This is a genomic window from Sphingobacterium sp. 40-24, from assembly GCF_001899705.1.
GTDB lineage: Bacteria > Bacteroidota > Bacteroidia > Sphingobacteriales > Sphingobacteriaceae > Sphingobacterium > Sphingobacterium multivorum.
In genome coordinates this window covers 57,672-106,604 of the sequence record NZ_MKWH01000044.1, presented here as the reverse complement: position 1 = coordinate 106,604, position 48,933 = coordinate 57,672, and the positions used below count along the sequence as shown (strand labels likewise).

Below are 48,933 nucleotides of genomic sequence, written 5' to 3'. Positions count from 1 at the left end.
GTTTTTTTCATTTTATTACTTAAATCTAAACATTTATGTCCAGTTTTAAGCTGTTTGATTTTTTTGGACACTTACAATGGCTGAATATTGAACTTTGGTTTGATTGACGGAAAGAAGTCCTTTTTGAAAGCGGACAGTTTCTTCAATTTTATCTTCGTGATCTACTGTTATTACTCAAAAAATAAGTACTTTCTGTTGAATCTAATTTTATAAAATTAGATTCAACGTCAGGTAGTGGTCGAACAGCAATAATTTCCTTTTTTAAATTTTTTTTTCTTAATCCTCTTTTTTCCATCTTTTTATAATTTCTTCAAATCCTATGTCTTTCCAGTCTTTATGCCATTCATCTTTAAATTTGACTGATTGGGATTTAGGCTGTGGGTCTGGTAAATCTAATTTTACAACAGAAGGGATTAGAGTAGCATCTCCAACAATAAGACATTCACCAGAACCTAAGTTGGGTAAAATATCAGCAATAGCACTTGAGTTTTCCGGCATTAGAGCTTTGACATAACTTTGGTCGTTCACATTGGTGAGTCTTAAGGATATAAAATTATTACATTGTGAGAAAATTGTTTCTGAGACTTCTGAAGGTCTCTGACTGACAACCATAAGGCTTAATCCATACTTTCTACCTTCTTTGGCGATTCTTTCAATTGATTTTTTTGATGCTTTATATTCTGCTCCTCCTGTTTTCGGAATATAATTGTGGGCCTCCTCACATACAATCATAAACGGAATATCATTTTGTTCATCTTTAGCATGCTTGATTTTAGAATAATGAAATGCAAAATCAAATACCAATCTTGAAATTAAGCTTACGGCAATACTCAATACTTCAAACGGAATTCCACTAAGGTCAATTATTGTGACATTCGATTTATCGAGATATCCAAGAAATTGCCTGATTACTTCTTCAAAGTCTTTTGTTTTATAAATATCTTTTTTAGAGTTTGTAGGTTTTATAATGAAATCTAATCTTTTGTCATTAAGCTTAGTTTCTAATCTCGAAATAAATCGGTCAAACTCACCATTAAATCCACCAGTTTTCGAAACTTTTACACCAAATTTTTCATGTTTACTATTAGCAGTAGACTCCTCGAATTCGATTAAATTCCATAGTTTATCAATATTGTATTCAATTTTATCATTAAGTGTGGCAAAATAAGTCTTTCCAGAGTCTTGATATATAGTTAGATTGTTGATATTATGAATATAGTTGTAGACCTCATTTATATCAAAATAAACTGGTGTATCGTAATTTACTTTGTCTTTTAATGATGGATTGTGTTTTTCTTTATTGAGAATTACCGCCCTTTTGAATTGTGAAACTTGATTATGATGGTTATTTTCATTTCCTTCAATAAATAATGATTCCAACTCCTCAGAGTTCATCAACCAATAAGGTAATTTCAAGCTCTCCGCATCAAGATTATTTAGATTGAATTTTTCGTCTCTATGGAGCTCAAAAGCGGACTTATATTCCGAATGAATGTCAAATATAATTATATGCGCATTTTTTTGTTGAGCTGCATTTTGATTCTTTTTTTTATCTATACCTACTGCATTCTGAAGTATTTTAGCTACAGTACACGATTTTCCAGATCCAGTTGACCCAACAAGTGCTATATGTTTTCCAAAAAATTTATTCGCATCAATTTTAAGATCTATGGTTTTATTTTGAACTAACTTTCCGAACGGAAAGTTAAAGTCCTTATTAGAATCATATATTAGTTTTATAGTAGAATCTTCAACCACAGAAACCGGTTCTGTCGGGCTCGGGATAACAGCACTACCTCTATGGAATTCTTCATTTTCAATATAACCTATTGGCTGCGTTTGAATCAAAAACTTCAAACCTGCATCAGACGTATTTGACTTTATATTCTGGATAACTGCAATTACTTTATTTAAGTTCCCGTCATCAATTTCCAGATACTTTCCAATTTGGAAATCTTTTTTATGTGTTTCAAATATCTTTTCGTCTTTGATTTCGATTAATATTGCGCTTGGAGAACTCTCCAACACTTTACCTATTTTATTAGTACTCATAAACTAGATGTTAATGATAATAAATATTTTATTTCGTTGATTTCTTGTGTTTTTAATTTTTCAATATTACAACCTATCGTATTCTCAAAAGGAAAGTCCTGATCAGATATTATAATTGCATCATCAAAACCTGCTTCATTGATTATGGAATCAAATTCATTTTCATGATTACATAATTTCAATTTGAACTCAATAGTCCCATCCTTAATAACTTTAAGAGGATCTCTAAGGAAGCGAATGTGGTTAAATGTACCTGCAACTATTCCCCTTTCTAGGGTTAATTTTTTCTGATCTAAAGATTTCCATATACTGTTAAGCATCTCTTCATCACAGACAAGACTGAAAACAGGGCATTGATTTAGTCGTATTTTACTATTGTATTTAGTAATATACTCTTGTATGAGTAATGGAATATTACGTTCAAAATCATTTATATAGCTTGCATCTAGAATTAAAGCTCTTTTGCGAGAATTAATATTTAATACTTCTCCAATCTGTCTTCGTCTTTGCTTTAAAAACTTATTATAATCTTGTAGTTCTTTTGTCCATCTACTAATAGCAGTTTTCTTCTTCTTTTTAAGTTCATTCAAAAAGACAATTTTCTTAATTTTCCGCTTATGTTCATCATGTTGGATGCTTAATTCTGCTATAGCATGGATTGCATTAGGATAAAATATTTCCGTTGCATCTTCAGTTGTAAATCCTTCATTTGAGAGACATACAATAACCGCTTTTTCAGTATCTGACAGAGAAGCTCCAAATTCTAATTTGAAGCGTTTCAAAAATTCATCTCCTCCATTAAAACCATCGAGATCGGTTATATATTTTTGTAGATCTGTTGCTTTTGAATCTAATATAGAGTCTAGCTCGGTTTTCGTTAGCCTTTTTTCTGTTCCTACAGTTTCATTAGGGAAGTGTGCGTGAAGTCGATATTTAATATTTGCTGTTGGATTTTTTTTATAGTGACAATACATCTGTAACACTGGCTTATAGATAGTTGAAAGCGTAAATTTTTGCTTACTCTCGTGATATTTACATTGTACTGCTGTATGCCCGGTAGGAGTACTAACATCAATATCTTCTATTATTCCCTCAACGGTTATTTCATCATCATTTGATGAAAGTAATAATTCATGGAACGTTATTATGAATTGATATATAAATCCTTGTATTGTATAATCTGCTGTTCTATTCATTGCATTTGTTTTTAATTTCCAATCACCTCCACCATACTCTTCCCACTCTGCTGCTTGCTCACTTTGATCTGTACAGGGATCCTCTCGGTCATTTCCTGCACGTGAGAGATGACACCCACTTTACGTCCCTGATTGTGTAGCCGTTCAAGAGCATCCATAGCGATATTAAGTGTATTAGGGTCTAACGAACCGAAGCCTTCGTCAATAAATAAAGATTCCACTTTCATGCGGCTAGATGACAAAGAAGCAAGTCCTAAGGCCAAGGCCAGCGAAACCAGAAACGATTCGCCACCAGAAAGAGAGTAGACCGTACGCACTTCATCGCCCATGTCCTGATCTACCACCTGTAAAGCCAATGAAAGAGGTATCCGTTCGATTTTGTACCGGTTGGTGAGTGCTTGCAAATGAATATTTGCATAGCCCAATAGCACATCGAGCGTGTATTCTTGGGCAATCTGACGGAATTTTTTACCATCGGCAGAACCGATGATTTCATTCAGTTTACTCCATTTTTCATTGATAGCTTCCTGCGCCGCTATACGTTCCAGCAAGTCACCAATATTTTGTTTATTCACAGCATCTTGTTGTAGGCGAAAGCTGTTTTCCCCTTTTTTGTGTTTATTATCTTCTAATGCTGATTTTGCAATTGTATGAAGTTCGCTGAGTTCCTCAACTGGTCGGTCGGATATACTTTTTTCTTTGTGGGTGTCTAAAGCATGTTTTCGTTCCGAAAGAATGCTGGTAGCTTTGGTTACTTCCTCGTCTAACGTTTGCAATTCCTCACGTTCTGTAGACATCCAATCGTTGCTCAATGACAATAAATCATGGAGTTCCTCCAGGGTTAACGATTGACTGTTCTTTGAGTTGAAATCGTCAAGCCAACCCTGCATTTTTTCCAATGATTTTTGAGCGTCGGCTTGTAAAGCTGTTATTGAAGCGGCCAATTCATCACATTGGGTTTGGGCTTTGGTGCTGTTGATATTGAGTTTTTCCCTGGTTATTTTAAGCTGCTCGAGTTGCTGCTGAGCATCCTTTATTGCTTGCTTTAGCTTGGTCTCTGTTTCGCTTGCAGATTGACCTACAAATATCGAATTGCGCTCCTGAAATAAGGCCAGATACAGTTTATTTTCCGCAGCATGAGCTTCCGTTTTTTTACTAACATCTGAAGCAAGACTTTTAGCTTGGTGTTCCAGTTGGCTTATCGTGGCTTCGAGTGCTGTATGTTGACGGGTATATTGATCCATCCTTTCGCTTTTTTCTTTCCAATCGCGGGCAAAGGTTTCAATACGCTCAACGAATGCTAGAGGTGAAGCTTTCCAATTTTTCATCCATTCTGGAGCGGTGAAATAGGAGGAGAGCAGCCGTTCAACACTGTCTAAATCACGTGATGCCTTATCACGATCTCTCGTATGGCTGCTTTGCTGTTCTTTGTAAACAGCCAGTTGGTTTTGGATGTCTTTGAGTTGATTGGCAAGGCTATCGGTCTTTTCTTTAAGTTGGTCTATTTGTGTTTTGCCAACTTCTATTTGTTGCTTTTTCTCCGTGAAAGCTTGTATTTGCGCTTGCAGATCACCCTGTTTGATTTTAAGATCATGAAATTTTGTTTCAATCCAGGCTGCTTTTTCAGCACTGGCTATGGCCTTACTTTCGTCGGCAATATCAAATTGTTCCCAAATTTGCTTTTTAGAGACTAATGCTACTTGCCTTGCTGCAATTTCTTCACTTTGGCGCTCAATGTTTTGCTGTAGCATCTTACTTTCCTGTTCCAGGGCTATATAGAGGTCATTGCTCGCGTGATAGCTCCGATCATGTTCCTCGAAGGATTTTTCCAGTTTCACCAATACATTTTCCAATTGCGGATTATGAAGCACATAGGGATGACTTATGCTTCCGCAAACAGGGCAAGGCTCGTTATCCACTAAAGCCGCCCGCAATGTTTCTACGTTTTCGGTCGATGCCAGACGAGCTTGCTGTAAAAGCTGCTGCGCCGTATCGCGTTGTGCCTTTTCCAACGGCAGCTGCTGGGCTAAATTTTGTAAAGATTCCTGTTTTGTTTGAAGGTCAGACTTATCATTTGCCTGTTTCTGGTTTAGTGCTTCCAATTCCGTAAGTGCACCATAAAACAGTTGCCAATGCGCCTGTGCTTTTATAGTGTATTCAACCTGTCTGTCTGTTTCGGATTTTTCTAAGCCTAAAGTTTCGATAGGTGTTAATTGCAACTCTTTGGATAGCAAATCATTGCTTTTCTTTATAATTTCCAGGCGGTCTGCCTGTTGCTTCCAATCAGACTCTATTGTCGACCTCTCGGCTTCGTCTTTATCATATTTATCCTGTATTTGTGTCAACATAGCGGATGATTGTTGCGCTATTTCTAGAAACTGCTGCGCATCCTTTAGTTTCGACAAGATGAGCTCTTTATTTTCCGCAATCGGGCTGCGGTATTTGTTTTCTGCTCTCCAGTCGGTGATATCTTTTATTTGATCAGCAAGGTTTGCAAACTCCTCTTGTTTAGCTTTTAGTAGGGTTTGATGTTGATTATTGGCTTCAACAGAATCATCAGCCTCTTCTTTAAGTTTTTCTACCTGTTGTTTTTTCTCCGCCAGCAGCGTATCAAGTCGTCTAGCTTGCTCCAGTAGGGGAAGGGCATCGGTTAGCGCTTTATTTTTTTCTGAAAGATTGGTTTCGGCCACCTCCAGCTCATTTTCAAGCTTTTCTTTTTGCTCCTGTAGGACAACAATGTTTGCTTTGATCTGTACTAGGGCTGTTGTTTTGTCAGCATGCTGCTGTTGAGCGTTTTTCAATGCATCCGCCCAGCTTTTTGTCTGCTGTGCTTGCTCAACAGTTTTCAGTTTTTGTTTGCTTGGCAGGGCAGAGCTTTGAACCTCCTTTGCAACATCTAATGCTGTGTACGCTAGATCATAATTGATTTGTAGTTTAGCGAGCTGTTCGTACCATCCGATTTCTGCATTTAGTATTTCGATCTCTTTTTCTAGACTTTTGATCTCGATTTCCAGTATGTCCTGTTCATCCGAGAGCGCCTTCAGTTCTTCTTCGCTCAGTGTGATAATTCCTTCTTTACGAAGATTAAGGTCACGCAACAGCATTTCTTCCGCTCTGAATTTTTCATAGATTTTTTTCGATATTTCTGAATAAATATAAGTGCCAGTCAACTTTTCAAGCAGAGAAGCTTTTTCACCTTTGTCAGCCTTCATAAAAGCTGTAAAATCGCCTTGAGCTAGTAACACAGACCGGGTAAACTGATCAAAATTTAAACCTACCAACCTTGCAATTTCATTTAACGTTTCAGCTTTTTTTGCTGGAAAATCGGTATTCGTAGTTATATTTTTCAGGGTCACGGAATCAGATTGCATGCTACCATCCGCTTTATTTCTCGCACGCCTTACGCTCCAGGTAGCACGATGATATTGTTCATCAATACCAACAAAATCTACTTGAGCAAAGCCATCCGCTGTACCATCACGCAAAATGCTTCGTACATCACCTTGATTGAGCGTGCTGCCTTCAACATCTTTAATTTCTATACCTATTTCTTTCGCTTGTAAGTACCGCGGTGTTTTTCCGTAAAGAGCAAGGCACAAGGCATCTAATATCGTAGATTTTCCAGCGCCAGTAGCTCCCGTAATGGCAAATATGCCAGCGGATGATAATGGCTCGGAAGTAAAGTCAATTTCTGTAACTCCCTCTAGGGAAGCTAGGTTCTTAATTCTTATGGCTAAAATCTTCATTCTACTCGGCTGTTTGATTGACTTCTTCCACTACTTGTTGAAAAAGATTTAGGATATCTTCGGGTACGGTACTGTTATATCTAGTTTGATATATTTTTCCAAATACATCAATCGGCTGTAATTCTTGCAACTGCTCTGGAGCAATTAATTGATGTTCCTCCGTTTTCGAGTCAGGATACTTCACATCAATTTTCGCAAGTCTCACTTTTTTTTGCTGTAATGCCACCTCTACCTTATGGCGCAATGCTGGCTCAGGACCTTCTAAAAATACACGAACTTCAAGATAAGGTATTGTAGCTTTGTCAGCTTCATCAGAAGTAGGTAGTTGTTCAAGCAAAGCGATGACATCATGTAAAGGTTGGTGTTTCAACGGAACTCTCAGCAGCGGTACAAATAGTGGTATATCGATCGATCTAAGATTATGCATTTCGTCGTCGAGATCAAAGACGACGACTTGGTGCTTGTAATTAATCTCTGAGAAAGACATAGGCAGGGGACTGCCAGAATAACGCACATGATCTTTGCCACCAATTTTTTGCGCCTTATGAATATGTCCAAGAGCAACGTATTTTACATCCTCATGAAAAGCAGTCGCCGGAATACATTCAACACCGCCCATGATCAGCCTTTCTGTTTTATCTAGCTCAGTTATTTCAGCATTGTGCGTATGTAAATGCCCCATAGCTATTATGATTTGATCATCCTTAATTTTTTCTTGCGCATAGTCAAATAACTCTTTATAAAGTGCAGTTACACCTTCTGTATAGGGGTTTGAGCAGTCAGGTATAGCTGGGTAATCTCCCATACGGAGGAATGGTACGGCGAGGCAATATATCTTGATCCTTCCAGCCTGATCATATATTGGTACAATCAATTTTTCATAATCGATTTTTCCCTTCGCATCTTTCTCAACCAATCCAACAATATGAATTTTCGAAGACAGGAGTAAAGGTTTTGGTGCCTCAAGGCGTGATGCAGAATCATGATTTCCAGCGGTAATAATAATTTGTAGATCTGGGGTTTTAGAAATAGCTTGATTCAAGAAGGTATAAAACATTCGGATCGACTGAGCTGATGGATTTGATATATCAAACACGTCTCCGCTAATAAGCAGCACGTCAATTTTTTCACGATGCAATATCTCTACCAGCCAATCTAAGAATTGCTGATGCTCATAGCTGCGGTCATATTCGTGAAATAACTGGCCAATATGCCAGTCTGCGGTATGAAGGAATTTCATTTTCAAATAAATGGCTAGTCCATAATTTATCGTTTTAAAATCGATTGTATCAAGATTAAAAAAAGATTTTATGGTTTAATAATATGTTAATGCAATATAATAATTGTAATTTGAAATATAAATGTTTTAAGTGTTATTTTTAGTTTTTCCCATGATATTCCCTGATATAGCGTTTTCAATTAATCTACTTGAAATTACAATGTATAATTTTCAATCTTTTACGGGAAACCATATTTGGCTCAATAGATTTAAGAAACAAATATTTTAGGCTGTTTAAAAAAGTAAAATCTTGCTCATTTGTGATAAGGATTGTAGCGTCCGGCAAATGGTGAATTGATATCGATGATTTGACATTTTAATTTCCACATCCTATCAACAAAATTGGATGTAAGGTTTGATTTTACAGTCTCAAGCATTTTAATTAACTTCGACAAACAAACCTATATTCCAATGAAAGAAATCAAAGTGTTGTATTCGCTTAAACACAGAACAATCGAAGCGTCTAAGTTTAAGTTTGGTACTTATAAGCATAAAGCTAAGGTTGTGGCAACTTTTTATGATTTAGAAACTGCAGACAATTTTATTGCGAGGGTATTAAATAAATGGGACTTTAACAAACCAAACGAATTACCATCAAATGACGAGTTAAAATCTGAGTGGGGCAAATTTGAATATAACATCCCCAGCTAAAATCGTGAAAAAAATATCTCAATACTGAAAAAGATTAAAGATGCCAGAAGAAACTCATGAACCCTTTATAGTATCAAGCGAATCCCCAAGGAAACTTTTTGAATTAGATAGTAGTCATCGAAAAACAGTTATTATAAAAGATCTTGACTTTGGCCAAAAAGCAAGAATATACAATTTAACATGTGATGTACTGATTATTGAAAATTGTACATTTAATCTTTATTTCAGATTGGACCATTGCAACATACTTTCTCTAGATATTAGAAATACGAAGTTTGAGAATGTCTTGTCATTTGGAAGGGGATCACAAATTGAGCAGATCTATCTAAATACCGTTAATGTTTTCATATCACTAAATTCCTATTGTAGATTTACTCGTTTTAATTGCTACGGTTTAAATACTAAGGAGCTTAAAATTTTCAACAGGGAAGGGGGGAGCGGAGAAAATCTAGAGGAAATATACATATATCTCCAGGATAATAATATTAAAAGTACGAATATTTCAGTTTTTGACCGTGATATTGAAGTTGAAGTAAAAAATAATGTATTAAAGAATTTCCTAATTAACGAAACTAGAAAATTAGCTTTCATTATCAGGGATAATAACGGATTTGATAAAGTTACTTTCAATGATATAAACACTATTCAATTTGATGGATTGTATGAATCACCAATTGGTAAGTTGGAGCTCACTGGTTGCGGCATAAGTCAATTTACAAATTATTTAGAGCGTGGGGATGACGATTATTTTGAAGATAATATAATAGGAGAGATATATCTAAATAGCTGCACAACGATTAAAAAGATAAGCCTTGAAATTCCCAGGCCACTTAAGCTTTACGTTGAAGAGTGTAAATTCGACAAACCATTTTTAATATCTTCTGTCTACAAGGATATACATATTACACCAACCATTGTGAGTATAGAAGATAAAAATTCTGGTGATATACTTATTGAACTTATCAATGTTAATTTGAACTTTTTGGGTACAAATTTTTCTAATATCACTGTTAAAAGGTCCGGAATCAATTCTTTAGAATTTGAAACATTCGTTAATCATGGTAAGATCAATTTTATAGATTCAAAAACTGCTTCACCAAACTTTATAAAAGCCAATAGTGATACGAATTATTTAACGGCAAAAGATTCTATTCTAGACAATATCAACTTCCATTTTTTTGACCTTAACACGTTCAGCCATATACATTTTATCAATACAAATATATTAGGGATGAAGCTATTTCATTATCCTATAAGATTAGCTAACTACTCCGAAAACCTTAAAATATTACCTTGTCTAGATGACGAAAGAGATTTTAACATAAATGCCAAGTTTGCTTACAATCAATTCAGATTGCTAGCTGAGCGCAATGGCGATACTGATAAATCCGTCGAGTATCGAGCTTTAGAGCTAAATTACTTACGTCGGACTAAAAGTAATGAAGCCGACAGGATGTTATTATTATTAAACGAGGTTTCCAATTGGCATGGAAGAAATTGGTTATTAGGCGTATTCTTTACTTTAATTGCGGGTATGATATCTTTTGTCGGGTATCAAGCTTCATTACGCATCTTTGCTTTTTGTGATTTAAACTGGCCTGCAGACTACATTCGGTACATCGCTACTTACCCCAAGCTACAATTAGACGGATATGCCGAAAATGCAAATTTCCTAACTGATATAGCCAGGCTAATTGGTATTATCTTTATGGGATATGGTATCTTTCAGACAATATCAGCTTTTAGGAAATATAGCAAGAAATGACAAATATATCCTGATGTTTTTTAATTATTTCGTCAAAATAAAAACGGAGACATATGCTAAAATCTCATGCATATTTGAGATAACACTTGAAGGAAGGGGCTATTTATAGCTCTTATCTATGTTATGGAATATGGGTTTTTAAGGGTCTGTTTGCTGAAAAGATCTTTGAGTAAATGAGGCGTGTTTTTCACTATCTAACTATATCTAATGGGTCAAACGAGCTTATTATATCTTAGAATAGTGGATTCATCAATGTCATTCTTTCCATCTTCATGTACAGAGGAAACATAAATGAAAAAATTTCTTATCAATTCACTTTTGTCTTTTCCTTGTATACTGTTAAGAAAGTCTGTATCCTCCAGCAGTTCCTTAGATAATTCCATTAACTTAGAATTTGTATGTCTAACAGTTATACTAAATGTATTTGAAATCATTTTGTTTAATATAGAATTCAGAACTTCTTCAATATCTTTTAATTGAGACTCAATCAATATCCAGCAATTGTTATTATCCTCGTAATCTAATTTAAGTTTGTATCTGTTTTCCAAATATTTTAAAATATCAGGTGCAAACTTGCTAAATAAAATGGACAAAGAATAGCATTCTAGTGAATGGGCAAACTTATTTCTAATCTCTGCAAATTTGATAAAAAGATTTCCTTGATCTTTTGACAATCCGCCTAAATCGATGAAAAGTGTTACAATTTGATTGAAGGAGAGTGACTGGCTGGAATTACCAAATGATTTGACTCTTTCCTCTTCAAAAAGGCCTAGGGATATACGAATCAAATTCCTAATTTGAAACTCAATAATAACCGCGTAATTAATAATTTTATTTCGATCAGGTGCGATACCAAAATCTTCGAATTTAAAAGATCTATTTTTCATTAAGCTTTCATTCTATTTTTTTCCGTAACAACCAACTAAGCCAATAAACATCTACCTGTCTTTTCCCAAAGTTACCATTCGTTAACCTAATCGGTCTTTTTTCACTTGCTAAGACTCCTTTTTTTACAGAATATCTAAGCGCTTTAGAAAGTTGATCTCCGATAAATGTCTTATTGTATTTCGATTTAACGAATAACTCTATTTCATTTAAATAACGTGGAGTTTTAAGAAAATTCGATTTAACAAGAACTTCTAATATAAAGGAATCAATGCTTCTATCAGTTTTTGTGCTTAAGAAATATTCAGGAACATTTTTATATTCTTTTTTAAAAGTAACAACTGTTTCTGCCTTAGAAACAGTTTGTGGGATATCAATATTTAGATTTAATACTTTTGCTCCATTAATTCCGAGTTTAATGCCAATATGGACTGCAAAAGAATCGCTAAATGGTCTAGTAAGATTTAAAATTCCATAAATATGTGAAGAATCTCTTCCAATAAATTCAGCGAATCCAGACACAGTCATGCCTAAAATCTTCATAATATCACGCAGCCTATCGGCTAAAGCTTCACTGTAAGTTTTAATTGGTTCTGCCATTAGGCAAATACCGATAATAATTTACGCTAATAATTATCATTAATTTACTTTTTTTGTCAATTTTATTACCTATATTTGTTATAATATTTTACTGACTTATAAACTTTTAAGTCTATTAGTGTAATTTAAGAGTCTCGTTTCCCAAGTCTCACAATTTAATCGAACACGAGAGCGATAGGTTGCACCCATATGCCTTTATTGCTATATTTAGCATCGGTAAAGGCGTGGGTACTATCGTCTGCTAAGTTCGAAGGAGTGAGACCCAGGGAATAAAGCAGGGTAGTAGCCCACGCTTTTATTATTTAAGAGACTCATCAAATATCGTTAATGGTGAGTTATGATTATTAAAAACAAACATCCGAACAATTCAATTCCCCCTTAATTTTTTAGGAGTAAGAGTCTTTATGACCAAATCCGAAGCTTGTCAGTGTATCTATATCATCAGCTGTGTAACCAATTATTAGACAACTAACTCGGAACATTTTTTCAAACTATTTTATGAACCTGAGCGAGCACGCGCGCGCGGGATAGGAGAGGTATTGCTCTTATTTGGGCAATGCTGATCATTTTAATGCCTCAAAAATGAACCAAAAATCAAACAACATGCTACGCTTTGAGCTAGCATGTTATGAAATATACGACAATGGATACGATCCATTAAATACCATTCGGGAGTTCTGGTCCCAACATACCATTAACGACTGTCAGGAAAGCCTATGGGAACTCTTCGAGAACTATAGAAAGTGTGCAGCTCAGGAAGATGCTGCTGACGTGAAGCAGATGCATACCTTTTTAATGAAAGTGTGCCGTGTGCTGATGGCTTATTTCCTGGTGCACTTCCGCAAGATCGAAATTGATGCGGTGCCATTTGACTTTGCAGAGCCTGCCGAAGCCATAACGGCCGATCTGGAAGCTAAGCAAAGGATCCATAATTTCTTTAATAGAATTACTGAATAATACCTAATCCATAAGCAGATGATAAAAAGATCTAATCTATCCACTGCCTTATTGGATAAGGTAGTCAATATTCCAGTTATACAGATTACATTACTTGTAATCGTGTTCCTCTTAGTTTTTATGTTTAGTTTATCAGCTCAGACGCCCCGCAAGGACAGCGGGGCCGATGGGCTCACCAAAATTAATCGACTATATGTAGGCGACACAATACCTGATGAACTATGGAACGCGATGCTGCCCGTATCAAACCATCCTGAGGGTAAGCAAAATGTCCAACTCAAAGAGTATAAAGGCAAAAAGCTGATCTTGATAGATTGCTGGGCCACCACCTGTAAAAGCTGCCTAGAGGGTTTGCCAAAGATTCAAAAATTACAACATACTTATTCCGACGTTACATTTTTGCTGGCCACATTACAGCAGGATAGGGCGCCTCAGTATCTGAAAGACAATGGGTATACGCTGACGTCCTTTATCGACACCAGGGCGACGCTATTTCAATACTTCCCCTATACTTGGATTCCTTATTACATCTGGATCAGTGAGGGTAAGGTGGTCGCTACGACGCAGGCAACCGAAGTGACCGATGAAAATATAGCCAAACTGTTAAATGAAGGAATTGCGCCCACAAGAATACGGCAAGATCGTGTGTCTTTCGACTTAAAGGACAATTTTTTGAATGATCCTTTGATCTTTCGTGCGCCCCAATTGCAACGTTCCTTTACGATAACAGGCTACCTACAGGATGTCCTTGCCCAGACAAACTATCAGATCGGAAAGGATGGTAAACCCAGCTTTTTTGGAACAACCAATGCGGGGCCAATAGATATCTATAAATCGGCCATTGCCATCGCCCGCCCTGATCTGCGGAAGGGCAATTGGTTTCTATTAGAAACAAAATGGCGCGATAAGCTTTTAAATGTAAGTACAGATCAATACTTCGCCGACAGCACTGCACATCTGTATGCCATACAGTTTTATTCTGCTTCTACGAATAAAAGTGAACTGGCTAAAGATTTACTTCAAGAGCTCAACACCTTCTTCGGACAAAAATATGGTATGGAAGGCCGTATTGAACAGCGTAGCCGTAAAGCTTATGTGATTCGAAAAGATGCATCGCCTCAGAACTTGAAAATTCCTAAGAAGTTAATAAATGAACTCCCCATGTATCAATTGGTCGATAGGCTTGATAATGCGAGTGAGCAGACTGAAATGGGAATACCATGGATAAACAAAACCGACGAATTTAAAAAACCAATAAAAATCCCGGATGATTGGCCAAATGATCTGAACAGTATCAATGCATTCTTGGTACCGCAAGGATATCGAGCAACATTGGAAACCTTGTCTATGGAAGTATTTGTATTAGGTGATATTGCGAAAGGAGGTCGCCATGAATAGATGGATCGCATTTATCCTTATTATGATAAGCTATATCAATTCGTTCGCACAGGGATCGAATGCTTTGCACATTCAATTGCTGAGTAAAGCTGATCAAAAACCTATTGCTGGTGCATCTTTAAATTCGCTATCGGAGCCTACCATTGTGACAAAGACAGATCGGGATGGAAAAGGCCATATCAATAAGACTACTTACCCGATATCGCTACGCTTTAGCCACCTCAGTTATGCGCCTAAAACTGTGCAGTTTGACAGACATGGCGAATATACGGTGGAATTGGAGTCAAACGTACAGGAACTGGAAGAGGCCGTGGTACAGACGGGTTATCAAGCAATTCCAAAAGAACGCGCCACTGGATCTTTTTCATTCCTGACAAACAAAGAACTCAACCGTAGACCTTCGGAAGGATTGGTAGACCGGCTGGAAGGCACCGTAAGTGGCTTAACCATCGATTCGCGATTATCGGGCCGAAATGCACTGATGCTGCGCGGATATGCAACGATCAAGTCCGACAATACACCTTTAATCATTTTGGATGGTGCTCCGTTTGAAGGTGACATCACGGCACTTGATCCGAACGTACTTGAATCCATTACTTTTTTGAAAGATGCAGCAGCTTCTTCTATATGGGGTGCACGTGCGGGAAATGGCGTTTTGGTCATTACGTCCAAATCGGCAAAACTGAACGAAGGCACCAAGGTGAACCTCAGCCTGAATAATACATGGGAAGCTGCTCCGGAACGCTATTATTCTAAATTCTTGCTAAATAGCAGCGATTTTATCGGCTTTGAACAGTACCTCTATGATAATGGCTACTATAACGCCCAAAAAGCAAATGCGGGTTACCGGAAGTTTACGCCAGTAGTTGAATTGCTGCTCAAACGGGATAAAGGGTTGCTGAGCGCAGAGGAAGTGTCAAATCAGATCGCAGAACTGGCACAGCAGGATGTCCGAAAGGATCTCGATCGTTATTACTTCGGTACAGGGTATAAACAGCAGTACAATGCTCAGATCAGCAATGGGAATGCAAAGGCAGCAAATTTACTTTCCCTGACTTGGAACAAAGCCAACACTTCGGCTGACAGACAGAAAGACAGCAGAATACTGCTGCAGTTCAATTCGACATTCAAACCTGCGGAATGGCTGGATTTCAATCCGACCTTATCCTGGAATCTGGGTAACCAAAACAACCGACTGCTGAATTATGCGGATTACATTTATCCTTATGCCCGCCTTGCAGATGAAAACGGAAATTATTTGCCTGTTATACACGATTATAATGGGATATTTTTGGATGCACAAAAGCAATCTGGCCGTTTGGACTGGGGCTATAGTCCATTGGACGAAATGGACAAAAGACTGTTTGCCAATGAACATAATGAGTTTATCGCCGGTTTTAATTCCAATATACGGCTAGGATACGGGCTCACAGCACAGCTCTTGTATAACTATCAGAATATAAACAATCTGCAGACCTTCAATTATGACCGCGATAGCTATTATGCGCGTAATTTGGTCAATAGCTTTGCCTATGAAAATAATGGTCAGCTGCTATTTCCAATTCGGGAAGGTGCTATACTGGATAAGTCCAGAAACAAAACTCAAGCGCATCTGGGAAGGGCGCAACTGAATTATTCAGCAACCATCGGACTGTCAAACATCAATCTCCTACTGGGAGCGGAAGTTAAACAGACAACTCTGGTAGGGGATAAGTCTACGGTGTATGGATTTGATCCCGAAACATTGACGTATCAGGATATGGATTTCAGTACACGTTTTACACGCTTTCCGACAAGTTCAAAATCCAATATTCCCTCAGGAATTGGCTTTACGGATCGTATAGATCGTTTTGTATCGTATTACTTCAACGGTAGCTATCTATACAGGCAACGATATCTGCTTTCCTTTAGTGCACGTAAGGATGCATCCAATCTTTTTGGTGTCAATACCAACCAACGTGCTGTTCCGCTCTGGTCTTCGGGCTTGGCATGGACGGCTTCGGAGGAGCGCTTTTGGCCAAAGGATTTTATAATCGACTACCTCAAGCTACGGACGACCTTTGGTTACAGCGGAAATGTAAATAAATCGCTGACACGGTACAGTACGGCTAGCTACGGTACATCCTTACTGACGGGGTTGCTTACTGCACAGATCCAAACCCCACCCAATGAAGATCTGCGCTGGGAAAAAGTAAGCACAGTCAATATTGGTTTGGATCTCGCTACTAAAAACCGCACTGTCAGTGTTTCCTTTGATTATTATCAGAAGAAAGGCCGTGATCTGATCGGGGAGTCTGCCCTTGACCCGACGACTGGCTTCTTTGTCGGTCAGCGCTTTTCCTTTACAGGCAATACGGCCTCACTCAATACCGAAGGGATCGATCTGCGAATAGATGGCCGAAAGAACTTTGCTGCAATAGAGTGGATGCCAAGCCTACTCTTCAATTGGAACCGAAATAAGGTCATCAAATTCAGTGGTACAGCACCGAGTAGTTTATTGGCCTCATCATTTGCTGTTCCTGTGGAGGGCAAGCCCATGAGTCCATTATATTCAGTCCCCTGGGCGGGTTTAGATCCGGTAGATGGAAGCCCTCGTTTTTGGTATAAAGGCGAGATCAGCAAAGATTATACAGCCATCCGATCCAAGATGACATTTGACGACCTGCAATATCACGGCTCAGCACTTCCTTTGTATACAGGGTCGCTTATAAATCGCTTGAAATATAAGTGTTTTGATCTTTCTTTTTCAATGCTTTATGCATTTGGTGGTTACCTCCGTAGACCAACGATTAATTATTCAACATTGGCGACAAATTGGTTTGGCCACGAGGATTATACAAAGCGTTGGATAAAACCTGGTGACGAGCTGGAGAAAGATGTTCCAGCTATTCCAAAGGTGGCTGATCTGGACAAATGGAGCATTTTAAATAGCTACTCAAGTGTCCTCGTCGAAAAAGCCGATTATATCTTTTTGAAAGATGTACGATTGGGTATTGACCTCCGTACATTGAATAACACATGGCTAAACCGGTCATTTAAAAATGCTTCTTTTTTTGTGCTGGTCAATAATGTCGGGAAGCTTTGGGTGGCCAACAGCGCCAAGATCGATCCGATGACAAATGAGAGTTATTTGGGAAGACCCCGATTGTGGTCTATAGGTATTAACGTAGGATTGTAACATATAATGAAAAGAATTATAGTACTATTGTTGGTCATCACGCTGGGCGGATGCACCAAAGATTTTCTATCGGTCAAATCGGACAAGAAACTTGTTATACCGAGCACATTGAAGGATTTTAGGGCTTTGATGGACCGAACAGAAACAATGAACGAAGCACTGCCTCATCTCGCTCATCTTTCTGCCGACGATTATTACTTGAGCAAAGAGGTTTACGACGGTCTTACAAGTTTGATCGAGCGTAATACTTATATCTGGAATAAAGATATCTATGAAGGCTCGCTAGACATTGTGTGGAGCAATTCCTACCAACAGATCTTCTACGCCAATAACGTGCTGGATGGGCTGGAAGTATTGGCTAGCAAAGAGGATGAAGCGTATTGTCTAAAAGGAACAGCCTTATTCTTTAGAGCTTTTGGTTATTTTAATCTTTCGCAGATTTACTGCGATACGTATACGGTAGGTGCCGAAAATACAGGGCTTGGGCTACCTTTACGCCTTAAAAGTGACATCAATGAAAAGGTGGGGCGAAGCACGGTCGAACAGACCTATGCACAGATGGAAAAAGACCTAAAGGATGCTATTGAGCTGCTGCCAACAACGGTATCGGTCAAAACCAGACCGAGCAAATATGCCGCACAAGCACTTTTGGCGAGATTATATCTCATCATGGGGAGATATGGAGAATGTTTAGCGTTATGCCAGTCTGTATCGCCAGCTTTTAAATTGATCGACTACACGAAAGTAAATACTTCCATCGCTTATCCGATGGTACAATTTAATGATGAAGTGATTTTTCACAGCATTATGTCTTATGTCTCCCATAAAGATTCAAAAGCCTTGGTCGATACCAACCTTATGCGGGCCTATGCAGACGATGATTTAAGATTGAAGACTTTTTTTGCTCCTAGGGGAGAGAATGCAGCTTTTATCGGTAATTATTCTGGCTCCTTATCCTTGTTTAATGGACTGGCTATTGATGAGGTCTATCTTATGGCGATGGAATGCTTGACGCGATTAAATAAACTCGATGAAGCGAAATCTATGTATCAGACATTTATGGCATCAAGGCTTCGTGATCATCGAATTGTGGTATTAAAAGAAAGTATCACACAAGCTGAGCTGTTAAATATTGTCTTACTTGAAAGGAGGAAGAGCTTGCTCTATCGTGGACTTCGCTTCTCAGATATACGTAGACTGAACCGAAACGAAAAGGCGGAAATAACGATGACGAGAGTGCTTGGAGATAAAATTATACAGATCAAACCTAACTCACCCAATTATATTTTGCCCATCCCAGATAATGTGATTGATCTGTCGGGCATTGCTCAAAATCTCCGCGAGTAGCTTGATCAATAGTTAGAACTTTGCTTTAAATCAAAAGGGTGGCTGTCTCGAATTGAAACAGCCACCCTTTCTTTTTAATAAGCAGTGAATTTACAAGGTTTTGGTACGATAGTCAGTATAACTTGACTCGTGACCCGAAATTACAACACGTTGTCCTAATGAGTTAAATTCAGTATCCTCATCTTTATATCTACGAGCACAATCTGGATTCTCAAGTTTTGGACAATTCGGATCAGGCTGTTCAATTTCCTGTCCCGGCTGACCTCCGGTCATTTCAAACCAGTATTCTTCGCTTGCAGTTTGCTTTTTAATTGTGTTTGCAGACATTAACGATACTGTTGTCAATCCTGCTGCTATGCCTAATCCGAGAATAGGCAATACATTTGTTTTGATGATTTTAAAGATGTTCATAATCTTCGATTTAAAATGTGATATTAAAATTTGTTATTCTGTTTATGTCTTTTGGCAGACGCGCCCTTCTTGCTGACAACCTAGCATCAGCGTTTCCGATGTGTAAGCTGTCATTTTCTCTTATTTTGCCCATGGAAAAGGCTGTCTATATGCTTTGCAAATGATCTATAGCTCAATCGTGGAATAGTATTGGCTATTTTTGTACGATATGGAATACTATATTTATCATGTTCAACAGGTCTTAGTCGAATCCAACGTTCTATGATAGAGGACCAAACGCAGATCAATGTGAGGTAAATATTTAATATAAAATGTGATTTCCAGCTAATCTGAACAATCAGTCCACAACTACAAGGTAGCTCGTCGCTCCATACATAAAGCAAAGCTAGCCCCACATAGCTGGTGAAAGCCAGCATCATTAGCGATGATAGCACCAAGCCAATTAATCGCGTCGATTTAATCCCGATCAATACTGCTGCCATGATCTCACTTGTCGGTATCAAATAAGCCAATACGATGGCTAGTGGCCTTGGCAGTGGCTGGCGGAGCATTGCATCCATATTGCCACTGAAATCAGAAAATTTATTGTATGCAACAAAGATCCAAAGGCCCATCATAAATGAGCCATAAAACGTCACAGCAATATCCCGCCAATGCGTCAAGCAAAAATGGACCACGATCTGTGGAAGTCTCAAAATAAATTGAATCATCCATTTTAAAAAGATCGTGATCCCTCGTACGGAATAGTTATCGGGAGCAATATTTCTTGGTGTATTTTGCATTTCCTTACTTACATTGTAAATCAAATTTCGGTACTAAAAAGCAGCCGGACTTGGCCGAATCTGGAGAGTAGTATATACAGGCTTAGCGATCGTCTTGGATATACCGCTTAAAAAACTCGGTTGCGGTCATGCCGGTTTTCTTTTTAAAAAAGCGTGCAAAGCTGCTGGGGGATGCATAGCCGAGTTCATAGGCGATGGCATCGGTATGCATACCGTCTACAATATATTTCTTGGCGAGATCCAGCATGAATTCTATTTTCAGCTCTTGGGGACTCTGTCCATAATAAAGTTGGATAAGCTGATGCAGATAGTCCATACTGATCCCGAGCTGCCAGGCAATATCTTCCAGTTTAAAATCCTGACCATGCTCGGCTGCAGCCTGCTGAATGGCTGCATGGGCTTCTTTGGATTTTAATTGGGATTCCGAAATCTTGTCATATTCTTCAAAGATCTTTTCCTTGGATAGCTGGATCAATTTCTTGATACCCCAAAGAATATTGACCTCACTGTCGAGGTCGCCTTTCTTGATGTTTGAAGCTATGGCTTTCATCAATGAAATAGTTCTGGTGCCGGCACGGAAATCGATGCTGCACCATACATGGGGATCTTGTTGTCTATAGGCATGGATCAGGGGGTGAAGAAACTGGAAGGGACGCTCATTGCCATCGCGAAAAATGCTCCCGCGGAAATAAAAGTTAACGAGGGTGTACCTTCCTGCAGGAACATGGATTTCATAATTGCTTGTAGTTAAGTAGAAGTAACGGCCGCGATTGCAAGAGATGCTGTAACTGATCTGCTTCCGGATATCCATGATCTCAACGGCACGATCTTCTGTGATGATATAAAAGATATGTATATCCGAACGCGTAACTTGTACAGGAATGACAATATTGGCCGGTAGATGCAGATCCAATATATTGATGTAGCCGAGCATACCATTAAACTGCTGCAGGCAGGCCTGCCCATTTTGGTTTTCGTAATGTTCATAGTCTGCATTCGACATGCTTATTCGCGGTTTGAGCGTATCAGTTCTTGGACTGAGTGGCTCGCCAAATACCTTTGCGAGATCAATCTGTAATGTTTTCTTCATAATGGGAAATAGGTCAATATAATCCCCCCGGTCAGGATTTCGGAATGATCGGGGGAAATGGTTTTTGGATAACGGGGGAACGCTCAGGTGCTAGGTCATTCTGTAGGATATCCGAATAAACAGGGGAGTGAACGTCTTCCGCACCACAGCATCCTGCCATTCATCGAGGCCGTGAACCATGAGCTCCTTAAATTCTGGATCATCATCATCACCCTTATCGTCTTTTTGAAATTGAAGTATGTTGCCCTGCATGAGATAATTGCTTATCGCAGTGCCAAGTTGTTTCCGAAACCCTGGTGGAAAATCGTAGAGCTGCTGCACCTGATGGGGTTTCAGATTAAAATTGTGTTCCATCCAGACTGCAAAATCGTCTTTAAGAAGTTGCATCTCTAGTGCTCGCTCCGCTATTGGCAGAGCGAGAATCATGGCTACTTTTTGCGCCACGCCTGCATTGTCAAATTTCTCTTTCATTCGAATTGTATTTTTGCAAATATTTATTTAAATAGATCAAATTAGCAACCGCCGTGTCCTAACCTCCGCGATTTTGGAGGAAAGTCTTCTTTTGAGCGAATGAATTTTGCTTAATATTTGATTTTATTTAGTAAATTGGGTCTGTAAACCAGTATAAACCTGAGCCATTTAAGAGAGCTTGACATAGCATATGAAAGTATTAAAACTAACGGTGAAGAGTTTACTCATCTCCATGCTTTTTAACTTAATCGGAAATCACGGTATCTATCTGAATCGATTTTGGACACAGACCTATTGGATGTGGACAGTGGCATTTGCAATTGCGATTGGTATTGCGGTATTGTTCACGCAGATGTTTCTTAAAGCCTTTTGGACTTATTGGCAGAAGCAGTATCCTGATCTGATACTCATGAGCAAGGGGAGGATCATGACCAAGAATATACCCAAAGGTCAACTCTTCTGTGCAATTCTTGCTACAACTACACCGATTTTATCGATTTATCTCTACATTATCTATTGTATCGCTTCGGTGCGCAGCGAAGATACGTACAGCTTGTTAAGAAGCTATCTCTTGCATTATATGCCTTTTATTGGTACAGGTTGTGTAGCCTACGTGATCTATGTTTTTTGTAACGGCAAATTATGGTGGTTAACAACTGAAAATGTGATGGCTTTGTTAGGGAAAGAGGTCATGTCGCAGGAAAACACAACAGATAGAGCGGTAACTATAGCACCTCCAAATGTATTGGATAAGACTATCGTAATCGGATCACTCTATGATGTGCTGTACAGCCATTCGCCATTCAGCCTCAATACTTTGGGGGCGGATGCTGTGCGTATGTTTGATGTTCCTTTTTATTTTTCCCAAAAAAGAAAAAAGGAAGTCATTCTGATCAACGGTACCCGCTTGGAGGCCAATCACTTCGTGCAGGAGCTGGAAGCTAGGGGGCTTGATAAATGGTATTTTCGCATCAATAGCACCTGTAGGGTAAATATGATGCACGTGCGTCAACCGATATTGCCAAATGCCACTTACCTGGAGTTCCGCAAGGAAGTGTTTGACAGCCTCAAGTCGAATATGACAGAATTGGAGATCAGCAATCTGCTGCAGATAACTGAATGGATGCGCAAAGAAAAAAAGCTAAAGGATTTTTTGGATAACGTCAATAACCTAGAGCATGAGGGATGGGATTACCTTTTAAAGCTCAATTGAATCATCCCATTTTATAAACTTAGATAGACCGAGCACAGTAGACAACAGGTCTGCTGCTGCGCTGGATTTCGGCGGTTAGTCGAGCTAACCTTACCCGTTTATGTTTTTTGTTAAAGGATCTCCTGATCAACAGGAGATTAATCCTCGTTTTGTGTCCAATGCAACAGGTATTCGCCTAAAAATCCACTATTCTTTCCAACTAAAACCAAGCATCGAAAGTACGCCGTTAGAAGCTAAGCTGGACCGTATCCTTGACCTGCTGCAGGAACAGCAATATATGGAGCTCCACAAGCTGACAGGCACGATGACCATCCAGGAAGTCGCCTATTTTTTGAGCAAAAGTGTGCGCACCATCGAGCGCCGTATTGCCAAAGGCCTACTCAAGGCTACCTATAAAGAGGGCAATGCGGATCTCTTCCTCAAAAAAGATGTGGTGCAGCTGTATGTGACGGAATATAAAAAATGGCCGCGGCAAATGCCTTAAATCCCTATACTATTCGTGCCTGCTTCGTATTGCCTTCGGAGATGAATCAAAGAGCAGCCGCTGTTGAACCACTGCTGAACAGTAATTTCCTGTTTGGAGACTGGTGAAGGTCTGTTCAGTATCTGTACAAGATCTATTGCTGATCCGAAGCAGGTACGGAGCTGGTCCGAAGCAAAGGGCTAAGACTGCTGCTCGAGTGCGTAGTTTTTGAAGTACCAGACGACCCCGTCTCTGGAATATGTCCGATTGCCTCCGACAGCCCGCCGACAAAAGCTGGGATACCGCCGACGAGTCTCCGCCAACCTGTTTTGCGCTATTGACAAGGGGCTGTGTGATGTGGTATGTTTGTCGAAGTAAAGCAGTACATACCGGTATAAATGAAAGCTTTATGGGTTTTAACTTTTTAAATAAAACAACATGGCAACAATCAACAATGGTGTAATCGGAAGAGCAAGTGGTAAAGTGGGCGCGGTGATCGCCTCGTCCTGGAAATCTATCAACTACCTCAAAGGTTTGCCCAAAAAGCGGACGAAAGGGATGTCCGAAGAACAGCTGATCCAACAGGACCGTTTTCTGAAAATCTCAAAATTTCTGATGCCGATCACGCCGATCCTGCAGGTGGGGTTTGGGCTGTCCAAAACCGAAAAGATGACGCCCACAAACGTGGCGCTGCAGCTCAATATCGCCCAGGCGGTAAGCGGTACTTATCCAAACTTTAGCTTGGATTACAGTAAGATCGAAATCAGTACGGGCTCTTACCTCAACGGCGGCGGCATGGAGGCTGCTGTGGATAATGGAATTCTTTCTATCTACTGGGATACCATCCTGAACAGCCTGTACAAGACCAAGGCCGATGATCAGGTCATTATCCTGGTTTATTCACCCGAAAAGGATGAATTTATGACAGCACCTACGCCGCCCACCCGTGCCGCCGGTACGATAGACATCGTGATTCCGGCACACCTGCTCGGAGGCAAAGGGCATGTCTGGATTTTCTTTACCGACCGCAAGGCCGAGAAAGTATCCAAAAGTACGTATTTGGGTGAGTTTGACCTGGCTTAGCCGCTGATGGAGTAATGGAACGGGAGGAGCATAAGGCTCCTCCTGATTTTTGAACACAAACCGATAAGATTATGCTGGTGATTTCTGAGTTTAAAAAGCAGGTTAAAGATCCGACACGTAGGGAGGCTGCGCAGGAGCGCTTTCGACTGGCACGCCGGTTTTTAAATCCACTGTATCCACTCATCCTCAAGGGGTATGCCCATAGCAAGTGCACGGTGCAGGCGGCTTTTGGCCGTGCCATGTCACATACGCTGACCAATGTGATACAGGGTGAATATCCGGATTTTGAGATCGTGCCCGCCCTGGCCAAAATCAGCAACGGCATGTTGTCTCCGCTCGCGGTGAATACCTGTGTACGCACATCCAATACGATTCAGCTGAGCTGGAAAGTAACCGAATCTACCATCAAAGATTATAGCCAATGGGATGATCAGGTTATACTCTGTGCTTATGATATTATTGGCGAGCAGGCTGCGATCAATGAACAACAGGTGCTTCGGAGGGATGTCCAAATGACGATCGAGCTGCCATCCATCCTGCATGATAGACCGGTGCACCTGTACCTGTTCCTACATGATCGTGACGAAAACCTGTACTCCAGAAGTCAATACCTCGGTCTTTTCTAATTTAAATTTTGCGTATGAAATCAACGATAAAAGTACTTCGTACAAAACAGGGCAAGCATAGCACGCTTTCCGAGATCTACGTAAACAATCAGTTTGTCTGCTACGGGCTGGAGAATATTCCGCGTCCCGTGAAAATAAGGGGCGAGACCGCTATACCAGTAGGGCATTACCCGCTGGTTTTTAACCGCGACGGGGCAATGAATGGCCGTTACTACGACGATTACCCAAAGATGCATCGTGGTATGCTTGAAATACTTGATATTCATAATTTTAGCTATGTCTATTTCCATAAAGGGAATAGCTACAAAGAAACTGCTGGCTGTGTGCTGGTGGGCAATCAGTATGTACTGGAAGATGGTGACTACCGTCTGCTAGCCTCGGGCGTCGCCTATAAAAAGTTCTATCCGCTAGTGGCCGAACTAATGCTGCAGGGACTCGTCGAAGTACATGTCGAATGAGCGTCGCCCGATACAGGGCAAGTGAACACCGTTAAATAGAATAATCATGAAAAAAATCTTTAACAAAATAGGACAGGTGCTGCAGCTGCTGTTGGCGGCACCTGTTAAGCTACCGGGAAAGGTAGGGAATGTATTAAATTACCTGGCCTTGGGGCTTGGCATCGTGGAAACCGTATTGGATGAGGCTAAGTCGCATTCCGAGGTAGAAGATGGCAAGGAGCCGCAGGAAGGGAAATACAATCCGGACGATGGCGAAAGGTATCCGTCGGCACTGGATGAAACGATGTCGGCAGCTGTATCGCCTACCGATAAGGAACCTTCGGCGGGTGCCAGGGAGAATAGGTCCGTTAAAAATGGAAGCGAAGATACCGTAGAAAGGAGCGCGATGAATGAAAGTGAATGATATGCGCATCTCGGCCATCGGCGGTACCATCTGTTCCATCTGGGCCAGCATCTCGCTGGGCGATGTATTGCAGACCGCCCTGACGGCTGCCTTGGGTACCCTGGTCAGTTTCGCAACGAGTAGGCTACTGGCTAAATTGGGTAAGCGGAAAAAATGAGTTGAACAAAAAGGCGCACTGGATCGTGCGCCTTTTTGTAAGGCAACATCTTTATTTGTAAGGCAAATTCCCCAATATTTATCTTTTTTTTATTTCCGAAAACAGCCTATCGACATCTTTCTTGGCGAATAGCCCAGTTCCTTCCGCCATCGTGGTAGCCGAACCGCAGGCGATTCCCATCTGAAGGACATGCTCTAGATCGCCCTCTTGGGCTAAGACAGACACCATTCCAGCGACCATACTGTCACCTGCTCCCACGGTACTGCGCACCTTCACCACTGGGGAAGGTAGCTGGATTTTTTCTGTTTTTGAATATAATATAGCGCCCTGTGCACCTAGCGAGACCACGATTAGCATTGCTTTTCCCTCCGAAATTAGCTGCTTGGCGGCCATATCCAGATCGGAATGCCCCAATTCCTCTTTTCCCACAAGAGCAGCGAGCTCGCCGGCATTCGGTTTGATTAAAAAGACTCCTTCATCCAGTGCAAGGCGAAGTGCATCGCCAGATGTATCAATAATTATTTTACTGCCCTTCGTTTTGTACGTGTTGATCAGTGACCGTATAAACTCGGGCGGTACACCAGCCGGCATACTGCCGCTGATAACGACAAAATCCGGAATATAGGTGAGTTCCTCAATTGAATTCCTAATTCCCTCCAGCTCCTTGGATTCAACTTGTTCGCCTGGAAACCCGAATCGATATTGCTGATTCGTTGCGCTGTCAACCACGATAAAGTTTTCGCGGGTCTCGCCATTCACCCGAATAGGATGTATAGCAATATCTTCCAGCTTCAATAAGTTTTCGAGCAGACTGCCTGTCTTTCCCCCGGATGTAAACAAAGCAGTCGAAGCTAAACCAAGTCTTTTCAAGGCCCGAGATACGTTAATTCCTCCGCCACCAGGCTCATATACAGGTGCTTCACAACGTAATTTCTTTTCGGGAACGATATGTTGTACACTGGTACTCTTGTCTACGGATGGATTCAGGGTGATTGTTAAAATTGATTTTGCCATTTGTCTAAGTTATAAAGCTATTCAGAGATAAAATAGTGCATTGTTGAAATGCACTAGTCAGTAATCTAAATAAAGCTACTGATTTTTGTTGACAGTGTGCGGCCGTGATTTTTGTTGAATTGTGTTGTCGCTGATTTGTTAGAGAATACACTCAATTGTTTGATTTTCTTATTGATTTATCTGCATTTATTTTTTCTTGTAACATGCATTATTTGAATTTTTAAAGGCTTAAATAACCTGATATATTTTTATATTGGGATTTCCAATGATGTATGGTTTTAAGGAAGTCATAAAATCTGTATTGAATAATTTACTCACCAGATAACCCTGCGCTTCTTCCAGACTGTTAAACCCATGCAGGATGCGAACATCTTCGATATGTACCCATAGCTCATTACATAATGCCCCTTTGACCGTGGTTAAAAATGGTTCCTTATAAAGATTGAATACGGCGGTAATTCCGGCCCGATCCAATCCTTCAATTGTCAATGATATATCTAAATAAGCACTTGCCATGTTTATCTTTATTTATGATGAATGTTGTTGCGCACTCCTCGAGCGGTGCGGGGATGTTAGAAATAAAGATTGCCCAAATAGGGCAATCTCTATGAGCTTGTATTATACGACGGAGTAAATACGTACTTCAGGATTATCTTGAAGAAACGGTTTCAGCGCAACGACAACGTCATTGTTAAAAAGGGCTGTAGAAAGATATGCTTCAGCGTCCTCAACCGATTCAAAACCGTGTAGGACCTGAACATCTTCTGTCCTGACTAAAAGTTCTTTTGAGACAGCGCCCTTGATCGTTTCCAAAAATGGTGCTTTGTATGTGCTGTAAACACCTGCTGCAGACCGTCTGTCCGCATCATTTACTTTCAATGTGATTTCTAAATACGATTTTGCCATAATATTTTTGTTTAATCTGTTAATCAAATTTCCGATATCATAACAGGTGAAACAATGGTCAAAATGGAAAAGAAATGGTAGATTTAAGCAATCGATTTCCGAAATTCAGAAGGTGAAATTCCGGTATGTTTCTTAAAGTATTTTACAAAATAGGATGCATCATCGAATCCCATTTGGTAACCGATCTGGTTAATGTTGAGCTGGGAATAGAGCAGCAGGCGTTGTGCTTCCACAATGATTCGCTCCTGGATCATTTGTGAGGGAGTTTTGTTAAGAAGGTGCTGTGTAAGATCCGATAAGCTACGTGACGAAATTCCCAATAGGCTGGCATACGCTGCTACTGTCAGTCCTTTTTTATAGTTTTCAGTGATTAGGTTGATAAATTTGATCAGCTGCAGTCTTTTTTCATCAAATAGCTGCGCGTGCTGTCCTTCATGTCGCTCAGATGCACATTTTTTTCGTTGTATCTGTATCAGGAAATTATTTAAGTAATTCCGCAGCAGTTGTTCTTTTCCGAAATCCTCCTGATCTTCCAATTCACATTTCATCTGAGCAATGTATTCATCCAGTTTCTGCGCGCCCCCTTGGTCTATACAGCATGTCGGTTGCTGATAGAGGTTGTTAAATAGATTTGAATTGAGGAAAAAAGCTGTGGGATTTTCATTTTGAAATAAAAATACCTCATTGAAATGGATGAGTATTCCTTCATAATCCGTGTTTTCATCAAAATAATGCACTTGGTCTTTAGCAACAAAAAATATAGCATTTTCGAAGACCTCGTATTTGTTGAAATCAATCGCGTGTGTTCCTTTGCCTTTTTTAAACCAGATAATTTGGTAAAAGCTGTGGATGTGCGGCTTATTAACCTGACAATGGTTTTCAATTAAATGGCTTTTAAGATCAATAATTGCCACTTGGGGTTTGTCTGGCTGATGACGATTGAGGTGATATTCGGTAATTATATGTTTTCTTTCTTTGGCCATATCCTTTTCTTCACTCTTATGTATTGAATTTATACCTCTACAAACTTATGTACTGATCAGCTACTTTTTGTATTGAAAGTCTTTATTTGCTGAAATGTACCATTAATTTTCCTATTTGTGCCATAAAAACAAGATTGCAAAAGATGAATTTCGTTATTTAAAATTTTAGAGAACGATCATGGAAAAAAGATCTAACGAAAAGATAGTCATTGTGGGCGGCGGTTTGAGCGGTCTCTCATTAGCTTATTTTTTGGCAAAGAATAATATTCGTACTTCCGTATTTGAGGCATCCTCCAGATTGGGTGGACGTATCCAGACAACCAGGGGAGTTCTGGGTACTCCATTAGAGCTGGGAGCGACCTGGTTTTATGATATGCATAGGCAATTAAATGCGTTGATTGAAGAATTGGGATTAATCAAGTACCCTCAGTACGCAAAAGGTATTTCCTTATTTCAAACAGATCCGAATGATCCTCCACAACGTTTTTTTGTGCCCGAATCGGATCAAAACTCCTACAGATTGGCTGGCGGAACACAAACGCTTATAGATTCGTTAGTAAAAGAAATACCGGCGGATACGTTCTTTTTGAATACGAAGCTTACCCATATCCGCAACGACGGATCACAGATTCAGTTAGAAACTTCCAATGGTATAATTTTCGAAGCAGCGAAGGTGATAATTTGCATGCCTCCGCAACTGATTTCAAAACAGATTATTTTTACGCCAGATCTACCTGCAGCAATCAATACGCTTTTGCCCGCTGTTCAGACCTGGATGGGCGGTTCCGTCAAATTTACGCTCGAATACGAAACTCCATTTTGGCGAAAAAACGGTTTTTCAGGAATGGTTTATAGTCATACTGGTATTATCAGTGAGATGTACGATCATACGAATTATGAAGAGGACAAATTTGGGTTTACGGGATTTTTGAATCCGGGTTCAGCATACTTGTCGTCGGCAGCTCGAAAGGAACAAGTTCTGCATGAACTAAAGTCTCTTTTGAGTGTAGAGGCTACAACTCCAACGGCATTCTATGATAAAGTATGGACGGACGAGTTTATACTTGATGGTAGTCCCATTATAACGCGTCCACACCAAAACAACGGTCATCCCTTGTTGCAGCAGGCTTATATGGATGGGAAGCTTTATTTTGCTGCTACAGAAACTGCGAACGATTATCCGGGCTATATGGAAGGTGCTGTTGCTGCAGCCAATGCTGTGGCAAATAAATTAACGAGGAATATATCAAGTAAAAAGGATCTGTAAAGATCCTTTTTACTTGATAACTGTACTCAAATGCTGTTGTCTATTTTTGCCATAAATCACTATGACAAGTAAAGCAATGATAAGGAAGGGAACCACAGCAATATTTACACCCTGCCAGCCCCAATACCTGAGGATCCCTCCAGCCGAGAAACTAGAAGCGCTCATGACCGCAAATACAAGGAAATCATGAAATGCCTGTGTCTTTTCTTTCTCTTCCAGACTGTAAACCTGAGTAAGCAGGGTGGAGCCGCCAATATACATAAAGTTCCAGCCGATGCCGAGAAAGATTAGTCCGGAGATAAAATGCATAAAATCTGTTCCTGTCAATGCAAATGTTAGGTGAATAAGCAGTATAATAATCCCCATAAGTATGACTGTATGGACACCGTATTTTTTGATCAGTGTTCCAGTGAAGAATGAGGGTACAAACATACCTAACAGGTGCCACTGAATGACTGTTGCCGAAGCACTATCCGAATGACCGCAATGCTGCATGGCAATAGGGGTGGCCGTCATAATCATCGTCATAACCGAATAACCGACAGTTGATGATATTAGCGCAGTTACCGTATTTCTTTTACTGATAATTTCCTTTAATGGTCTTCCCGGAGACTTGGTTGATTCCAACTCAAGTAACTTTTTTCGTTCATCAAGCTTTAAGGAGTAGGTGACAAAAAATGCGATTAAACTCAATACTGTGACAGAAAGAAAAGAATAGGCGAATGTTGCACTTCCAATATGTTGCGTATAGCGTGCTAGGTTGGGCCCTATAATGGCTGCGGCCACGCCAGCTGCCATAACGATCGAAATAGCTTTTCCTTTGCTTTGTGTCGGTACCGAATCAGCGGCAGCAAAGCGGTAATATTGGGCGAAACCCTGGTAGCATCCGATGAGCATGGTTCCCATCACAAAGGCACCGAACGATTTTGCTGTAATGCCATAAAATGAAAGGAGGCCTGCTGCGATGCCAAAAAAGGTACCTAACATAAATGTCTTTCGCTGTCCAATTTTTTTCATAATCAGCGAAGCAGGTATCATCATGGCAGCGGTTCCGAGGGAAACCACGGAAGCCGGCAAGGTTGCTAGGCTTTCACTTGGTGCAAGCTGCAAGCCGACGAGAGCCGATAAGGTAGCTCCGATAAATGAGCAGGTTTGGTAGAGCGCTTGGGAAGATGAAAGCAGGAATACATTATTCCATTTTGTTGCAGTAGTCATCCTGCAAATATCTTTTGGAGATGCATCGAAGACAATGGACAAATTGGAAAAAATAAGGTAATTTTCAGCAGAAAAAGCAAAATGCTCTGCATATTAAAAGTTTAGGCTACTGGCTAAATTGGGCAAACGGAAATGATGAGTGGGATAATTAAGGCGCGCAGGATCGCGCGCCTAATACTTGCCTTTTTCGTACAATGTTTTACGTTTAGGAGGTCAACTTATCTTCTGTTTCAGACGTTAAAAAATCAGCATTATAAATACGGTCCTGTACATCTTTGGGCAGGGAAATCGTATCATTGATATATTTCTCGATTAACATATTGGCGATAGGGCCCGCCCATGTACCTCCGTATCCAGCGTTTTCAACAAAAACAGCTATGGCAATTTTGGGGTTATGTCTCGGAGCGAATGCAAAAAATACCGCATGGTTCTCCCCATGTGGGTTCTGTGCTGTGCCTGTCTTGCCACATATTTCAATACCTGGGATACGTAGCCGATATCCGGTTCCTCCCGGCAGATTGACGACGCGGCTCATCCCTTCGATGACCGGCTCATAATATTTTTCTTCCACGCCAGCATCCATCCGTTCTTTAAATTCTTCCTTGATTATTTTTTGTTCTCCTATTCCTTTGACGAGATGCGGACGATAATAGAAACCACGGTTGGCAACAATTGCCATTATATTGGCCATCTGCAGCGGTGTAATACCAAGCTCGCCTTGGCCGATTGAAAGCGATATATTATAGCCCGATTGCCATTTGGGGCTTCCAAATCGCCTGGTATAGAATTCGGACGTTGGTACAAGTCCAGTTTTCTCGCCGGGTAGATCGATTCCAAGCTTATGGCCTAATCCAAATTTTCCCAATGCCTCCCGCCATAATTCGTAGGCCTCGGGTGCTGGCATTCCTCTTGAATCAATCATTTTAGCAAATGTGTGACCGTAATAGGTATTACAGGAGCGCTGAATAGATTTAACGAGGTCTGTCGGGCCGTCTACGTGCTCACACCGCATGACGGCATTTCCTTTACCGTAGCGGTATCCTCCGGGGCAGTTGAAAATAGTGTGTTGGTCGATCACACCGGCCTGTTGGGCGGTTAAGGCTGCAACCACTTTAAAAGCCGAACCCGGAGGGTAATAGGCCTGAATCGGACGGTTAAATAAAGGCTGATTCTGATCCTTTAGTAGCTTTGCGTAATTATTACCTCTTTCCCTGCCCACCATCATATTGGGGTCATAGGAGGGGGCGCTTACATAGGTGAGTATTTCACCTGTAGCAGGTTCTATGGCGACTACAGCACCTTTTTTTCTACTCATCAGCTTTTCTGCCAGTTGCTGTAGGTCGCGGTCAATAGTTGCGATAAGGCCCTCTCCAGAAACCGCCAAGGTATCATATTTGCCATCCATGAAGGAGCCTTTTGGACGGTTTAGTACATCAACCAATGTATTGGTGATCCCACGTTTGCCCCTGAGAAGTGTTTCATACGAACGCTCTATTCCCGTGGCACCGATGTAATCACCGGAACGATAGAAACCTTTGGACCGTGCGATGTCACGTTCGTTCACTTCCTGGATAAATCCGAGCAGTTGAGGGGCGACAGGAGCAGGGTATTTCCGTACCGTACGATGTTGCACATAGAATCCCGGCAATTCATACAGGTGCTCCTGCAACTTCGCATAGGTTTTGACGGATAATTGTTTTTCAAAAATAGAGGCGCGATAGGGCGAAAACTTTTTTGCTTGGGCTATGCGTGTATGGTATCCCGCTACATCAATATCAATGAGCTGGCACAAAAGAGCTGTGTCTATATTTTTCATTTCGCGGGGCACCACCATCAGGTCATACACGGATGTATTTCGTACCAGAACCTTACCATTACGATCATAGATAACACCTCTACCCGGGTAGATCATTTCCCGCCGTAGTACATTATTATTCGCAGACATCCAATACGATTTATCGATAACCTGCATGTAAAAAAGTCGAATGACAAAGACCAGGATAACAGTGATGAAAATCCCTGAAATCACAAATTTACGTTCAAAATAGTTTCTCATATCATAAATAAATTGTCCCGACAGAAAATAAAGCTTACCCACACCGATCGGAACAGGTGTAACAAAGCTCTCCCTAAAGATTCTTTAAGGATGCAAGCTCATGACTAAAATGTCACAAATAAAAAAGAAGGATTCCTTTAGATGTTAAGTAAATCTTAACAGGAGATAACTCTTGATATTCCAATAAATTTTTGGAACTCACAAAATGAAAATGTGATTGGCACAAATCTAAACAAGATTTACTACAATAAATTATTTATAAGGATATATCTGTAAATCCGTATTGTAAGATTTTTATGACGGGTTTTGGGCCTCTATGGAAACTATTGAATTTAAAGCAGATAATTTATCGTATTCATTGGCCAAGATTGACAGCCCAGTTGATCTTAATCATTGCTGTAGGTAGACAAGGTCTTTGCTCAGGCAGTGTTCTTCCCAGGGTAGTGTTATAAGCTGGCTATGCGCGTTTTGGGGAATAATACTTTTTGATGTCGGCAGGTAAAAATGGTTTTTGTTACCACTCCTCAGGGTATCGCGTAGATCGGGGATCTTTTTGAGGTTGCGCTGTAAGGCTGCAAAAAAAGCTTTTGCAGATTTGTCCGCTTGTTTCATGATCTGCCGTAAGTGGATGATTTCTCTTGTCCGGTCCGTTTCAAAACCACCGCTTCCTGCAATGGTATATTCGGCTACAGGCGAGTCATAGAAGACACCTGAATCTACGCTGGTTTCCTGATCTGAAAAAGGATAGGTGGACAGATAAAAACCATGATAATCCGCTGATGAAAAGCTTTCCAGGAACGCCGACTCATTTTCCTTGTTATATTTGACATAATTCCGCCGGCCTGAACGACGGTTTATCTTCTCAATATAGGCGTGCGCACCATGTTTTTCCATCGTTTCTCCGCAATACTGAAAAAACAGCTCCGCAGGTATAGCAATCCAAAAGTATTGACTCATTTTCTTTCTTGTGTTTAATTTAACTTCAATGTGTATTTGCTCGATTGCGGATCGTGTTACTGCGGTATTTCTTCTGACAGAATTTCGTTTCCAGCCTTATCGTAATATATACAGCGCATCTTGTCAAGAAAGACAGTCCATTTTTTTATACCACATGCTGCGCACATCGCCATAAAAGTGGGGTAATCTGTTTTGCCCTGTTGATGCTCTTTTAAACCTTTTTTGAACTGTTCTACATTAACAGGTTCACCAATGGTCAATGGATCATGATTAGCTGGTGAGCTGGCTTTGTGGTCATTAGGCCCATAATAATCGCTATGGCCATCCGCAACAAAAACGTCGTAAGCGGCAACACCTAATTTTTTGATTTCCCGAATATACACAGGAAAGTCTGCCCCTGATTTTACTTGGCTATGCGCTGTTTTAATTTGTTCTACTGTAAACATTTTTTCTTGATTTATAACTGTTAAACCCTTTATTGGCCAACCGAGATGCGGAGGTTATCTTATTTTTTATTATCTTAATGGAACTAAAGATAATGAAACAGACGTAAAATAATGCTTGAACAGTTCAAAAAACACCTGGATAAATTTATAAAAATTTCCGATGATGAATTTGTTGATATAACCGGATATTTTGAGCGGCAGAGACTTAAGAAGAAAGAAAACGTACTGACCGAAGGGCAGATCTGCAAAGCAAGTTATTTTGTACTGGATGGAATATTACGAAAATTTTTTATCAATGAAAAGGGTGTACAGCAGACGACTGAATTCGCGATTGAAAATTGGTGGATGACAGAGACTTTCTCGTATATAAATCAGACTGCCACAGAATTTTATATCCAGGCTGTACAGCCTACGGAAGTACTGGTCATTCGCCAGCATGCCTTCGATGATCTACTGGAAAAGCACCCCGTCATGGAGAAGTATTTTCGCATGGTGTACCAGAAAGCGTATGCCGCAGCACAGATGCGTGTCAAGCTGCTTTACGAGCACTCCAGGGAGGAACTATACCGTCAATTCCTCAAGAATCAGCCTGCATTCCTCCAGCGCGTACCTCAATATCTCGTGGCTTCCTACCTAGGCTTTACACCCGAGTATCTCAGCGAAATCCGCAAAAAGAATTTTTCTTAAACCCGTTTAGGTTTTTCCGGTTCTCCATTATCCAAATTTGTAGTATCAAATTAAAAATAAAAGACATGGAAAAACGAATCAACATCAGCACCCATAATTATGAAATCAGTTCTTGGTTTCCTTAAATTGGGCAGGTGTAACACCTACCAATTTTTTAAACAAACGGGTAAAATATGAAGGGCTTTCAAATCCCAGATCATAGGCAATGCCAGAAATGTTGCTGTCCGATCCTAGCAATAGATTTTTCGCCTCTTTGATTAGGTAAATATGGACATGTTCGAGAGCGGTTTTTCCGGTTTCCTGTTTAAGAAGGTCGCTCAGATACCTGCTTGATAAAAAAAGTTCTCCCGCAAGGTAATTTACGGTGGGCAAACCTTCTTTAAGGTGCAGCTTCTTATCAAAATAGTTCTGTAATACTGTCTGAAACCTTTTTAGCGTGGTTCCCGAAACGTTATTACTTCGATCCACAAACTGTCTTTTATAAAAGCGGTCGGAATATTTTAGGATGGAATCAATATGTGACAGTATAATTTCACGGCTGAATTCATCTGAGTTTTCGCCATATTCCTTGCGTATTTTTTCATAGAGTTCCCACATGATAGCCTCCTCAGCAGGAGATAGGTGCAGGGCTTCATTTATTTCATACTCAAAATAGCCATAGTTTTTGATCTGGTCATGCAGAATATGGCCGGCCAGATAATCCTCATGAAAAAATATAACAAAACCCTTTTCTGCAAACTGTACATTACTGACCTCAATAATCTGCCTTGGCTTCATAAAAACGGTAGATCCATTACTGTGGTCATATTTCGTTTTGCCATATAACACATAGCCCGATTTGATCTTTTTCAGAGCAACCATATAAAAGTCTCCGGTGAACCTGTCTTCTCCGACCGAATAGGTCATAAGTTCTTTACAGGTCATCAGGCTCAATAGTGGATGCTTGGGAGTTTCAAAGCCACTTTTTTCATGAAGTTCGGTTATGCTTTTATAATGATTGATCTTTTCCAATGTCTCTAATTTTAGGCATTTGCTTGTTGAAATGTTTCAAAATTACATTTTCGTAAATCTGTGCTATTCTTCCGCTGATATGGAGTAGAGCAGAGGCTGGTTCTGGATATAACTTTGTCTTATCAAAATAACAAATAATAATTTAAACAATAACAACATGGCAAAGACAATTTTTATAACAGGAGCAACTTCAGGATTTGGAAAACTTTGGACAGAAGCACTGTTGCAACGTGGGGACAACGTGGTGGCAACTTCCAGAAAAGCGAATGCTTTTACAGCATTATCAGAAAAGTATGGTGATCAATTTTTACCGTTACAGCTGGATATTACCGATAGAGAAGCTGTATTTGCTACCGTAAACAAAGCCAAGGAACATTTCGGTCAGCTTGATGTAGTGATCAACAATGCTGGGTATGGCGTTTTTGGTGCAGTGGAAGAAATCGGTGAAAAAGTAGCCCGGGATGTTTTCGATGCAAATCTGTTCGGAACACTATGGGTGACACAGGCGGCACTGCCGATCCTCAGAGCACAGGGACATGGGCATATCATCCAGCTTTCCAGTGTACTTGGTGTATGGAGCCTTCCTACTTTAGGCATTTACAACGCCACAAAATTTGCTGTGGAAGGATTGAGTGAAGCGCTGGCCAGTGAGGTAAAAGATTTTGGCATCCATGTAACGCTGATCGAACCAAATGGCTATAAAACAGAATTTGGTGGAAGCTCAGCAGTATTTGGCGATCAGTTGGATGTGTATAATCCGCTGAAAGAAAGCCTAACTAAAATTGAAGGACTTGGCCCTGATGATTACGGTACTCCGGAAGCTACTGTTCCTGCAATCTTAAAACTGATTGACAGTGAAAATCCACCGTTAAGATTATTCCTCGGTAAATTGGGTTATGTCAAAACAGAAAGGGTGTATGGTGAAAAACTTCAACAGTGGAAGGAATGGAAAGATGTTTCAGAAGCAGCGCACGGATAATCCCGTGCTTTTTTACACATAGTTAAACATCGTTATGAAAGCCCAAAAAATAGAATATTTACACATCAGCACCCTGCTCGCCTTTATCCTCATTCCGCTTGGAGGACTTACCACCGATATTTATATTCCCTCGCTGCCGGCGGTGAGGGCTGACCGGCGGCGGTATTTACGTCATTAGCTCCATTGCCAGTTACGGCCTGATCAATTTATTTGTGATAAAAAATGTTCAGAGCATTGCAATGGTTAATCTACTGATCGTGGTTTTGACTTTCCTTGGGATTTTTATTTTTAAAAGATCAGTCGTTAGACGGGGATGAAATTGAAAGATTCAAGTAAACAATAATAAATAATAAGAATATGAAAACTATTACAGTTCCAAACAAAGAACAATTGAGCGAAGAAGCTCAGGTCATTTTATCATCAGTAGAGAAAAAAATGGGCAAGATCCCGAACCTGTATGCTACTATCGGATACTCTTCATCAGCTTTAAAATCGATGCTGGAAACAGAAGCAGCCTTAGCGCATCATTCTTCTTACACCGCAAAGGAAAGGGAAGCGATCAACTTGGTTGTGTCCCAGGTTAATGCTTGTGATTACTGTCTTGCTGCACATACCATGCTGGCTAAATTAAATGGTTTTAGTGAGGAGGACACTTTAGCAATCAGAAGGGGAAGTGTTGGGGATGTTAAATTGGATGCCATTATAAAACTTGCCCAATCGATCGCAAACAATAAAGGTAATGCCGGAAATGCTGCACTGGAAGACTTCTATAAAGCTGGTTTGGATGAGAAGGCGCTCGTAGAACTTACAGCCTTGGTTGCTCTTCGAAGTTTTACGAATTATGTTTTTGCAAATACCCAGATCCCGATTGATTTTCCGGCAGCAAAAAGTTTATAATAAGTGTTTAATTGAAGTGTTGGTGAGAGCTCCTTTTAGAAATTGAAGGAGCTCTCTTTTTTAACTAAGGTGTAGAGCTAAAGCTATATCGTAATTATGTGCTATTCTTCAGCTGAAATGAGTTAGTGTATGAGTATGGATAACGATAATTTTGGATTAACAAAAAAAGAAAAAATAATGAGTAAAATAATTTTTATAACAGGAGCTTCCAAAGGATTTGGAAAATTATGGGCTGAGGCCTTGCTTAAAAGAGGCGATAAAGTTGCTGCTTCGGCTAGAAATACCGATGCGTTGCAGGATTTAAAAGAGAAGTACGGTGACAGCATTCTTCCTGTGAAACTGGATGTCAACAACCGTACAGAAGTTTTTGAAGTGGTGGAGAAAGTAGAAAAACACTTTGGAAGAATTGATGTTTTGATTAATAATGCTGGTTTTGGTTTATTTGGAACGACGGAAGAAACAACAGAACAGCAGGCGAGAGACCAAATGGAAACTAATTTTTTTGGTTCACTTTGGGTAGCACAAGCAATTTTACCGGTGATGAGAAAACAAAGAAGTGGACATATTATTCAGATTTCCAGCTTTTTGGGATTAACGACGCTACCGCTTTTAGGATTATACAATGCTTCAAAGTTTGCAGTCGAAGGATTAATTGAAACGATTGGTTCAGAAACAGCACATTTAGGAATCAAAACCACATTAATTGAACCTAATGGATTTGCAACGGATTGGGCAGGAGCTTCAGCGGTTCAGACTTCCTCGGATATTACCGATTACAATCCAGTACGAGAGGCATTTGCGGAAACAGGGGATAACCCTGATACATGGGGAAAACCTGAAGCGACAGTAGAGCCAGTTTTGAATCTTATTGACAATCAAAATCCTCCACAAAGATTATTGTTCGGTAAAATTGCATATCACGTTGTCAATGAGGTTTACACCAAAAGATTGAATGATATCCAAAATTGGAAAGAGGTCAGCATTGCCGCACATGGGCACTAGATTTATTAGGAATGATGCGCGCAAAAAAATTGTTTTCTTGCTACAGTTGTACTGCTTTGCTTTTTTAGCTTAACTTCAGAGAATCAGTTGTAATAGAAAGAGATTGTCGAACATTCGATAAAAAAATAAAATGAAACATTATAAAACCCTTACAGAATTGCACAGCGGAAATGGCTGGGACGCTCCGGAGCACCCGCTCTTTAGTATGATTGGCTGTCAGGCGGCCTGTCCGTTGGGAAATAGGGAATTTACCACAGATTGCTACATCATCGCTTTCAAAAAAATAAAATCAGGGATGTTTATGTATGGACGTACAAAATACGACCATGATAATGGCTGTCTATTTTTTGCCAAACCACGGCAGATCATTGAAATGAAAGACCTTGAATTTGAAGAAAAAGGCTATATGTTGATGATTCATGAAGATTATCTGAACGGTCACGAGCTCTTTAAAAGCATTAACAATTATGGCTTCTTTGACTACGATGTAACGGAAGCGCTGCAACTTTCTCCAAAAGAAGAGCAGATTATTCTGGAGCTTCATGCGAAAATTCAGGGTGAATATTTTAATAATCCCGATGAATACAGCCGTGAGATTATCTTGAGTCATATATCATCGATTTTGAAATATGCACAGCGCTTTTACAAAAGACAGTTTATCGACCGAGAACAGGTTATTGGGAAAACAGCATCAAGATTTAATGATATCCTTAAAAAATATATTGGTGAAGGAGGTCTGGAAAAAAACGGGTTGCCAAGCGTTACCTATATTGCCGAACAGCTGTTTATTTCGCCACGTTATTTAAGTGACGTACTGAAACAGGAAACAGGAAAAACTGCTTTGGATCTCATTCATATATTTTTGATTTCGGAGGCTAAAAATCTATTGAGATTGGGAGAGAAGGGAGTTGCGGAGATAGCCTATCACTTAGGATTCGAGAATGCTTCTTATTTTACAAAATTATTTAAGAAACAGACAGGTCTGAGACCTTTGGAATTCAGAAAATCACAGCTAAACTAATTACTGCAATTCTTCTTGTTAAAGTCACAATGAAACTTCATTAGTTTCATTGTGACTTTTTTAATGATCCGATCCACGGATAATTACCAATATGATGACTTTTTCGTTGGTGGCGAACAAGCAACTTTTGCTTAAAGAAGAGCTAAACATTTCTGGATGATCCTCCGTTACTGGAGGATTTTACATTTCTGTACATCTGTGCTATTCTTTCCGTAAAATGAACTATTTATCTGCTGCAGTGCAATATAACTTTGCTATATCAACAACACAGCAAGTTATGAAGATACGAATTGGTTTGATAGCATTTATGGCAGCCGTTTCATCGGTAAAAGCACAGCTCATTCCCGTAGCAAGGAGTGCCAATACAATCTGGGCAGACGCTTGATGGATTGATGACAATGGATTTCTATGGATTCCGACAGGTCAGCAGAACCGTTTGGCGGAATTTCAAAATGAAAAAGTAAAGTGAAATTTCCAGTGGTGATTTATAAGCTGAAAATCTATGCGAAACCATTAAGAAATTAGATTCAGTTCAAGATTTAAATTAAGGTAATTCAAATAAATAACATTAACAAAATATCAATATTATGAAAGCAATTGTATTAAAAGAAGCCGGAAATGTAGACAATTTAGCATACGTAGAAATGGCAAAACCAACCATCAACGACGGTGAAGTATTAATTAAAGTAATAGCCATAAGCATCAATCCGGTAGATGTAAAAAGCCGTGCCGGAAAAGGAGTTTACGGAAAAATTAAAACAGAAAATCCATTGATTTTGGGTTGGGATATTTCCGGAATAGTAGAAGAAACTAAAAGTTCAGCTTTTAAAGTTGGCGATGAAGTTTTCGGAATGGTCAATTTTCCAGGCCACGGAAAGGCGTATGCAGAATATGTCGCAGCTCCGGCCAATCAATTAGCTATAAAGCCCAAAAATATCTCTTTTGAAGACGCCGCGGCTTCCACTTTGGTTGCGCTAACTGCGTATCAGGCTTTAGTTCACCATGCAAACGTTCAGCAAGGGCAAAATGTTTTGGTCCACGCAGCTTCTGGTGGAGTAGGACATATCGCTGTACAGATTGCCAAATATTTAGGGGCGAAAGTGACGGGAACTTCTTCCTCAAAAAATAAAGATTTTGTCTTGAGTTTAGGTGCAGATTCACATATCGATTATCACGTCTTCGACTGGAAATCAGCAGGCAGAACTTTTGATTTTGTATTGGATACAATTGGCGGGGACAATATCGACCATTCGCTCGAAGTGACCAAAGAAGGCGGTTCCATCATCAGTATTCCGACAGGTCTGAACGAAGATGTAACTTCAAAAGCAGAATCCAAAGGTGTGAACGGTTATTTTATTCTTGTACAGTCAAGCGGAGAGGATATGAAACAGATCGCTTCTTTATTGGAAAGTGGCGTTGTAAAACCTCATGTTTCCAAATCTTTTCCCTTTGAGCAAATGAGAGCAGCGCATCTTGAACAGGAAACGGGGAGAACGGTTGGTAAAATCGTGATTACGCTATAAATTGTTTCAGCATTAGAATCAGCACTTTACTGTACCTAGAATCCTTTTTATATGCTCTTCGCGGTTGTAGCGCCGAGCCTGGCCTTCTATCTGCAGTCGACGCTCTGGTAGCACGGATCGGGTATATTAGATGATGTATTATTAGCGGGATAACATAAGAGCCTTTTGTAAAAAAGGCTCTTATGTTATCTCGGCGAAATACGCAAAAAGAATTTTTCTTAAACCCGTTTAAGTTTTTCGGGCTCTTCATTTTCCAAATTTGTAGTATCAAATTAAAAAAAAAGAAACATGGAAAAACGAATCAACATCAGTACAACAGAACCACAGGCTTTCAAAGCAATGTTAGGGTTGGAAGGTTATCTTTCGAAAATTGAGATCGCGCAAACGCTTAAAGAGCTCGTCAAAATCCGTGCATCACAGATCAACAACTGTGCGTACTGTATCAGCATGCACACCAAGGATGCCATTAAAAACGGTGAAAGACCCGAGCGTATCTTTTTGTTGAGTGCCTGGAGGGAAGCGACCAAATTTTTTACCGAAGAGGAGCAGGCCATACTTGCAATGACAGAGGAAATAACCCTTATTCACCAGCAGGGATTAAGTGAAGAGACCTACAGTAAGGCATCCCAATTTTTTACTGAAAATCAGATTGCTCAGATCATTATGCTCATCGTGACCATCAATAGCTGGAACCGCATTGCCTTGAGTACGCATCTGCAAATAGAAGATTAAAGATCAGAAATAAAGGGGTCTGTGGCTATAAACCAGATGTATTACTTTAGATCCCTTTATGGCAAAAACCCTAAAGGACACATGAATGTCAAAACAGGGCATTTCAAAAATTTGATCGACAGTGGTTTCCAAAAAATTAGAACAAGGCCCGGTAAAAGCATTGGAACGGAACGAATTCTAGTACAACATCGCAAACCTTCGGAAGAGAACGGAAAAGTGAACTCCACAACAAAGAAAATTTGAACTGCACAACAAAACGGCGTAACAGTTATTCCACGAATTTTGTAGAAGAATAAAAACAAAGGGTTATGTGGACAAAAAGTAATATACCTGATTTATCAGGGAAAATAGCAATCGTGACGGGATCAAACACGGGTATAGGGTTTGAAACAGCAAAAGCATTGTTTGAAGCAGGTGCACAGGTGACCATCGCTGCACGAGATGTACAAAAAGCAAAAAATGCGATCCAAAAAATCCAATCCGACACGGCTGGGACCGGAACATTGGACTATGGAAAGCTCGACCTTGCAAACATTGGACAGGTTCGGGAATTTGCAGATCTCTTTGTGCAAAAGCATACAAAACTGGATATACTCGTCAACAATGCCGGAGTAATGGTGCCTCCAGCTGCTAAAACGGAGGACGGATTTGAATTGCAGTTCGGTGTAAACTTTATGGGGCATTTTGCGCTGACAGGATATCTGCTGCCGCTGCTTAAGCAGACCGCTAACGCCCGGGTAGTGACACTTTCCAGTGGGGCGGCTACGTTGGTGGATAGCATAGATTTTGACAACCTCAGATTGGAAAAGAGTTATGATGAATGGCGTGAATATGCGGTGAGCAAGCTGGCAGATATCTTGTTTAGCTATGAGCTGGAGAGGAGATTCAGGAATGCCGCTATGCCAGCGATTGCTGTGGCAGCGCACCCTGGTGTTACGCGAACCGATTTACAGCGGAATATACCGGGTGAAAATCTGGAAGGCATGTTTGCTGCATATGATCAGGTGATGGAGCCATGGCAGGGAGCCCTGCCCAGTTTATTTGCCGCGACAGATGTGTCGGCTGAAGGCGGGAAATTCTACGGCCCGAATGGTCCGAAAGAATATGCGGGATATCCGGCGCTATCAAATCATCATACCGCAGCGATGAACGATGAAGCGCTTGCCAAAAGGCTCTGGGAATATGCGGAAAACTCCATACAATTGACCTACAAATTCTAATAGTTGATCTACGAATTCAAATAATTGATCCGAAATGAACAATCAAACAGTTTTAGTAACCGGTGGTACCGGATTTTTAGGCGTTAATACTATTCTTGCACTACTTGAGCGGGGATTTACCGTAAGAACAACACTGCGCACGCTCGCCCGAAAAAACGAGATTCTAGATGCCCTTACAGCAGGAGGCATCAGCACGTTTGATCAGCTGTCTTTTTATGAGGCGGATCTGCTTTCCGACAGCGGTTGGGATGAAGCGGCGCAGGGATGTGACTATGTCCTGCATGTGGCATCGCCATTTGTCGCCGAGCAGCCCAAAAACGAAAACGAGCTGATTATCCCTGCAAGAGAAGGTACGTTGAGAGCCTTGAAAGCCGCGAAAAGGGCAGGCGTCAAACGTGTCGTGCTTACATCCTCTTTTGCTGCGATCGGTTATAGCATCGATCCCAAAAACCATGTTTTTACGGAGCTCGACTGGACCGATGAAAACGCACCGATACAGGCCTACATAAAGTCAAAAACAATTGCAGAAAAGGCCGCTTGGCAATTTATGGAGGATGTAGCCACAGCTATGGAGTTAACGGTCATCAATCCCGTCGGAATTTTTGGGCCCATCCTCGGCGGTATTTCCTCCGCCTCGTTGAATACTGTCGTTAAGGGCATTGTTGACGGACTCATCAAGGAAAATGCTCCATTTACATTTGGTGTGGTAGATGTACGCGATGTCGCTGATATCCATATCAAAGCGATGTTACACCCTGAAGCGGGCGGACAGCGATTTCTTGCAACTTCGGAAGGGGCAATGTCTTTTTATGATGTAGCCGAACTGATCAAAAAGGAACGCCCCAAACTGGCCGGAAAAATTGCTGTCCTGCAACCTACACCACCCCAAGAGTATACAAAGATGTCCAACAAAAAAGCGACAGAAATGCTCGGCTGGCACCCGCATGCGAAAGAACAGGCGATACTTGCAAGCGTGGACAGTTTAAAATTCAGTCAGGCACAGGATTAAACGCTAGGGATCAGTATATTTGGTAATCCATGAAAGTAAACAACATCCAATCCTGTCACCTGGGTCCAGAGATCTCTCCCGAAAATTATATACCGGAAAACTATTTTCTCTACTTATTGAAGGGAGATATGAAGGCTTATGACGGCAAAAAAAACTACAGCATGAAACCGGGCGACTATTGTATCGCCCGGAAAAATCATTTGGTACGTTATACGAAATATAAGGACAATGATGAATTTGAAAAAATTATCATTACCCTGGATGAGGCATTCCTGAAGCGCTTTCTTGAACGCCATGTTTATGAAATCCGGCCATCAGCCATCGGCGACGCCTTTATTTTTATACCGGAAAATAAGCTCATCAAGAATTATATAACATCCCTGGAACCGTATTATACCGGCGATCTGGAGATCAGTGCAGATTTTGTTGATGTCAAGAGAGAGGAATTACTGATTATTCTATTGAAATCTAACCCTGACCTCATTCATATATTGTTCAATTTCTCGTTACCTGATCGGATTAATTTAAAGGAATACATGAACAAAAATTTTAGGTTTAACATCAGCCTGGAAAAGTTTGCCTTTTTTACGGGGAGGAGCCTATCGACCTTCAAGCGGGATTTTCAGCGTGTATTCGGAATGGCTCCGGGCACCTGGCTCAAGAAAAAAAGATTGCAGGAGGCCTATTTTCAAATTGCCGAGCAATCCAGAAAGCCGAGTGATGTCTATCTCGAAGTAGGGTTTGAAGATCTTTCACATTTTTCTTTTGCGTTCAAGAAAGAATTCGGAAAGACGCCAAATGAGGTATTAAATCTCGTTTCAAATCGGATTTAATACCAAGTAGCAAAAGTCCAACTAAAATCCAGTTGGCTGTGAGCGGCTAAACCTTATCCTCTACAATCATTTTTCGATGTTCTCTACCCCAGTTAATCATTTCCGAAATAATATTCCCGAAAGTCCTGCAATATGCAGTGGGTTCATATTCAATTAAAACAGGAATATCGGGATAAACAGTCCGTTTAACCAACTTATTTAATTCCATATCTTTCAGCTCTTTCGAAAGCATTCTTGTGGTAATCCCCGGTATACTTCTTTCAATTTCGCGAAAACGTCGGTTGCCGTTGCAAAGCGAATTAATGACAGGGATTCTCCACTTACCTCCAATGAAATAAAGGGTGTCCTGCAACGCTCTAAGTTCTTCTGTCTGATCTCTTTCCATGGTTGCAAAGTTAAGTGATATAATGTATGATACTGATATACTCGGTTATACTGATAACAAAAGTATACCATTTCGCTGATAACTTTGGAAAAAAAATTAAAGAAATGAAAAAGTTGAATAACAAATTAGCCATTGTAACAGGTGGAAACAGCGGAATAGGCTATGCCACCGCAAAAGAGTTAATTGCCGAAGGAGCCAAAGTCATTATCACCGGAAGACGAAAAGAAGCCATTGAGAAGGCTGCTGCAGAGCTAGGAGCTATTTCTTTTGTGGCGGATCAGGGGAAATTGGAAGATATTGAAAATTTCAGAACCCATGTTGAAAAGGAATTCGGAAAAATTGACATCCTGTTCATTAATGCAGGTATCACTGGAAGTTTAGGTCCGATCGAACATATGAGTGCCGAAAATTTTGACAATGTAATGGGTATTAATTTCAGAGGAGCTTATTTTACTTTGAGCAAATTTATTCCCCTGTTGAACGATGGTGCTTCAGTGGTATTTCTTTCATCCAACGTCGCGACCACCTCTAAACCAAATAGTTCGATTTACCAGGCAAGCAAGGCAGCATTGAATTCCATTGCGAAGACCGCTGCTGCAGAATTAGCACCGAGAAAAATCAGGGTAAATTTAGTAAGTCCTGGGCCTACAAAAACGGAGATTATGACGAAAGCAGGGTTGGACGAAAAAACATTGGAAGGTCTTGATGAATGGTTAATCAGCGGAATTCCTTTACAAAAAATGGGAACTGCTGATGATGTTGCCAGAGCTGTTATTTATCTGTCAGATAACCATGTCGCAAGTTTCATGACCGGAACGGAAATCCTTATTGATGGTGGAATGGTTTTATAATTGGGGCATTATTTTTTGGAATGTAAGTGCTGGAACCTTGAAAAAATTCCAGCACTTTCTATGGATATACACCAACTACCGAACGTATCGATCTTTAAGATATCCAGCTCAGCAAAGGTCTGTGTTCCTCTTTTTTGAAGGCTTAACTTACTGCTGTATTCAGCGCCCAGTCCTCAAAATGAATCTTTCCTGAATTATATTGCCCCGCAGGTACGAGCAACGATTTAGGAACGATGAGATGCATATACTTGCTATCCTCATCAGAAACAACCTTTATATGCTTGCCGGATATCTCGACATATTTTGCCACAAAATCGTCCATATTGGCCCTTATAGGACCCGCAATCTCGACTGTTCCATTTTTGGGCTCCAAGAGCGCAAACTGCACAATGTAGTCTGTGACATCTTCCAGGGCAATGGGCTGGTAGTCGATCTTGGAGACAAATACCTCGTCACCCTGGCCCTGAACGGCAATGATGGCATCAGTATGCTCATAAAACTGTGTCGAACGAATGATGGTATAAGGTATCCCGGAGTTCTTGATGATGTCTTCCTGGTATTTCTTTGCGCGAAGATATCCGATCTCCAGCGCATCGTCCGTTCCGACAATGGAAAGTACGAGGTGATGCCTGATGTTGGCAGCCAGCTCCGCTTTTACCAGATTTTTTCCTGCGGTCTGAAAAAAGTGGATTGCATTTTCTTCTTCCGGAGAGGAGGAATTGGATAGATCGATTACGATCTCCGTATTTTCCAGCGCCTGGGAAAGACCTTCTCCCGTCATGAGATCCACGCCATGTGAAGGCGAGCCAATTTGCACCTGATGACCGAGGTTTGCCAGTTTTTTTGTGACCAGCCTTCCAGTAAGACCTGTACCACCGATTATTAAGATTTTCATATCTGAACTATTTAAAATTACAACTTATCTATAGTGCAAAATTGATCAAAAAGTGAATGCCGGAAAACTGACAAACAAAGGTAAAAGGTGGACAAAAAAAGAAGCCGTGTTTTAGTTGAATAGTATAAGATTGTCTAATCCAGGTCTGGATTGGAGCGTATTGTTTTTCTGTAATCGCCAGGTGATCGGCCAGTTTTTTTTGTAAAAAGCCTGATAAAGTACTTGGTGTCTTTATAGCCTAGCTGTACCGAAATTTCCTTAATACTCAATCGTGAATAATAGAGCAGGCGCTGTGCTTCGCTCAGTATTTCTTTCTGGATCAGTGCCGATGCGGATAAGCCCGTCACCATTTTAACGACATCGTTCAGGTGGGTCACGGAGATATTTAACTGCTGGGCATATGCTGCTGGGCGCTTAAGGCTGCGGTAATCACGCTTCACAAGATTTTTGAATTCGTTAGCGATACTCATAACCCGGGGGCTGTAACTTATGGAGGCAGCGGCGGATCCGCGATCGTGACAAATTACCGTCTGGGTTATAAATGCTGAAAGCAGTGGCTGCTGCACTTCCTTATTGGCAGTATTGTTTATACTGTCCAAATTTATTAGCGAGTCCAGAATGGACGTAAACCATTGTTGCTCGGGCGCTGAGAGTGACAATATAATGGTTTCATTTAAAGATGCATCAAGCATGTCTTTGGCTGACCTGGTCATGTGACGGCCTTCGAAGGAAATGTAATAACCGGATGCGCCTAAAACCGTGCTGATCTGATGAACCTGATGAGGAGGGCAGACAAAAAGCGTTGCCGCGGGCATGATTAGCTGTTCAAAATC

46 protein-coding genes (1 of these 46 cut by a window edge) are annotated in these 48,933 nt (G+C 40.5%); 24 read left to right on the top strand and 22 right to left on the bottom strand.

Translation table 11 applies throughout. The annotated features are described in order from the left end of the window. Nucleotides 1–276 precede the first annotated feature (276 nt). The 4 genes from BGP15_RS17910 to BGP15_RS17895 are packed head-to-tail and all read right to left on the bottom strand — an operon-like array spanning nucleotide 277 to nucleotide 8,234. The gene (locus BGP15_RS17910) at nucleotides 277–2,052 is read right to left on the bottom strand and encodes an ATP-binding protein (protein WP_286770354.1); all 1,776 of its coding nucleotides are present in this window, start codon (nucleotides 2,050–2,052) and stop codon (nucleotides 277–279) included. After that, the gene (locus BGP15_RS17905; RefSeq protein ID WP_286770353.1) at nucleotides 2,049–3,248 is read right to left on the bottom strand and encodes a hypothetical protein; all 1,200 of its coding nucleotides are present in this window, start codon (nucleotides 3,246–3,248) and stop codon (nucleotides 2,049–2,051) included. Before BGP15_RS17905 ends, BGP15_RS17910 begins: the two co-directional genes overlap by 4 nt. An 11-nt stretch (nucleotides 3,249–3,259) precedes the next feature. Continuing rightward, on the bottom strand, nucleotides 3,260–6,994 hold the full coding sequence (locus BGP15_RS17900; protein ID WP_286770352.1) for an AAA family ATPase: 3,735 nt from the start codon (nucleotides 6,992–6,994) through the stop codon (nucleotides 3,260–3,262). A 1-nt stretch (nucleotide 6,995) separates the two neighbouring features. Continuing rightward, nucleotides 6,996–8,234, bottom strand: a complete 1,239-nt coding sequence (locus BGP15_RS17895) for an exonuclease SbcCD subunit D (protein ID WP_286770351.1) — start codon at nucleotides 8,232–8,234, stop codon at nucleotides 6,996–6,998. A 450-nt stretch (nucleotides 8,235–8,684) separates the two neighbouring features. Here BGP15_RS17895 and BGP15_RS17890 point away from each other — a divergent pair, with 450 nt between their 5' ends. Both BGP15_RS17890 and BGP15_RS17885 read left to right on the top strand, forming a co-directional pair. Further along, a complete protein-coding gene (locus tag BGP15_RS17890) occupies nucleotides 8,685–8,924 on the top strand; it encodes a hypothetical protein (protein ID WP_286770350.1) in 240 nt (79 codons plus the stop codon). Between the two features lie 40 nt (nucleotides 8,925–8,964). Continuing rightward, nucleotides 8,965–10,689 (top strand): hypothetical protein, encoded by a 1,725-nt coding sequence (locus BGP15_RS17885; RefSeq protein ID WP_286770349.1) that lies wholly within the window; start codon nucleotides 8,965–8,967, stop codon nucleotides 10,687–10,689. A gap of 212 nt (nucleotides 10,690–10,901) precedes the next feature. On the opposite strand, the gene BGP15_RS17880 is transcribed toward BGP15_RS17885, so the two are convergent. Both BGP15_RS17880 and BGP15_RS17875 read right to left on the bottom strand, forming a co-directional pair. Further along, on the bottom strand, nucleotides 10,902–11,576 hold the full coding sequence (locus BGP15_RS17880) for a hypothetical protein (RefSeq protein ID WP_286770348.1): 675 nt from the start codon (nucleotides 11,574–11,576) through the stop codon (nucleotides 10,902–10,904). Nucleotides 11,577–11,583: 7 nt separating this feature from the next. After that, nucleotides 11,584–12,174 (bottom strand): hypothetical protein, encoded by a 591-nt coding sequence (locus BGP15_RS17875; protein WP_286770347.1) that lies wholly within the window; start codon nucleotides 12,172–12,174, stop codon nucleotides 11,584–11,586. A 582-nt stretch (nucleotides 12,175–12,756) separates the two neighbouring features. On the opposite strand from BGP15_RS17875, the gene BGP15_RS17870 reads away from it, so the two are divergent. Genes BGP15_RS17870 through BGP15_RS17855 form a run of 4 tightly spaced genes read left to right on the top strand, consistent with a single transcriptional unit; the run spans nucleotide 12,757 to nucleotide 19,054 of the window. Then, nucleotides 12,757–13,131 (top strand): hypothetical protein, encoded by a 375-nt coding sequence (locus tag BGP15_RS17870; protein ID WP_286770346.1) that lies wholly within the window; start codon nucleotides 12,757–12,759, stop codon nucleotides 13,129–13,131. A gap of 18 nt (nucleotides 13,132–13,149) precedes the next feature. After that, nucleotides 13,150–14,529, top strand: coding sequence for a TlpA family protein disulfide reductase (locus tag BGP15_RS17865; protein ID WP_286770345.1), 1,380 nt, complete (start codon nucleotides 13,150–13,152; stop codon nucleotides 14,527–14,529). Next, nucleotides 14,522–17,707, top strand: coding sequence for a SusC/RagA family TonB-linked outer membrane protein (locus BGP15_RS17860; protein WP_286770344.1), 3,186 nt, complete (start codon nucleotides 14,522–14,524; stop codon nucleotides 17,705–17,707). The genes BGP15_RS17865 and BGP15_RS17860 overlap by 8 nt, the downstream gene beginning before the upstream one ends. Nucleotides 17,708–17,713: 6 nt before the next feature. Then, a complete protein-coding gene (locus tag BGP15_RS17855) occupies nucleotides 17,714–19,054 on the top strand; it encodes a RagB/SusD family nutrient uptake outer membrane protein (RefSeq protein WP_286770343.1) in 1,341 nt (446 codons plus the stop codon). 90 nt (nucleotides 19,055–19,144) lie between these two features. Here the strand turns inward: BGP15_RS17855 and BGP15_RS17850 are convergent, their stop codons facing one another. The 4 genes from BGP15_RS17850 to BGP15_RS17835 form a co-directional block, all read right to left on the bottom strand. Then, nucleotides 19,145–19,465, bottom strand: coding sequence for a hypothetical protein (locus BGP15_RS17850; RefSeq protein WP_182981869.1), 321 nt, complete (start codon nucleotides 19,463–19,465; stop codon nucleotides 19,145–19,147). A 110-nt stretch (nucleotides 19,466–19,575) separates the two neighbouring features. Continuing rightward, nucleotides 19,576–20,247 carry a MauE/DoxX family redox-associated membrane protein gene (locus tag BGP15_RS17845; RefSeq protein WP_286770342.1) on the bottom strand — a complete coding sequence of 224 codons (672 nt, stop codon included), beginning with the start codon at nucleotides 20,245–20,247 and terminating at the stop codon, nucleotides 19,576–19,578. A gap of 82 nt (nucleotides 20,248–20,329) precedes the next feature. Then, a complete protein-coding gene (locus BGP15_RS17840) occupies nucleotides 20,330–21,337 on the bottom strand; it encodes a helix-turn-helix domain-containing protein (protein ID WP_286770341.1) in 1,008 nt (335 codons plus the stop codon). A gap of 90 nt (nucleotides 21,338–21,427) precedes the next feature. After that, nucleotides 21,428–21,808 (bottom strand): hypothetical protein, encoded by a 381-nt coding sequence (locus BGP15_RS17835; RefSeq protein ID WP_286770340.1) that lies wholly within the window; start codon nucleotides 21,806–21,808, stop codon nucleotides 21,428–21,430. Nucleotides 21,809–21,998: 190 nt separating this feature from the next. Between BGP15_RS17835 and BGP15_RS17830 the strand changes: the two genes are divergently transcribed. The 6 genes from BGP15_RS17830 (at nucleotide 21,999) to BGP15_RS17805 (ending at nucleotide 26,054) form a co-directional block, all read left to right on the top strand. After that, nucleotides 21,999–23,021, top strand: a complete 1,023-nt coding sequence (locus tag BGP15_RS17830; RefSeq protein ID WP_286770339.1) for a hypothetical protein — start codon at nucleotides 21,999–22,001, stop codon at nucleotides 23,019–23,021. A gap of 100 nt (nucleotides 23,022–23,121) precedes the next feature. Beyond that, nucleotides 23,122–23,505, top strand: coding sequence for a helix-turn-helix domain-containing protein (locus tag BGP15_RS17825; RefSeq protein WP_286770338.1), 384 nt, complete (start codon nucleotides 23,122–23,124; stop codon nucleotides 23,503–23,505). Between the two features lie 417 nt (nucleotides 23,506–23,922). Beyond that, nucleotides 23,923–24,567, top strand: coding sequence for a DUF6266 family protein (locus tag BGP15_RS17820; RefSeq protein ID WP_286770337.1), 645 nt, complete (start codon nucleotides 23,923–23,925; stop codon nucleotides 24,565–24,567). Between the two features lie 71 nt (nucleotides 24,568–24,638). Next, on the top strand, nucleotides 24,639–25,193 hold the full coding sequence (locus tag BGP15_RS17815; protein ID WP_286770336.1) for a DUF6266 family protein: 555 nt from the start codon (nucleotides 24,639–24,641) through the stop codon (nucleotides 25,191–25,193). Between the two features lie 14 nt (nucleotides 25,194–25,207). Next, a complete protein-coding gene (locus BGP15_RS17810) occupies nucleotides 25,208–25,651 on the top strand; it encodes a DUF5675 family protein (protein ID WP_286770335.1) in 444 nt (147 codons plus the stop codon). A gap of 46 nt (nucleotides 25,652–25,697) precedes the next feature. After that, the gene (locus tag BGP15_RS17805; protein ID WP_286752144.1) at nucleotides 25,698–26,054 is read left to right on the top strand and encodes a hypothetical protein; all 357 of its coding nucleotides are present in this window, start codon (nucleotides 25,698–25,700) and stop codon (nucleotides 26,052–26,054) included. Nucleotides 26,055–26,289: 235 nt separating this feature from the next. Here BGP15_RS17805 and BGP15_RS17800 read toward each other — a convergent pair whose 3' ends face one another. From BGP15_RS17800 to BGP15_RS17785, 4 genes are all read right to left on the bottom strand, one after another. Next, nucleotides 26,290–27,225 carry a 1-phosphofructokinase family hexose kinase gene (locus BGP15_RS17800; protein WP_286770334.1) on the bottom strand — a complete coding sequence of 312 codons (936 nt, stop codon included), beginning with the start codon at nucleotides 27,223–27,225 and terminating at the stop codon, nucleotides 26,290–26,292. 228 nt (nucleotides 27,226–27,453) lie between these two features. Continuing rightward, on the bottom strand, nucleotides 27,454–27,741 hold the full coding sequence (locus BGP15_RS17795) for a hypothetical protein (protein WP_286770333.1): 288 nt from the start codon (nucleotides 27,739–27,741) through the stop codon (nucleotides 27,454–27,456). Nucleotides 27,742–27,843: 102 nt separating this feature from the next. Continuing rightward, complete coding sequence (locus tag BGP15_RS17790; protein ID WP_286770332.1) at nucleotides 27,844–28,131, bottom strand: hypothetical protein; 288 nt, start codon at nucleotides 28,129–28,131, stop codon at nucleotides 27,844–27,846. Nucleotides 28,132–28,214: 83 nt separating this feature from the next. Beyond that, a complete protein-coding gene (locus BGP15_RS17785) occupies nucleotides 28,215–29,114 on the bottom strand; it encodes an AraC family transcriptional regulator (RefSeq protein ID WP_286770331.1) in 900 nt (299 codons plus the stop codon). 178 nt (nucleotides 29,115–29,292) lie between these two features. Between BGP15_RS17785 and BGP15_RS17780 the strand changes: the two genes are divergently transcribed. Then, on the top strand, nucleotides 29,293–30,381 hold the full coding sequence (locus BGP15_RS17780) for a flavin monoamine oxidase family protein (protein ID WP_286770330.1): 1,089 nt from the start codon (nucleotides 29,293–29,295) through the stop codon (nucleotides 30,379–30,381). Between the two features lie 9 nt (nucleotides 30,382–30,390). On the opposite strand, the gene BGP15_RS17775 is transcribed toward BGP15_RS17780, so the two are convergent. The 4 genes from BGP15_RS17775 to BGP15_RS17760 all read right to left on the bottom strand — a co-directional run bounded on the left by BGP15_RS17775 (nucleotide 30,391) and on the right by BGP15_RS17760 (nucleotide 35,055). Further along, nucleotides 30,391–31,596, bottom strand: coding sequence for an MFS transporter (locus tag BGP15_RS17775; RefSeq protein WP_286770329.1), 1,206 nt, complete (start codon nucleotides 31,594–31,596; stop codon nucleotides 30,391–30,393). A gap of 205 nt (nucleotides 31,597–31,801) precedes the next feature. Beyond that, the gene (mrdA, locus tag BGP15_RS17770) at nucleotides 31,802–33,652 is read right to left on the bottom strand and encodes a penicillin-binding protein 2 (RefSeq protein ID WP_286770328.1); all 1,851 of its coding nucleotides are present in this window, start codon (nucleotides 33,650–33,652) and stop codon (nucleotides 31,802–31,804) included. Nucleotides 33,653–34,042: 390 nt separating this feature from the next. Continuing rightward, nucleotides 34,043–34,609 (bottom strand): hypothetical protein, encoded by a 567-nt coding sequence (locus BGP15_RS17765; protein ID WP_286770327.1) that lies wholly within the window; start codon nucleotides 34,607–34,609, stop codon nucleotides 34,043–34,045. Nucleotides 34,610–34,665: 56 nt separating this feature from the next. Beyond that, a complete protein-coding gene (locus BGP15_RS17760) occupies nucleotides 34,666–35,055 on the bottom strand; it encodes a DUF1398 domain-containing protein (protein WP_286770326.1) in 390 nt (129 codons plus the stop codon). A gap of 111 nt (nucleotides 35,056–35,166) precedes the next feature. Here BGP15_RS17760 and BGP15_RS17755 point away from each other — a divergent pair, with 111 nt between their 5' ends. Further along, the gene (locus BGP15_RS17755) at nucleotides 35,167–35,742 is read left to right on the top strand and encodes a Crp/Fnr family transcriptional regulator (RefSeq protein ID WP_286770325.1); all 576 of its coding nucleotides are present in this window, start codon (nucleotides 35,167–35,169) and stop codon (nucleotides 35,740–35,742) included. Nucleotides 35,743–35,847: 105 nt separating this feature from the next. Here BGP15_RS17755 and BGP15_RS17750 read toward each other — a convergent pair whose 3' ends face one another. Beyond that, the gene (locus BGP15_RS17750) at nucleotides 35,848–36,753 is read right to left on the bottom strand and encodes a helix-turn-helix domain-containing protein (protein WP_286770324.1); all 906 of its coding nucleotides are present in this window, start codon (nucleotides 36,751–36,753) and stop codon (nucleotides 35,848–35,850) included. A 157-nt stretch (nucleotides 36,754–36,910) separates the two neighbouring features. Here BGP15_RS17750 and BGP15_RS17745 point away from each other — a divergent pair, with 157 nt between their 5' ends. From BGP15_RS17745 to BGP15_RS17705, 9 genes are all read left to right on the top strand, one after another. Then, nucleotides 36,911–37,732 (top strand): SDR family NAD(P)-dependent oxidoreductase, encoded by an 822-nt coding sequence (locus BGP15_RS17745; RefSeq protein ID WP_286770323.1) that lies wholly within the window; start codon nucleotides 36,911–36,913, stop codon nucleotides 37,730–37,732. Between the two features lie 357 nt (nucleotides 37,733–38,089). Beyond that, nucleotides 38,090–38,629 (top strand): carboxymuconolactone decarboxylase family protein, encoded by a 540-nt coding sequence (locus BGP15_RS17740; RefSeq protein WP_286770322.1) that lies wholly within the window; start codon nucleotides 38,090–38,092, stop codon nucleotides 38,627–38,629. A 129-nt stretch (nucleotides 38,630–38,758) separates the two neighbouring features. After that, nucleotides 38,759–39,631, top strand: coding sequence for an SDR family NAD(P)-dependent oxidoreductase (locus tag BGP15_RS17735; RefSeq protein WP_286770321.1), 873 nt, complete (start codon nucleotides 38,759–38,761; stop codon nucleotides 39,629–39,631). Nucleotides 39,632–39,761: 130 nt separating this feature from the next. Beyond that, a complete protein-coding gene (locus BGP15_RS17730; RefSeq protein ID WP_286770320.1) occupies nucleotides 39,762–40,652 on the top strand; it encodes a helix-turn-helix domain-containing protein in 891 nt (296 codons plus the stop codon). 587 nt (nucleotides 40,653–41,239) lie between these two features. Continuing rightward, a complete protein-coding gene (locus BGP15_RS17725; protein WP_286770319.1) occupies nucleotides 41,240–42,175 on the top strand; it encodes an NADP-dependent oxidoreductase in 936 nt (311 codons plus the stop codon). Between the two features lie 288 nt (nucleotides 42,176–42,463). Beyond that, a complete protein-coding gene (locus BGP15_RS17720) occupies nucleotides 42,464–42,907 on the top strand; it encodes a carboxymuconolactone decarboxylase family protein (RefSeq protein ID WP_286770318.1) in 444 nt (147 codons plus the stop codon). Nucleotides 42,908–43,215: 308 nt separating this feature from the next. Further along, nucleotides 43,216–44,127: an oxidoreductase gene (locus BGP15_RS17715; protein WP_286770317.1), complete on the top strand. Its 912-nt coding sequence runs from the start codon at nucleotides 43,216–43,218 to the stop codon at nucleotides 44,125–44,127. 34 nt (nucleotides 44,128–44,161) lie between these two features. Further along, nucleotides 44,162–45,136 (top strand): SDR family oxidoreductase, encoded by a 975-nt coding sequence (locus tag BGP15_RS17710; protein WP_286770316.1) that lies wholly within the window; start codon nucleotides 44,162–44,164, stop codon nucleotides 45,134–45,136. Nucleotides 45,137–45,165: 29 nt separating this feature from the next. Further along, nucleotides 45,166–45,969, top strand: coding sequence for a helix-turn-helix domain-containing protein (locus BGP15_RS17705; protein WP_286770315.1), 804 nt, complete (start codon nucleotides 45,166–45,168; stop codon nucleotides 45,967–45,969). Nucleotides 45,970–46,015: 46 nt separating this feature from the next. On the opposite strand, the gene BGP15_RS17700 is transcribed toward BGP15_RS17705, so the two are convergent. After that, a complete protein-coding gene (locus tag BGP15_RS17700) occupies nucleotides 46,016–46,354 on the bottom strand; it encodes a winged helix-turn-helix transcriptional regulator (protein ID WP_286770314.1) in 339 nt (112 codons plus the stop codon). A gap of 104 nt (nucleotides 46,355–46,458) precedes the next feature. Here BGP15_RS17700 and BGP15_RS17695 point away from each other — a divergent pair, with 104 nt between their 5' ends. After that, complete coding sequence (locus BGP15_RS17695; protein WP_286770313.1) at nucleotides 46,459–47,205, top strand: SDR family oxidoreductase; 747 nt, start codon at nucleotides 46,459–46,461, stop codon at nucleotides 47,203–47,205. A gap of 142 nt (nucleotides 47,206–47,347) precedes the next feature. On the opposite strand, the gene BGP15_RS17690 is transcribed toward BGP15_RS17695, so the two are convergent. Beyond that, complete coding sequence (locus BGP15_RS17690) at nucleotides 47,348–48,100, bottom strand: SDR family oxidoreductase (RefSeq protein WP_286770312.1); 753 nt, start codon at nucleotides 48,098–48,100, stop codon at nucleotides 47,348–47,350. A 134-nt stretch (nucleotides 48,101–48,234) separates the two neighbouring features. Continuing rightward, nucleotides 48,235–48,933, bottom strand: partial view of a helix-turn-helix domain-containing protein gene (locus tag BGP15_RS17685; RefSeq protein WP_286770311.1) — the 3' portion only. The gene runs 168 nt beyond the window's last position; only the last 699 of its 867 coding nucleotides appear in the window; the start codon falls outside the window, past its right edge; its stop codon occupies nucleotides 48,235–48,237.

Coding starts and splice junctions, on each gene's coding strand:
- BGP15_RS17785 (WP_286770331.1), bottom strand. CDS start 29,114: ATGGCCAAAGAAAGAAAACATATAATTACCGAATATCACCTCAATCGT.
- BGP15_RS17690 (WP_286770312.1), bottom strand. CDS start 48,100: ATGAAAATCTTAATAATCGGTGGTACAGGTCTTACTGGAAGGCTGGTC.
- BGP15_RS17850 (WP_182981869.1), bottom strand. CDS start 19,465: ATGAACATCTTTAAAATCATCAAAACAAATGTATTGCCTATTCTCGGA.
- BGP15_RS17795 (WP_286770333.1), bottom strand. CDS start 27,741: ATGGCAAGTGCTTATTTAGATATATCATTGACAATTGAAGGATTGGAT.
- BGP15_RS17805 (WP_286752144.1), top strand. CDS start 25,698: ATGAAAAAAATCTTTAACAAAATAGGACAGGTGCTGCAGCTGCTGTTG.
- BGP15_RS17790 (WP_286770332.1), bottom strand. CDS start 28,131: ATGGCAAAATCGTATTTAGAAATCACATTGAAAGTAAATGATGCGGAC.
- BGP15_RS17810 (WP_286770335.1), top strand. CDS start 25,208: ATGAAATCAACGATAAAAGTACTTCGTACAAAACAGGGCAAGCATAGC.
- BGP15_RS17900 (WP_286770352.1), bottom strand. CDS start 6,994: ATGAAGATTTTAGCCATAAGAATTAAGAACCTAGCTTCCCTAGAGGGA.
- BGP15_RS17695 (WP_286770313.1), top strand. CDS start 46,459: ATGAAAAAGTTGAATAACAAATTAGCCATTGTAACAGGTGGAAACAGC.
- BGP15_RS17885 (WP_286770349.1), top strand. CDS start 8,965: ATGCCAGAAGAAACTCATGAACCCTTTATAGTATCAAGCGAATCCCCA.
- BGP15_RS17835 (WP_286770340.1), bottom strand. CDS start 21,808: ATGAAAGAGAAATTTGACAATGCAGGCGTGGCGCAAAAAGTAGCCATG.
- BGP15_RS17815 (WP_286770336.1), top strand. CDS start 24,639: ATGCTGGTGATTTCTGAGTTTAAAAAGCAGGTTAAAGATCCGACACGT.
- BGP15_RS17700 (WP_286770314.1), bottom strand. CDS start 46,354: ATGGAAAGAGATCAGACAGAAGAACTTAGAGCGTTGCAGGACACCCTT.
- BGP15_RS17800 (WP_286770334.1), bottom strand. CDS start 27,225: ATGGCAAAATCAATTTTAACAATCACCCTGAATCCATCCGTAGACAAG.
- BGP15_RS17910 (WP_286770354.1), bottom strand. CDS start 2,052: ATGAGTACTAATAAAATAGGTAAAGTGTTGGAGAGTTCTCCAAGCGCA.
- BGP15_RS17740 (WP_286770322.1), top strand. CDS start 38,090: ATGAAAACTATTACAGTTCCAAACAAAGAACAATTGAGCGAAGAAGCT.
- BGP15_RS17875 (WP_286770347.1), bottom strand. CDS start 12,174: ATGGCAGAACCAATTAAAACTTACAGTGAAGCTTTAGCCGATAGGCTG.
- BGP15_RS17830 (WP_286770339.1), top strand. CDS start 21,999: ATGAAAGTATTAAAACTAACGGTGAAGAGTTTACTCATCTCCATGCTT.
- BGP15_RS17890 (WP_286770350.1), top strand. CDS start 8,685: ATGAAAGAAATCAAAGTGTTGTATTCGCTTAAACACAGAACAATCGAA.
- BGP15_RS17725 (WP_286770319.1), top strand. CDS start 41,240: ATGAAAGCAATTGTATTAAAAGAAGCCGGAAATGTAGACAATTTAGCA.
- BGP15_RS17745 (WP_286770323.1), top strand. CDS start 36,911: ATGGCAAAGACAATTTTTATAACAGGAGCAACTTCAGGATTTGGAAAA.
- BGP15_RS17715 (WP_286770317.1), top strand. CDS start 43,216: ATGTGGACAAAAAGTAATATACCTGATTTATCAGGGAAAATAGCAATC.
- BGP15_RS17755 (WP_286770325.1), top strand. CDS start 35,167: ATGCTTGAACAGTTCAAAAAACACCTGGATAAATTTATAAAAATTTCC.
- BGP15_RS17720 (WP_286770318.1), top strand. CDS start 42,464: ATGGAAAAACGAATCAACATCAGTACAACAGAACCACAGGCTTTCAAA.
- BGP15_RS17825 (WP_286770338.1), top strand. CDS start 23,122: ATGTTTTTTGTTAAAGGATCTCCTGATCAACAGGAGATTAATCCTCGT.
- BGP15_RS17730 (WP_286770320.1), top strand. CDS start 39,762: ATGAAACATTATAAAACCCTTACAGAATTGCACAGCGGAAATGGCTGG.
- BGP15_RS17880 (WP_286770348.1), bottom strand. CDS start 11,576: ATGAAAAATAGATCTTTTAAATTCGAAGATTTTGGTATCGCACCTGAT.
- BGP15_RS17775 (WP_286770329.1), bottom strand. CDS start 31,596: ATGACTACTGCAACAAAATGGAATAATGTATTCCTGCTTTCATCTTCC.
- BGP15_RS17780 (WP_286770330.1), top strand. CDS start 29,293: ATGGAAAAAAGATCTAACGAAAAGATAGTCATTGTGGGCGGCGGTTTG.
- BGP15_RS17735 (WP_286770321.1), top strand. CDS start 38,759: ATGAGTATGGATAACGATAATTTTGGATTAACAAAAAAAGAAAAAATA.
- BGP15_RS17760 (WP_286770326.1), bottom strand. CDS start 35,055: ATGTTTACAGTAGAACAAATTAAAACAGCGCATAGCCAAGTAAAATCA.
- BGP15_RS17765 (WP_286770327.1), bottom strand. CDS start 34,609: ATGAGTCAATACTTTTGGATTGCTATACCTGCGGAGCTGTTTTTTCAG.
- BGP15_RS17840 (WP_286770341.1), bottom strand. CDS start 21,337: ATGAAGAAAACATTACAGATTGATCTCGCAAAGGTATTTGGCGAGCCA.
- BGP15_RS17710 (WP_286770316.1), top strand. CDS start 44,162: ATGAACAATCAAACAGTTTTAGTAACCGGTGGTACCGGATTTTTAGGC.
- BGP15_RS17870 (WP_286770346.1), top strand. CDS start 12,757: ATGAACCAAAAATCAAACAACATGCTACGCTTTGAGCTAGCATGTTAT.
- BGP15_RS17865 (WP_286770345.1), top strand. CDS start 13,150: ATGATAAAAAGATCTAATCTATCCACTGCCTTATTGGATAAGGTAGTC.
- BGP15_RS17895 (WP_286770351.1), bottom strand. CDS start 8,234: ATGAAATTCCTTCATACCGCAGACTGGCATATTGGCCAGTTATTTCAC.
- BGP15_RS17820 (WP_286770337.1), top strand. CDS start 23,923: ATGGCAACAATCAACAATGGTGTAATCGGAAGAGCAAGTGGTAAAGTG.
- BGP15_RS17860 (WP_286770344.1), top strand. CDS start 14,522: ATGAATAGATGGATCGCATTTATCCTTATTATGATAAGCTATATCAAT.
- BGP15_RS17705 (WP_286770315.1), top strand. CDS start 45,166: ATGAAAGTAAACAACATCCAATCCTGTCACCTGGGTCCAGAGATCTCT.
- mrdA (WP_286770328.1), bottom strand. CDS start 33,652: ATGAGAAACTATTTTGAACGTAAATTTGTGATTTCAGGGATTTTCATC.
- BGP15_RS17845 (WP_286770342.1), bottom strand. CDS start 20,247: ATGCAAAATACACCAAGAAATATTGCTCCCGATAACTATTCCGTACGA.
- BGP15_RS17855 (WP_286770343.1), top strand. CDS start 17,714: ATGAAAAGAATTATAGTACTATTGTTGGTCATCACGCTGGGCGGATGC.
- BGP15_RS17905 (WP_286770353.1), bottom strand. CDS start 3,248: ATGAATAGAACAGCAGATTATACAATACAAGGATTTATATATCAATTC.